The organism is Geodermatophilus sp. URMC 61, from assembly GCF_052931555.1.
In genome coordinates this window covers 1,599,083-1,656,181 of the sequence record NZ_JBRFHZ010000002.1, presented here as the reverse complement: position 1 = coordinate 1,656,181, position 57,099 = coordinate 1,599,083, and the positions used below count along the sequence as shown (strand labels likewise).

The window sequence follows — 57,099 nt, the reverse complement described above, 5'->3', positions numbered from 1 at the left end:
TCGAGGCGATGATCCGCAGGCTCGGCCCCGTGATGGACGGGTCCGGTCGGCGGCACGACTTCGACGTCGAGCGGATCACGATCGAGCCGTTCGACCTGTGCAGCCGGCCGCGGTACGACCTCGTGATCGACCGTCTGGCGTACTGGTACTACCACCCTCGTGAGTGGCTGAAGAAGGCGGCGCTCATGGACGACGTCTACCTCCTCAACAGCCCGTTCACGTTCCAGAGCATGGAGAAGCATGCCGCGTACTGCGCCATGCTGCGCCTGGGCCTGCACGTGCCGGACACGGTGCTGATCCCGTACAAGAACCCGCCCGACCACGCGAAGTACGCCTACACGGCGGAGAAGTACAACCGTCCGTTCGACCTGGATGCCATCGCCGAACGTCTCGGCTACCCCTTGTTCATGAAGCCCTACGACGGCGGTGCGTGGGTGGGCGTGAGCATGATCCGCGATCCCGCCGAACTGCACCGGGCCTACGACGAGTCGGGTCAGCGGCTGATGCACCTCCAGAAGGCGGTGTCCGGATACGACGTCTTCGCGCGCAGCCTGTCCATCGGCCCCGAGACGATGGTGATGAAGTTCGACCCCGACCAGCCCATGCACGCCCGGTACTCGGTCGCCCACGGCTTCCTGGACGCGGCGACCGGCCAGGAGACGGTGACCATCGGCAGGCTCGTCAACGCCTTCTTCCGCTGGGAGTTCAACTCCTGCGAGACGCTGATCAGGGACGGCGTCGTCTACCCGATCGACTACGCCAACGCCTGCCCGGACATCGCGCTGACCAGCCTGCACTACTACTTCCCATGGGCGCTGAAGGCGCTCGTCCGCTGGTCGGTCTACTGCAGCGCGACGGGACGGCAGCCGCGGTACGACCTGGACACCCGGCGGTACTTCGACATCGCCGACCGGACCGACCTCGACTACGGGGAGAAGCTGCGCGCGTACCGCGCCCTGGCCGACGAGTACTTCCAGGTGGAGGCGTACTCGGACTTCTGCGCCAGCCGGCTGACCCACCTCGACGAGGTGATGCTCGACTGGGTACGCGGTCCCGACTTCGACCGGCTCCTCGTCGACACGGTCCGGTCCACCTTCCCGCCGCACGAGCGCGACCACTTCATCGCGCACTACCGCGGGCTGCTCGGCGCCTGGGCCCACGACGAGGAGGCCCGCCTGTCCCGTGTCTGACGGCTCCGTCCAGGGCACCGCCCCGCGCTTGCGAGGGGTGGAGAGAACGGGGTCCTTCGACTAGTCGACCGGCCAGCTGTCGACCGGCTCGTTGGCGTGCATGAGCTCGCTGTAGCGCCGCAGCATCTCGCGCAGGGAGTCGCGCCGGTCCAGGGGCCTGCGCTGCTCGTCGATCCGCCGGAAGGTCTCCACCTGCCACTCCGCTCCGTTGCGGTAGGTGGTGCACCGGCGCTCGATCGCGCCGAGCAGGCGGTCGCTGACCGCGGAGTCGACCCCCCACTCGGCCAGCCCCTGCTGGGCGAGCGGGAGCAGACGGCGGAGCACGAGCTCGGTCACCGGCACGGTGCCGAGGCCCGGCCAGTACAGGTGCGCGTTGATGCCGTTGCGGGCACCCGCGAGGAAGTTGTCCTCGGCGGTGGTGAACGACATCTGGGACCACACCGGCCGGTCCTGCGCGGCCAGCACCCGCAGCAGCCCGTAGTAGAAGGCGCCGTTGGCGAACACGTCGACGACGCTGGGGCCGGCCGGCAGCACCCGGTTCTCGACCCGTAGGTGCGGTCGTCCCTGGTGGATGTCGTACACCGGGCGGTTCCAGCGGTAGATGGTGCCGTTGTGCATCCGCAGCTCGCTCAGCCGGGGCACGTCCCCGCGGTCGAGGACGGCCACCGGGTCCTCGTCGTCGCAGACCGGCAGCAGGGCGGGGAAGTAGGTGACGTTCTCCTCGAAGTGGTCGAAGACCGAGGTGATGAACCGCTCGCCGAACCACACCCGCGGCCGGACCCCCTGCGCCTTCAGTTCCTGCGGCCGGGTGTCGGTGGCCTGCTCGAACAGCGCGATGCGGGTCTCGCGCCAGAGCTCCTTGCCGAACAGGAACGGCGAGTTGGCCCCCAGCGCCAGCTGCACCCCGGCGATGCACTGCGCGGCGTTCCAGTGCGCCGCGTACTCCTGCGGGCTGACCTGGAGGTGGAACTGCGTGCTGGTGCAGGCCGCCTCGGGCGCGATGGTGTCGGCGTGCACGTCCAGTCGCTCGGGGCCGTCGATCGCGATGTGCAGGTCCTCTCCGCGCGCGGCGAAGATCTGCTCGTTGATGAGCGCGTAGCGCGGGTGGGCGGTGATCGCGGCCTCGGTCAGGTCCTCCGGCCTCAGCGTCGGCAGCGCACCGATCATCACGATGTGCGCGCCGATCGCCCGGGCCCGGACGTCGGCCTCGTTCAGGCTCGCCCGCAGCTCTGCCTCGAGCTCCTCGGCCGCCCGCCCCGCGAGCGAGCTGGGGCGCACGTTGATCTCGATGTTGAACTGGCCCATCTCGGCCTGGAACACCTCGTCGGCGATCGCGGCGAGGACCTCCTCGTTGCGCATCGCCGGGTCCTGCTGCGCGTCGACCAGGTTGAACTCGATCTCCATGCCCGTGAGCGGCCGGTCGAACTCGAACTGCGACTCGTTGAGCATCCGGCCGAAGACGTCGAGGCAGCGGCGCAGCTTCTCGCGGTACCGCTGGCGGTCCGCGCGGGAGAAGCTCCGGGCCTCGACCTTCTCGCCCACGACAGCCACCTCCACTTGGTGCCCCTGTGCGGCCAGGTTGGCACAGAACCGGCCGCGCGACACACCGAGACAGCCCGGCGCCGCGGACCCGGCCTCGGTGTTGTCGGACCGGCACGACGGGGTCAGGATGGCCGGCGCCGAGCCGCGGGTAAGGGGACGACGTGAAGGCGACCGACAGCTGGTACTCCGAACGGCTGGAGCAGCCCATCGGCATGGCCCGGTGGGGCCACTACGGCGCGCCGGTCCTGGTGTTCCCGACCGCGGGCGGGGACGCGGAGGAGATCGAGCGCAACGGGCTGGTCGACGCCTGCCGGCCGCTCATCGAGGGCGGCCGGGTCAAGCTCTACTCCTGCGACAGCGTCGCGGGCCGGGCGATGGTGGCGAAGGCCGGGTCACCCGAGTACCGGATGTGGCTGGCCAACCAGTTCCACCACTGCGTCCTGCACGAGGTCGTGCCGGCCATCCGGACCGACCTCGGCGGGGACCGGTCACCGATCGTCGCCGCGGGTGCGTCCATCGGGGCCTTCAACGCGGTGGCGGTCCTGTGCCGCTTCCCCGACGTGTTCCGCGCGGCGATCGGCATGAGCGGCACCTACCGGCTGCAGCGCTTCTTCGACGGTGCGTTCTCGCACGACCTGTTCCTCGCCTCGCCGGTGGACTTCGTGCCGGGCCTGGACGGCGACCGGCTCGACGCGCTGCGGCAGCGCTTCGTCGTCCTCGCCTCCGGGCAGGGCGCGTGGGAGGACGTCGGCGAGTCGTGGGCCGTGGCGGACGTGCTCGGCCGCAAGGGCGTGCCCAACCGGGTGGATGCGTGGGGGCAGGAGTGGCCGCACGAGTGGCCGACCTGGCGGCGGATGCTCCCGCAGTACCTCGACGAGCTCTGCTAGGCGGGCCCCCTGCAGGGTCCCGCCGCGGCCTCGTCCAGGGCACCGCCCTGAGCCTGCGAGGGGTGGGGAGGACGGGGTCCTCCTCCTCGTTCAGGCGGCGTAGAGCTGGAAGTCCCGGGCGAACGCCTCGGTCATCTCGATGACCTGCTGCAGCTCCGGGTGCCGGACGACGACCATCCCGTCCCCGGTCACCGTCGAGCGCCAGTCCCGCCGCGGCGCCCCGACGGGCAGCAGGTCGAGCAGCGCGACGTGCTCTCCGTAGCGGGCCAGCAGGTCGTCGAGGCCCTCGGCGTGCGTGATCCGGCCGGTGCCACGGGCCCGCTTGAAGACGGAGCCCGCGTTGTACCGGTGCTCCAGCGGCTCCATCGATCCGTGGACCACCGCCTGCGCCCAGCCGACGTAGGTGTCGCCGTCGGTCGCGAGGTTCATGACGTCGACGACACGGGCGCCGGGCGGACGCGCCCCGATCTCGCCGAACACGGCCTCGCCGTCGGCCTTGAGGTACCACTCCATGTGCGTGAAGCCGGAGCGGAAACCCAGCGCCTCCAGCACCGCCGTCCCCATCCGCCGGCCACCGGCCAGGTCGGGCACCGACAGGTCGCGGAGGGAGATCGAGACCGGGCTCACCCACTCGTGCATGCGCATCTGCAGCGGCCGGGGCCGGTACCACAGCACGTGCTCGAACAGGATCCGGCCGTCGGCGCAGATGGTGTCGAACGTGAACTCCTCGCCGTCGACGAACTCCTCCACGCTGACCTCCGGTACGTGCCGCATCAGCGGCAGGACCTCGCTGAGCTCCTGCTGGGAGTCCACCCGGTAGGTGTCCGCGGACCCGGCGCCGGCGATGGGCTTGACGACGAGGGGGAACCCGACCTTCTCGGCGGCCTCCCACACCTCGGCCACGGTCCGTGCCCTGACGTGCCACGGTGTCCGGATGCCGGCCCCGTCGAGGACCTGCTTCATCCGCTCCTTGTCGCGGAAGGGCACGGTCTGCTCGACCGTCATGCCGGGCAGCCCGAACGCCTCCCGGATGCGTGCCGCCAGGAGCATGTACGGCTCCCAGAGGCACTCGACCCGGTCGATCGCGACGTGCCGGCCGAGCCCGTGCAGCGCCCGCAGCACCGCGTCGCCGTCGGCGAGGTCCACGTGCTCGTAGTGCGCCAGTGACGAGCGGGCCGCCTCCGGCAGCGCGTCGGGGGACTGGTCGCCGACCCCGATGACCCGGGCCCCGACGGTGGCGAGCGCCCGGGTGAAGTAGGCCATCTCGGCCGGGTAGCCGGGGGAGAGCATGACGACGTCCACGTGGGTCCTCCCTCTCAACCCTCGGCCAGCTCGACGCGGATCCCGCTGACGATCCGGTGCAGCGCGTCCTCCACCACCGCGGTGTCGGGATCGCGCACCATGACGTACCCCTCACCCAGGTAGTCCGCTCCCGCCGGCTGGCCCGCCTGGGGGAGCCGCGCCTCCACCACCAGGTGCCCGATCTTCTGGAGGACGGCGTCGACGCCGTGCACCGCGCGCACCCGGCCGCGTCCCATGCCGCGGAGGTAGGCCGTCCCGGCCGCGAACCTGCGCTCCGGCACGTCGAAGCGGCCGAGGATCACCAGCTCGGTCCACGCTCGGAAGAGGTCGAAGTCGTGCACGTGTCCGTGCATCGAGGTCAGCTGCGCCCCGGGCGGCCGCGCGGCCACCTCCGAGACGGCGACCGAGCCGTCGGGCCGGGCGAACCACTCCATGTGCGTGAGCGCATCGGTGACGCCCAGCGCCTTGAGCGCCGCCGGCCCCCACCGGTGGATGCCCTCGTACCGCGGGCCGGTGATGTCGCGGGGCAGCACGACCGTCCACTGGATCCACGGGTTGCGCAGGACCTCCAGTGGCGGCGGCCGGTAGTCCGCGATCGACGACCACACGGTCGACCCGCCGAGGGTGACGCTGTCGAAGGTGTGCTCCTCGCCGGTGAGGAACTCCTCGAGCAGCGCGGGGGAGTCCGCACCCACCGGCACGGCCGCCAGCCAGCTCCGGAGCATGGCGCCGTCGTCCAACCGGAACGTCGACTGCGCTCCCGCCCCCGCCGGCGGCTTGGCGACCAGCGGGAACCCGACCTGGTCGGCGAAGGCCGTGGCCGCACCGGGGCTGCGCACGAGGGCGTGCCGGGCGCACGGTATCCCGGCGGCCTGCAACGTCTCCTTCATCGGCGACTTGTCGCGCACGTTGCGCGCGGTCCGTACGTCCATGCCGTCGATGCCGAGCGACTCACGGACCTGCGCCAGCGGTACCTGCAGCTGCTCGAGGGCGCCCACGAGCCGCTCCACGCGGCCCAGCTGCCCCGCGAGGCCGGTCACGGCCCAGGCCAGCTGCCGCGGGTCGAGGGCGTCGTCCACCCGCCAGTGACCGGCCAGATGCCGGCGCAGGTCCGGGGGGATCCGTTCCACGGGCTCGCTGGTGACCAGGCCGAGTCGGACGTCCGGCAGCTGCGCGGCGACGGACACGAATCGCGCCGTGGCCTCGAGCAGGTACGGCGCGACGAAGGCGGCGACGACCATGGCGGGACGCTACGCCCGGGGCACGATGTGCACGAACGGTCGAGCCGGTCGCTCCGCGAGGCAGCGCGGGATCCGAGCAGTGCCTAGGCTCCCCGGCATGAACGTGGTCTTCGTCGACCCGGGGTTCCCGCCGACGCAGCGCCACTTCGTGCGGGCCCTCACGGAGGTCGGTGCCACGGTGATCGGCATCGGTGACCGTCCGATGGAGTGGATGGACGACGAGCTGCGATCGTGGATGACGCACTACCACGTCGTCCCCAGCGTCACGGACGTCGGCGTGATGACCGACGCCGTCCGCTGGATCCAGGACCGGCTCTGGGTCGACCGGCTCGAGGCGACGATCGAGGCGCACACCCTGGCCGCCGCCCAGGTGCGGGAGAACTGCACGATCCCCGGCACGTCGGTGCGCACGGCGTGGCTGTGCCGGGACAAGCCGTCGATGAAGGAGGCGCTGCGGGCCGCCGGCGTGCCGACGGCTGCCTCCACCGGGGCCTCCACCGCCGACGAGGTGCGCGACTTCGCCCGGGCGGTGGGCTACCCGCTGATCCTCAAGCCGCGGACCGGCGCCGGGGCGCTCGACACCACCCGGGTCGACGACGACGCCGGACTCGAGGCCGCGCTGGAGGTGTTCGGCGCGCAGCAGGTCGACTCCATCGCCGTCGAGGAGTTCGTCGAGGGGCACGAGGGCTTCTACGACACGCTGTCGGTCGACGGCAGGCCTGCGATCGACTTCGTGTCGCACTACTTCCCGAACGTGCTCGAGGCGATGCGGACCCGGTGGATCTCGCCGCAGTTCGTGGCCACCAACCGGATCGATTCGGTGGCGGACTACCAGGAGCTGCGCGACCTGGGCCGGCAGGTCAACGAGGCGCTCGGCATCGGGACCAGCGCCACGCACATGGAGTGGTTCTTCGGGCCCAAGGGCCTGAGGTTCAGCGAGATCGGCTGCCGGCCGCCCGGAGTGGGCGCCTGGGACCTCTACTCCGCCGCGAACGACCTCGACATCTACCGGCAGTGGGCCGACTCGGTCGTCCACGGGCAGATCTGGGGACAGCCGTCCCGGCGGTACTCGGCCGGCATCGTGGCGCTGCGACCGGAGCAGGACGGCACCATCTCCGGCTACTCGGGAGTGGAGGAGATCCAGAGCCGGCACGCGGAGTGGGTGCTGGACGCGCACCTGCCCCCGCCGGGAACGGCGACCCAGCCGGTGGCGGCCGGGTACATGGCCAACGCGTACGTCCGCATGCGGCATCCGGACTTCGACACGCTGCGCGGCATGCTCGACGACGTCGGGCGCACCGTGCACGTCCACGCGAACTGACGCCGCCACAGTGAGTCCCTCCGTCACACTGCTCGGGCCGCAGCGACGGCCGACCCTGCAGCGTGTCCTGCCCGCGCTGGGGGTCGAGGGGCCGGTCGCGATGGTGAACGCCGGCTGGCAGGAGCGCGAGTCGGACGACGCCGAGCTCGCCGCTCTGGCCGGCGGTCGGGCGGTGAACCTGCGGCTGTTCGCCCGCTGGATGGAGGTGCTCCGGGCCGATCCCGAGTACGCCGCGGCCGAGCGCGAACACCGGCTGGTGCTCGACGAGCTCCAGCAGCTCTACCTGATCCGGCTGGATCACGCGCTGCAGGCCGTGTACGCGGTGGCCGCGCGACCCGGCGGGCACGAGAACACGCAGGCCATGGCCATGGAGGACGCGCTCGCCGCGGTGCGGCTGCTCGACGCGACGCACCTCGCCCGGGTCGGGGAGCTGCACGACGCGTTCTACGGCCGGTGGCGGCCGGAGGAGCGCGCTGCGATCGCCGGGCACCGCGAGGAGGTCCGCCGGTTGTTGGCGACGGCGGAGTGCCTCGTCGTCGCCGGTGGGCACGTCGGGGACCTGCTCCGCGTGCTGCACCTGTTCCACCTCGCGCCGCACCTGCCGCCGCGGGTGGTGGCGTGGTCCGCGGGGGCGATGGCGCTGACCGCCCGCGTCGTGCTGTTCCACGACCGGGCGGCGCAGGGGGCCTCGCTGACCGAGGTCTTCGACGCGGGGATCGGCGTGGTCCCCGGGCTCGTCGTCCTGCCCCATGCCCGGCGGCGGCTCAGGACCGACGACCAGCTCCGGATGTCGGTGCTGGCCCGGCGGCTCGCGCCGGCCACCTGCCTGGTCCTGGACGACGGCGTGCGGGTCGACCTCGGCCCGGACGCATCACTGCCGCCCGGGGCCCGGGTGATCGATCCGGACGGGCGGATCACCGAGGGGACGGCGGCATGACGACGGCCCGGGCGCGGACGGGTGCCGGACGGCTGGCCATCAACCGGCTCAAGTCCGCGAAGCCACTCGACGCCGGGGCGGTCGACCGGTTCCTCGCCCGACGTGCGGTCCCGGTGGTCGAGGGCTCGCGCTGCACCTTCCTGTGGCGGGGCGAGGCCGACGAGGCGTGGATCTGCCAGCGGATCGTCGGGCTGCCCGACCGGATCCCGATGCGCCGGCTGCACGACACCGACCTGTGGTACCTGGTGCTCGAGCTGCCCGAGGGCTCGCGCGTCGAGTACCAGATCGAGATCCGGCGCGGCGACCACTACGAGCGGTTCAACGACCCGCTCAACGAGAAGCGGTCGCACAGCCCGGTGGGCTCGTCGTCCGTCTGCTTCGGAGCCGACTACGAGACGCCGGACTGGGTCCTCCCGGACCCCGAGGCCCGCCCCGGCGAGCTGAGGGAGATGGCGCTGCGCAGCCGAGCGCTCGGCCGCGACGCGCACGTGACGCTCTACCTGCCGGCCCGGTTCCGGCCGACGGCCTCCTACCCGCTGCTGGTGGTCCACGACGGCGGGGACTTCCTGCAGTACGCGTCGATGAAGTCCGTGCTGGACAACCTGATCCACCGGCTCGACGTCGAGGAGACCGTGGTCGCCTTCACGCACCCGGGGGAGCGGTTGGACGAGTACGCGAACTCCGCGGCGCACTCCCGGTTCCTCGCGCAGGAGCTGCTGCCGGAACTGGAGTCGTCGCTCCCGCTCGTCGGGCAGCCCGCCGGGAGGTGCCTGCTGGGCTCGTCGTTCGGTGGGGTCGCCGCGCTGGCGGCCGCCTATCGATCGCCCGGCACGTACGGGTCGCTGATCCTGATGTCCGGGTCGTTCGTGTTCACCGACATCGGCAGCGACCACGGCGGCGGGCCGCTCTTCGATCCGGTCGTGAAGTTCGTGAACCGGTTCCGGGCCAAGCCCCGCTGCGTCGCCGACCGGATCTTCATGTCCTGCGGCGTCTACGAGCAGCTGATCGTGCCGAACCGGTCGATGGTGCACGTGTTCGAGAACGCCGGCATGCAGGTCCGCTACGTCGAGGCCAGGGACGGCCACTCGTGGGAGAACTGGCGGGACCGACTGCGGGACGCCCTCTCCTGGGTCTATCCCGGCCCGCAGAAGCTCTACTACGAGTGACCGGGCGACGACATGGCCGCGACGGAGGCCCGCGGCCGTGTCGGCGTCGACGAGGAGGTGGCGGGCCCCGCGGCCGGTCGACCAGCGGGAAGACGCGGTCGGCCACACGGCTGACGGGCGGTGGACGCTGAGCGCTCGTCGCGGCGGCCGGTACTCGCCTCGAGCATCGTCGGACGGCGGCCTGACACGCCGGAGCCGGCGACCCTCCCACGATGATCACCGAGCGCCGTTGGCCCTGTCGAGACGCGCCCCAGCGGAGGATCGTGAGTCCCATGACGATGCGCTGGACTGGGAGGGGACCGGCGTCCGCGGTCGCGCCCGCGTGGAGGTGGTGACCGGCCCGGGAAGCCTCGCGCAGGGAGCCGGGCAGGTGCCGGAACGGTGGTGTCGGACCGAGGAGGTGGCGTGGTGCACGACGAGGAGGAATCCCTGTACGTCGACGTGCCGCACAGCGAACCCGCGGTGATGTCTGGGCCCCGGGTCGTGGTAGCGGTCGACGGCTCGGCGGGCTCGAAGGCGGCGCTGAGGTTCGGACTCGAGGACGCGGCACGGCGCGGCGTGCCGGTCGAGGCGGTCATCGCCTACCGGGTGCCGGAGTTGTGGGCGGACTACAACGTGATCGGTTCACCCGAGCTGGAACGACTTCGCGACACCCTGCGGAGCCAGCACGAGGACAAGGTCCGCGCCGTGGTCGACGAGGTCTCCCGCGGGTTGGCCGGTCCGCTGCCCGACGCACAGGCCCGCGCCGCGGAGGGCTCGCCGGCAGACGTGCTCATCCGTGAGTCGCACGGCGCGGACCTGCTGGTCGTGGGCAGCCGTGGGCACGGCGGCTTCCACACCATGCTGCTCGGCTCGACGAGCATCCAGTGTGTGATGCACGCCACCTGTCCGGTCACCGTGGTGCACTCGACCGAGGCCCGCAGCCACCGGCTGCGTCTGCACCGGGAGCGGCAGGACGAGCAACCCGATGAGCGACGGGACGGGGTCGACTCGCTGTCCCAGACGAGGCCGCTGCGCTGAGCTCGTCGTCCGACCCCTGGCCTGCAGTGCGCGGCTGGGGCGCGAGGCCGGGGGTCGCTCCGCCGCGCTGCCCGAGGGCTGGACGGAGGTGGACGTGCCACGGGGCTCCAGGAGCCCCGACAGCAGCACGCCCCGGGCTCCTGACCTGCAGGACCACCGGGTGCGAGTGTGTCCGAGGGGCGATCCGGTGGACCTGCACACGGCTCCGGTCGGAACCTGGAGGTGGCTCCGCGGCGACCACCCGGCGAGGTCAGGGCGCCGGAGGCCGCTGGGCCCGATGGGAGCTGCCTCCTACGGGTCCTGCCAGGTCGTCGTGGGGGAGCACGCCTCCCGGTCGCACGGTGGTCGGGACCCACCGTGACCGGCGTGTGCGGTCATGGCACCCCGCAGCGGATCGTGGTCGGAGACGCTGGACGTCGTGGCGTCACCCTCCTCGATCGGGTCCACGTGTCGTCGGTCACCGAAGACGTAGTCGAGCTTGGCGAGAGCGTAGGTGTCCTCGTCGTAGACGCCGTCGCCGCCCGGGCGGTAGCGATCCACCTCGGACATCGCCCCGGATCCCCGGTAGCAGCGAGTGACACCGGCCCCGAAGCGGCCGTGGTACCACCTGCGCAGGCCGTTCCCGACCTCGACGTTGCCGCACTGCCGGACGTCGAGGTTGAAGTCGCCGCCGACCACCACGGTGTGGTCGGCGGCGACCCATCCATCTACCAGGCGGGCCGCCGTGGTGGCCTGGGACGCCGCCGTGGCCTGCGAGGTGGCCGTCAGGTGTGTCGTACAGGTGCGCAGCGGGATGGTGACCCGCACGTCGATGCAGAGCAGTGTCCGGCGCTCGCCGCTCACCTCCACGCCGAGCACGTGGGTCGAGGTGGCGTCCAGCACGTCGCTGCGAGCCAGCACGGCGATCCCCCAGGTGTGGTCGACCGACTGGCAGCGAGGGTCGGTGGTCGTGTAGGTGGAGTGGAAGTGGGAGACCCACCCCGGTGGGAGCGATCCGACGACCATGTCGAAGGTCGAGCGGCACATCTCCTGCAGTGTCACCACGTTCGGGGACCACGGCGAGGCGGTGATGCTCCGGGCGATGGCGCTCGCCCGTTGGGTGGGGGTCACGTCGCAGGCGGCGTTCCCCCGCCCGAACTGGTCGCAGGCGTTGAAGTCCCACACCAGCAGCCGAGCGGATGCCGCTGCTGCCGGCACAGGGGCCAGCAGGGTGATCCCCATGGCGACGGCCAGTCCGACGGCAAGGGCGCGCCCCCGTCGTCCGGCGGTCAGGATCGGCATGCGGCCCGTCCTCGGCAGGTCACCGGCCCTCATCGATAGCTGCACGAGGCGACGGAGATGCCGGCGCCCGCGGGCGCGATCGACGCGATCCGGCTCGGCCCTCGCGCACGATCCCAGGCGACCAGCTCCGACTTGCCGGGGCCTTCCTCGGGGCCTGGGGCTGCGATGCCCAGCAGGCGACTGCCGTCGGCGCTGAGCGGTGCGAAGTCCTGGGCGAAGCCCTCGTCGAGCGTCGTCCGTCCGCTCGTGACGTCGACGCGGAGGGTCCGGAATCGGGCCGGGTCCTCCGCCGTGTCGGTCGGCCGCTGGTGCCGGATCGCGGCGAGGACCGTCGTCCCGTCGGCCGACCAGTCGACGTCGGACACGAAGTCCGTTCCCTGCGCCGTGTGGACGACGGTGTCCGCGTTGGTCACCCGGTCGCGGATGCGCAGGGTGTTCACGACCGTGCCGCGCTCCACCTCGACCGCGAGGACGTAGGCCACTCGACTGCCGTCCGGGTTGAGCGCCACCTCGGTGACGGCACTGAAGAGGTTCGGATCGACGTCGGCGGCGCGCGACAGCGGGGCTTCGACCTCCAGCGAGGTCAGGTCCACGACCGTGACGCTGTTGACGTCGAGCCCCGTGTCGGGGTGGGGCTCGACCGTGTGCGCCGCCGCGAGGTGGCGGCCGTCGCCGGAGATCCCCAGGTCGACGGTCCCGGGTAGCTCGGCGACCTCGGTGACCTGGCCGGTGAGGACGTCCAGACGTTCGATGACCCCGGGCGTCTCGAGGGCATCGCCGAACACGCGGCCGCTGCTGCGCAGGTGGTACACGGCGCGCCCGTCGGGACTCATGACAGCGCCCAGGTGGACGCCGTCGTCGGTCAACTGCCGGGTGCCGTCGTCCAGGGTCAGGGCCCAGGTGTCGTAGCCCGTGGCAGCCGGGCTGTCCGCCGGCGTGGGGCTCGGGGTCTGACCGGTGAACACCCCGATGACCGAGCCGGCCCCGGGACAGCTCTGCAGGTCGGTCAACGACGCAACCGGGGCGTCCACGGACCGGGCGCACCCCGACAGCACGGTGACCAGCAGTGCGAGTGATGCCGCGGCGGTCCGCGGCGGTGTGGGTCTGCCTCCGGAGATCACCGATCGTGCCCCCTACAGGGACGTCCAGTGAGACCTGCGGGCCCACGGTACGGAGCCCGGCACGTGGGCGGGAGAGGCTCGGACACGCCGTGGTCCGCCCCTGTGCCGACGTCGGCACCGTCGCGACTGGCCGGCGCACGCGCCCGGGGTCCCGCCGCCGCGGTGAGGACGGTCTGAACGGGGACTGCTCGTGTGCTCCGCCGGGTCGGCGCCGGGGATGACGCTCTGTTGCTGGGCCGCGTTGAGAAGTAGTCAGACCCGGCGATAGGGTGGGAACTCACCACGGAGACTTCGTGGAGGGCATCCCAACCGACGGCGCCCCGCCATGACCTGACCGAGTCGCAGTGGGCGATCGAGGGCATCCGACCCCGGATCCTCCCCGGCCGGAGCGGTACGGCAGCCGGCAGACGATCGACCGACTGTTCCGTCGCTGGCGGCTGGGCGGCGATCCCCACCGGACTGCAGTCAGTCGGAGCCGAGGCCGGGTTGATCGACTGGACGGTGCGGTGGACTCCACGATCGCCGGGACCCGTCGGCACGTCGCCGGCGCCCGCTGCCATGTCGATGGCGGTGGAGCCGCGACGCCTCCTGGCGCCCACAGCCGAGCTCACGTACGCGAGCAGCGGGGGTGTCCTCATCGAGCGCCGGCCGGCCTCGCGCGGGTCCGCGGCGATCCGGGGCACCGCGCTGTCACGAACTCGGAGACCTCGTCGAGCTCCCGCTACTCCTGCACCATCGCCCCTCCCGGAGAGGCGACGTCTTCATGCCCTGAGGGGGAGCCCACCCGTGCTGTTCACCGTTGCCTCCGCCCACCTCCTCGCCATGGAGGCACACGAAGGCCAGGTCGACGAGCTAGGTCGTGACTACTACCTGTACCAGCTGGTGCCGATCGCCGATGCGGCCCGTCCCTACGGGAAGCGGGCTGAGATGGTCGCGGTCCTGCACCACATCATCGAGGTCACCCGCGACCGGCCCGACCCGGCCCGCCGCTACGACCTGGACCGGCTGCGCGCCCTCGACGTCCCTGAGGAGGTCGTCCGGGCGATCGACGCGATCACCCGGCGCCCCGGCGAGCCCTACCTGGGCGGCTTCATCCAACGCGCCGCCGCCGACCGGCTCGGCCGTCTGATCGAGCTGATCGAGAACAAGCGTCACCTCGACGAGAACGAGCACCTGGCCGAGACGGACCCGAACAAGGCGCGCAGCCTGCGGGAAGGCCGGTTCCTCCCGGCCCGGCGGATCCTGCTGAAGGCTGAAGCCGCCTACGAGCCCCGCATCCTGGCCTGACCCCGTACCGCCGTGCACGGCACGACCGGGCCGGCGGCGACCGGGATCGGCACGAGAGGCGAGCCGGACGGTAGCGCTGCGACCTGCAACCGCCCCGGCGGGGAGAGGCCCACCCGGCGACGGCCGTCGTGCTGCGGTCGTGCTGGGCGTCACGTCGAGCTGCTCGCGTCCTGCCGTGGATGACACGATGCGGGCCATGGCCTCGCCAGGGATGCCGGCCGGCACGGGCGGCACGGCCTTCGTGCTCGGTGGCGGGGGAGTGCTCGGCGCGGCCGAGGTCGGGATGCTGCAGGCGCTGTTCGAGCACGGCGTCCGACCCGACCTGGTCGTGGGCACGTCGGTGGGCGCGATCAACGGCGCGCTCGTCGCCGCCGACCCGGCGCCGAGCGCGGTGGACCGGTTGCGCGCCGTGTGGGAGGAGCTGGCCTCCGAGCAGATCTTCACCGGGTCCGTGCTGGCGCGCCTGGGCACCCTGGTGCGGACCCGCACCCACCTGCACCCGCGCGAGCCGCTGCGGGACCTGCTCGAGGCCCACCTGCCGGTGCAGACCTTCGCCGAGCTGCGGGTGCCGTTCCAGTGCGTCGCGGCCAGCATCGAGCGGGCTGCCGAGCACTGGTTCACCGAGGGTGCGCTGGTCGAGGCGGTGCTCGCCTCCTGCGCGGTCCCCGGCTTGCTGCCGGCGGTCGAGCTCGACGGCGAGCACTACCTGGACGGAGGCCTGGTGCACAGCATCCCGGTCGGCCGGGCGGTCGCACTGGGTGCCGACACGATCTTCGTGCTGCACGTCGGGCGGATCGACCGTCCGCTGCGCCCGCCGACCCGACCGTGGGAGGTCGGGTTGGTCGCCTTCGAGATCGCCCGCCGGCACCGGTTCGCCGCAGACCTGGCCGCGCTGCCGTCGGGTGTCACGTTGCACCTGCTGCCCTCGGGTGACCCGGCTCCACCGGGAGCCGGCAACCTGCGGTACCGCGACTTCTCCGGCGTGTCCGCCCGGATCGACCAGGCCTACGTCGCAGCCCGCGACTACCTGGACCGCAGTGGCGCACCTCGGGACGGGGTGGTCTGACGTGCTGCCCCCACGCCACGTGCGACGGGTCACCGGTCCGCTCCTCGTCGGTGCGCTGGTGGCCGCGGTCGTCCTGCTGCCCGCGCTCGTGGTCGTGGCGGTGGTCGCCTCTGTCTTCCTGCCCGGCCGGCTGCGTGCGCTGCGGCTGCTGGCCTTGGCGCTCGTGTACCTCGCGCTGGAGGTGGCCGGGCTCGCGGTCGCGGCGGTCCTGTGGGTGCTCAGCGGGTTCGGTCGCCGGTTGGCCACCCCCGCGTCCCGGGCGGCCCACTACACCGTGCTGCGCCTGCTGCTCGACACGCTGATGCGGGTGGCGCAGCGGCTGTTCGCGCTGCGGCTGGTCACCGACGGCGCGTCCTGGTCGCCACTGGACGACGGGACACCCGGCTCGACCAACGCCATGGTGGTGCTCTCCCGCCACGCCGGTCCGGGCGACTCGTTCCTGCTCGTGCACACGCTGATGAACCGCGACCACCTGCGCCAGCCGCGGATCGTGCTCAAGGACGTGCTGCAGCTGGACCCGTTGATCGACGTCTACCTCAACCGGCTGCCCAACCACTTCGTCCCGGCCGGACCGTCCGCGGGGAACGGCTCGGAGGCGGCGATCGCCGACCTGGCCCGCGACCTGGGCGAGGAGGACGCCCTGCTGATCTTCCCCGAGGGCGCGAACTTCACCCCGCGGCGCCGGACCCGGGCCATCCAGCGGTTGCGCGACCGTGGCCTGCTGACGGCGGTGCGCCGGGCGGAGGCGATGCGGCACCTGCTGCCGCCGCGTCCGGGCGGGGTCGTCGCGGCGCTGCGCGCAGCCCCGCACGCCGACGTCGTCCTCGTCGCGCACACCGGGCTGGAACACCTGAGCACGGTCCGCGACCTGTGGCGGAGCCTGCCCATGGACAAGACCCTGCACCTGCGCTGGTGGTTCATCCCGGCCGCGGAGGTGCCGCGGGACGAGACGCAGTTGACCGACTGGCTGTACCGGTGGTGGGAGACGATCGACGCCTGGATCACCACCACCGCGGCAGCTCAGCGGGCGCAGGACGTCCGTGGGACCGGCGTGCCGGACGTGTCCGATCCGACCAGTGCGCCCAGCAGCGAGCAGCCGTAGAGAGCGGGGGGCGGTCGCGCCGGAGACGGTGGCCCCGGGGCACGAGAGCCCACCTGAGCAGGCCCCGTCCGTCAGATGACGGATGTCCTCGAGGCCTCCGGCTGCGAGGGTCGGCTCCCGACCAGCTCGAGCCGAGGAGGACGCATGACCGCGCAGCAGACGGCCCCGACCACCGCGACCGGTTCCCGCGTGCTGGAGGAGGGCTTCTTCGCCAACCAGAGCTTCGACTACGGGATCCGCATCATGCTGGGCGCGACGGCCTACGGGGTGGGTGACGTGGGGACGGTGCTGGCCACCGCGGCGCGGATCACCGACGGCGACTGGGCGAGCTGGTTTTCGGCGTGGGCAGAGCGGGCGGACCAGCTCGCGGCAGTCGGCGCGCAGCACCGGGACGCGGGCGACCTCCGGGGAGCCGGCTGGGCCTTCCTCGCGGCGGCCGACGCCTGGTCCCGATCGCTCGACGCCGTCGACGGCCTGCCCGCCGACCGTGCCGAGACCGTCCTGCTACCGACGTTCCGCAAGGGACGCGACTGCTGGGAGGCGCTGATCGACTGCTCCGACTCCCGGTTCGTGCGGGTTGACGTCCCGTACGAGAACGCCACCCTGCCTGGATACCTGCTGCGGCCCGACGCCTCCGGGACAGCGCGGCCGACCCTCGTGATCACCAACGGGAGCGACGGCCCGATCACCGCGATGTGGTGGGCCGGTGCCGCGGAGGCCCTGGACCGCGGATGGAACGCGTTCGTCTACGACGGCCCCGGGCAGCAGTCCATGCTCTTCGAGCGGGGGACGACCTTCCGGCCCGACTGGGAGGCGGTGCTCACCCCGGTGGTCGACGCCCTCGTCGGGCGCCCGGACGTCGACGCCACCGCCCTCACCGCCTACGGGATCAGCCAGGCCGGGTACTGGGTGCCCCGCGCGTTGGCGTTCGAGCACCGGTTCGTCGCGGCGGTCGCCGACCCGGGGGTCGTCGACGTGTCGACGTCCTGGCTGGAGTACCTGCCGGCCGAGATGCTCCAGCTGCTCGACGCCGGCCGCAAGGACGACTTCGACCGGTACATGGCCCAGGCCGGCGGGGACCCGGAGACGGCCCGCACCTTCGCCTACCGGGCCCGTCCCTACGGGGTGACCAGCCCGTTCGACCTGTTCACCGAGGTCCGCCGCTACCAGGTCCGCGACGTGGCGGACCGGATCCGGACCCCACTGCTGATCACCGAGCCCGAGGACGAGCAGTTCTGGCCCGGGCAGTCCGAGCAGCTGGCCGGGTTGCTCACCGCACCGCACGAGGTGGCCCGCTTCGGCGTGGCGGACGGCGCCAACTGGCACTGCCAGCCGCTGGGCGGCGGCTGACCGCGCTGCGGGCGTTCCAGTGGCTGGAGGCCCACCTGCCGAGCCGCTGACGTCCAGGCCCACCGGGGGTGAGGCTGCGTCCGAGCGGCGACACGGTACACACGCCCACGGCTGCGCCCCTTCGGCTCGTGGTCTTCGGCCGACGCGGAGGGGACCTTGAACCGGGACACGCCGATCAGGAACCGTCGGCGGCGCGGTCGTCCACGTGGTCGTGCGGGACGTCGTCATCGACGTTCTCCTGTGCTGGCGTCCGGGGTCAGCGGGGCACGGAACGGGAGGATGCACCGACGACGACGGTCTTCGCCGTCCCGTGCGACGGACCGCCGATCCGCCGTCGTGCGGTCCAACAGGAGGTCGTGGCATGAGCAAGTCGCACGCCCAGCAGTTGACGATCGTCGTGGCGATCGAGCGCCCGCCGGCCGCCGCGGTCGGGGCCCTGGCGGAGTTCTCCACGACCCAGATCGCGGACTGTGGTGGGCCGGTCGGTGTCGTCGGCCCAGGGCTCGGCAGGATCGCCGGGGGAACGGAGTTCTGCGGTCCAGCGGTCACGGTCTGGACCAGACCCGGGGACATCTTGTTCATGCTGAAGATGCCCGAGGTGACCCGGTCCGGCGACGTGGTCGCCGTCGACGGCGGTGGCAGGGCGGACGCCGCCATCCTCGGCGACATCCTCGCGGGAGCAGTCGCCGAGAGGGGCGTGGTCGGCATCGTCGTCGACGGGGCGGTGCGTGACATCGCGGGGATCGACGAGGTCGGTGTCCCGACCTTCGCCCGCAACGCCCACCCGGCCACGGGATCCAACGAGGGGCCGCGCGCTCAACATCCCGGTGCAGGTCGGTGGGGTCACGGTGCACCCCGGTGACGTGATCCGCGGGGACTCCAGCGGCGTCGTCGTCGTCCCGCGCGAACACCTCGACACCGTGATCGCGTCGACGCGCGAGGTCGCGCAGCGGGAGACGGCGTGGCGGCAGGCCCTCGCGGCCGGCGCGAGCGTGGCCGCAGCCACCGGCGCGGAAGCCCTCATCGAGGAACGACGGAAGACGACGGCGGTCCCGCTTCCGTGAGGCGACCCGGCAGTGCCACGGCTTCCTGCCGGAGACGCCGATCACCACCTAGGGTCCGCGGCCTCGCGCACGCCTGGCGCGGGGCCGTCCTCCAGGTCGGGACCGGGCCGGGCCCGCACGGGTCACCGCGGGCTCGGCCAGGTGCCGTGCCCAGCCGGCGGTGACCCCGTCCCCACCTCGGCGCTCAGGTGGTGCAGGCCTGGACCGCGGCCGGGCTCGGCCGGTTCCTCGGCTGGGCCGACGTCCAGGATCCGGACCTCGCCATGGGCTGCCGGCTGCTCGCGGCCACCGGGATGCGCCGGGTGAGGCGCTGACCCTGCAGGGGCGGGACGTCGACCTGGATGCCGGCCGGCTCGCGGTGCGTCGCGGCCTCGCGTGGTGGAGGCCGAGGGCGCCGGCGAGCAGCTGATCGAGGACCCCACCGAGACCGGTCAGAGCCGCGTCGTCGACCTGGACGGGCCGCGAGGCGGCCGACTGCTGCGCGGCGCTGCTCGAGGGCGGATCCGGGCCGCGAGGTACCACGCGGGTGTCACGAGGGCGGGCCCCCTGTCCGCCGCGACGACGGCGGTGTGCACTGGGGAGTCGGTGCGCGAGGACTGGCGCGACGCTGATCGCCACCGTGCTGCCCAGGGGCACGTCCCGGGGAGCCCAGCCATCGGGTCCCTGTCGGAAGGAGCGGCATGCAGGCGCTGACCGTTCGGCCTGGTACGCCCGACTCGGCTGATCTGAGGGAGGCGGCCGCCGACGACGACTGGCTGGCCGGGCTCGTCACTCGGCGGGTACCGCTCGCGCGGTGGTCGGCGGCCCTGCCGCGCCACGGCGACGACATGAAGGTCGTTCTCGAGTTCGGCGGCTGAGGGAGGAAGAGGTGCGGCATGGCGCTCCCGCTCCAGGACTATGCGATCGTCGGCGACACCCAGACGGCCGCGCTGATCGGCCGGGACGGATCGGTCGACTGGCTGTGTTTCCCCCGGTTCGACTCCGGTGCGATCTTCGCGGCCCTGCTCGGCACCGAGCAGCACGGCCGGTGGCTGCTCGCTCCGGCGAGCCCCGTCCGGGCCACCCGCCGCCGGTACCGGGGCGACTCCCTGATCCTGGAGACCGAGTTCGACACCGACGAGGGGACGGTCCGCCTCGTCGAGTTCATGCCGATCCGGGGCGAGGCCCCCGACCTGGTCCGCATCGTCGAAGGTGTCCGCGGACGGGTCCCGCTGCGCATGGAGCTGCGGCTGCGGTTCGACTACGGGCACGTGGTGCCCTGGGTCTACCGCGAAGCCGGCGCACAGGTGGCGGTCGCCGGTCCGGACGCGGTGTGGTTGCGGACCCCCGTCGAGGTCCGTGGCGACGACCTCGCCACGGTGGCCGAGTTCAGCGTCGGTGAGGGGTTCTCCGTCCCGTTCGTCCTCACCTGGCAGGCCTCACACCTGCCCACGCCGCTGCCCGTCGACCCGATGGTGGCGCTGCGCGGCACGGAGGTCTACTGGCGCGACTGGATGGCCCAGTGCTCCTATGACGGCGAGTGGCAGGGCCTCGTCCGGCGGTCGCTCATCACGCTCAAGGCGCTCACCTACGGTCCGACGGGAGGCATCGTCGCCGCCCCGACCACGTCGCTACCGGAGCAGCTCGGCGGGGTGCGCAACTGGGACTATCGCTTCTGCTGGCTGCGTGACGCCACGATCACCCTGCAGTCGCTGCTGTCCTGCGGCTTCTCGGCCGAGTCGGCCGAGTGGCGAAAGTGGCTGCTGCGAGCGGTCGCCGGGGACCCCGCCGAGTTGCAGATCATGTATGGCGTGGCCGGCGAACGCCGGCTCGAGGAGTACGTCGCGGACTGGCTGCCCGGCTACGACGGCAACCCGGTGCGGATCGGCAACGCCGCCGCCGAGCAGTTCCAGCTCGACGTCTATGGCGAGGTCATGGACGCCCTGCACCTGGCTCGCAGGTTCGGGCTGAAGCGGGACGATCCGTCCTGGGCGCTGCAGCGGGCGCTGCTGGAGTTCGTGGAACAGCACTGGACCCTGCCGGACGAGGGGATCTGGGAGGTCCGTGGGGGGCCGAAGCACTTCACTCACTCCAAGCTGATGGCCTGGGTCGCGGTGGACCGCGGCGTGAAGGCGGTCGAGGACTTCGGCCTGCCCGGCCCGGTCGACCGATGGCGCAGCCTGCGGGACGCCGTACGTCGGCAGATCCTCGAGCGGGGCTTCGACGCCGAGCGCAACACGTTCACCCAGTACTACGGGTCGACCGAGCTCGACGCCGCGCTGTTGATGATCCCTCTGGTCGGCTTCCTCCCCGCGGAGGACGACCGCGTCCGCGGCACCGTGGCCGCGATCGAGAAGGAGCTCCTCCGGGACGGGTTCGTCCAGCGCTACACCCAGGAGCCGGGGGCGAACGCGGACGGACTCCCTCCGGGTGAGGGTGCCTTCCTCGCCTGCACCTTCTGGCTGGCCGACAACTACTGGCTCCTCGGGCGGCACGACGAGGCGCGCGAGGTGTTCGAGCGGTTACTCGGGCTCTGCACGGACGTCGGCCTGCTGTCCGAGGAGTACGACCCGCGGGCCGGACGGCTCGTGGGCAACTTCCCCCAGGCCTTCAGCCACGTCCCGCTCATCGACACCGCCCGTCGGCTGTCGACCGCTGCCGCTCCGACGGCGGAGCGGGGAAGCTGAACGGGCGCCAGGGGGAGCCTCCTGGCACTGGGAGGGTCGGCGAGCCAGGTGCCCGGTGCCGGTCGAGGCCGGCCACCGGGGGTCGTCCCCGGACCGTCGTCCGGAGCCGTCGTCGTCCGGGCGCGGGCCTCCTCTCACCGGCAGGCCCCGTCCACCTGATCTTCACGGGCCTGCGGATCGCCCAGTCCGGCCTGCCCGGCACCGAACGGGCCGAGCGGGCCGCGGTGATGGCGATCTGCGGTGCCGCCACCGTGCACATCTTCTCGCTGCTGGTCCTCGTCGGGATCCTCGGCACCTGGCCGGTGAGCGTCGTCCCCGAGGACATCCGCGGCGTGACCCGGATCCACGTCTCCCCGGCCACCACCGTGACCGCCGTCGTGGTGGCGGTCCTGGTGCAGCTGAACCTGGTTCCCGACGTCGCGGCTCGACCGCCCACGCAACGGCCCTCGTGCTGCTGAGCACCGTCGTGCTGGCGTGGGTGCTGCGCGACCGGTCTGCGCACCCCGTTCCGCCTCCGGAGAATCGCACCGAGCACATGGACGTCGGCGGCTGAGCAGGAAGGACCATCGGATGACGTCGGTGACGAACGGCACCAGGATCTCGCCGGAGCTCCGGGACGAGCTGCACGCGCTGTACCGGCAGCTACACGCCGCCCCGGAGCTGTCGATGCAAGAACACCGGACCGCCGCGCTGATCACGGAACGGATGGCTGCACTCGGCTTCGAGACCTTTCCCTGTGGTGGCACCGGCGTGGTGGCGGTCCTGCGCAACGGTGAGGGTCCGGTCGTCGGCTTCCGCGCGGACACCGACGCCCTGCCCGTCGCGGAGGACACGGGGCTGGACTACGCGAGCACCGCCCGGGGCCGGCTGCGGGACGGCACCGATGTGCCGGTCATGCACGCCTGCGGCCACGACACCCACATCACCTGCGCGATCGGCGCCGCCAGCCTGCTGACGAGCAGCCGCGACAGCTGGTCCGGAACCGTGGTCGTGCTCTTCCAGCCCGGCGAGGAGACCAGTGAAGGGGCGTCGGCGATGGTGGCGGACGGGCTGTGGGACCGCGCGCCCCACCCGGAGGTCATCTTCGGCCAGCACGTCTGGCCGAGTCGGGCCGGTGAGGTGGACATCCCCACCGGCCCGGCGATGGCGATGGCCGACAGCTGGCGGGTGACCGTACACGGCCGCGGTGGCCACGGCTCGCGACCGGAGGACACCGTCGACCCCGTCGTCCTCGCCTGCCACATGGTCGTGCGGATCCAGAGCATCGTGGCGCGAGAGGTCCCCCCGCTGAAGTCGGCGGTGGTGACGGTCGGCAGCTTCCATGCCGGGCTGAAGGAGAACGTCATCCCGGCGACAGCGGTGTTCACCCTCAACGTCCGCAACCTCGACCCCCGAGTGCGCGAGCGGGTGCTGACCGCGCTGCGGCGCGTCATCGCCGGCGAGGCCACGGCCTCGGGCGCCCCGGAGCCGGAGATCGAGGAGCTGTACACCTTCCCGCTGCTGTACAACGACCCGGACGCCACGGAGCGGATCAAGGCGGCGCTCGCCGCGGCACTCGGCCCGGAGAAGGTCCGCGACACGCCGGCGCAGATGGGCAGCGAGGACTTCGGACATCTGCCGGGCGCGATCGGCGTGCCCAGCGTGTACTGGTTCTTCGGCGGGATGCCGGACGAGGTGGTGGACGGCGACCAGCCGGTGCCCACGAACCACTCGCCGTTCTTCGCGCCGGTGATCGAGCCGACTCTCTCCACGGCCGTCACCGCCGCGTACGCCGCGATCATGTCGCGGGTCGGAACCCAGCGCGGCGAGACGCCCTGATGGCAGCGTTCGAGGACCTGCCCTGCCTGCCGAGAGCTACGGGCGCCGGGCCAGCGCCGCGAGCGCGGCCTCGATCCGCCGCCGGGTGTCCTCGGAGGTCCAGCCGGCGAGGACGGCCGCGTCGCCACCGGCGCTCGCCTCGATCGCCGCGTTCGCGGGGCGGTGGAGTGCGACCTTGGCCAGCCGGTAGGACTCCGGCGACCGGGCGGCCAGCTCGGTGGCGAGCGCGACCGCCCGCGGGAGCAGCTCGCCGGGCTCGGTGAGGTCGTCGACCATGCCCAGGGCCAGCGCCCGCTCGCGGTCCGTGGTCTCCGCGCCCAGCAGCACCTGGCCGGCTCGGGAACCGAGCGCGTGCCGGACGATCTCCAGGGCGGACGTGGGGAAGGGGACGCCGACCGCCAGCTCGGTCAACCCGATCCGTCCGCCCGACATCAGCCGACGGTCGCAGGCCAGCGCCAGCACGCAGCCCCCGGCGATCGCGTGCCCGTTGACCGCCGCGACCGTCGGCCGCGGATGGTCGAACACGGCGCGGAACGTGCCGGACAGCGCCGCCAGGAGTTCCTCGGTGTACGGCCGGCCGCCGTCCAGGATCCGGCGCAGGTCCACCCCGGCGGAGAAGGACGAGCCGCTGCCGGTGATGACCAGCGCCCGGTCGGACGCGGTGACGGCCTCGGTGAGGGCGTTGAGCAGCTCCACGTCGAGGGCGCCGACCCGGCCGTGCTCGATGCGCAGGACGGCCACGTCCTCCCGGTCCTCGGTGATCAGCACCGGGCCATCATCCCCGCATCCGGGTGTCGTGCCGGACGAGGTGGATCCTCACCGGAACAGGCCGACGAGGGCCCGCCACTGGAACTCCAGCCGGCCGACGAGGAGCCGCACGAGCCTCCTCGCACACCGCGGCCTCCTGACGGGCAGCAACAGGTGGAGCGGTCCCGCGGCGTGCGCGTCGATCGCCGAGGTCAGGCGGGATCCGGGGAGCAGCGCGCCCGCTGAGCCAGGCAGGAGGGTCGGCACTCGGCGACGGCGGCGAACGCGTCACCGGCGCGCAGGACCGCTGCAGCCGGCTGCCGCACTGTCGCACTACGCGGTGGCCGAGCCTGCCGGTCGACGCGACACCTGGACGTGCGGCCGGGACTGCCACAGTGCCCATTCAGCACCGACCTCGCCCGCCGTGCGGAGCAGCAGCGGCAGGTGCTCCCGCAACAGCTGTTCGGTCGTGGTCTCGGCTGCGTGCACGGTGACGTTCATGGCGGCCTGCACGGCGCCGTCCCGGTCGCGGACGGGGACCGCGACCGAGCGCACCCCCGGGGCGAGCTCCTCGTCGGCCAGCGCCCAGCCTCGGGCGCGGACGGCGGTCAGCTCGTCGCACAGCTGGTCCGGCGTCCGCCCGACCTGCACGGGCAGGCCGGACCGGCTCGGCTCGGCCAGGGTCGCGGCAAGCCGGTCGGGGGAGAGGGCGGCCAGGAGGACCTTGCCCTGCGAGGTCAGCGCGGCGGGGAACCGCGTGCCGATCTCCACGCGCAGCGCGATCAGCTTGGGCACCGACACCCGGGCGACGTAGACGATGTCCGAGCCGTCGAGCTGTGCCATCGACGACGATTCACCGGTACGGGCGACCAGAGCCTCCAGGTGCGGACGGGCGATGTCCCACAGGCCGAGGGCACCGACGTAGGCCATGCCGAGGGTGAGCACCCTGGGGGTCAGCTGGAACGCCCCGCCGGAGGACCGGACGAACCCCAGCTCCTCGAGGGTGAGCAGCAATCGCCGAGCGGTGGGCCGGGCGAGCCCCACCGCGGTCGCCACCTCGGTCAGCGACATGCTGCGGTGGTCGGCGTCGAAGCAGGCCAGGACGTCCAGCCCCCGGGCCAGCGCCTCCACGAAATCGGGTCCCGTGCCCCGCCCCGCCATCGCAATCTCCTTCCGCCGACGGCCCCGTCCCGGGCCTCGCCCTCAGCCTGCGAACGGTGGGCGGGACGGGGTCCTCCGTCAACGGCCGAGGACCCGCTCCTCGCCGCCGGCGCGCTTGGACTCGTCCTTGTAGTCGGTGTACTGGTACGGGTTCTCCAGGATCTCGGCCTCCGCCTCCGGCCTCTCGGGGAACATGCCCTGCTGCCAGGCCTCCTCGCCGATCTCCGACCGCAGGTACTCGACCGTCGACTCGACCTCCCGGCGCACGGGGGCCAGGTCGATGCCCACGAGCCTGCCCTCGTGCTTCACCACCCGGCCGTCGACCACCACGGTGTGCACGTCGCCGCGCTGTGCCTGGAAGACCACGTGCCCGTAGGGGTTGAGCAGCGGGAACGACACCGGGGAGGCGTCGTTCTTGATCAGCACGACGTCGGCCTTCTGGCCCTCCCGGAGGCTGCCCAGGTCGTCGCGGCCGAGCGCGTGGGCGCCGCCCCGCGTGGTCCAGTCGACGACGTGCTGGGCCCACAACCGCAGGTGCGTGATGGTGTCGCCCTTGAGGTGGGCGTCCATGTGCTCGGCCATCCGGTCGGCGTTCAGCGTGGCCCGCATCGCGGAGAACATGTCGCCGCTCCACCACACGCTGGTGTCCATCGACAGCGAGACCGGGATGCCGTACTGCAGCACCTGCTCGGTGGGCGCGTGCCCCTGGCCGGCGCTGCACTCCGACTCGGTGGCCACCGAGATGGAGCCCCCGGTGGCGGCGATCCGCTGGTAGCTGTCCCGGGTGAGGGTGGAGGCGTGCACGTAGACCGTCTCCGGGGTCATGAACCCGTTCTCGTGCATCAGCCGGATGCCGTCGTCGTTCGTGGCGCCCCAGACCCCGGCATGTGTCGTCACCGGGATGCCGAGATCACGGGCCACCTCGAACGCGGCCTGCTCCGGGAACGCGGGGTCGCCGGTGACGTCGAACGCCATCTGCACGCCCATCTTGTCGTCACCGGCGTCGCGCAGCCGCTCCAGGATCGAGCGGACGGCCGGGTCGGCGCTCCACTCCCACGGCCCGGCCTGGATGTTGCCGTAGGCCATGACGAAGCGGCCGGGCACCGACCGGAGCGCCTCGAGCGCTGCCTCGGCGTGGTCGACGGTGTGCAGGTTGTGCGACCAGTCGACCGTCGTGGTGACGCCGGCGTCGAGCGACTCGATGGCCGCGAGCCGGTTGCCCGCCGCGATGTCCTGCGGGCGGAACTTCCTGCCGTGCTCGAGGTAGTACCAGACGAAGTACTGAGTGAGCGTCCAGTCGGCGCCGTACCCCCGCATGGCGGTCTGCCACATGTGGCGGTGGGTGTCGATCATGCCGGGCATCACGATGCCGCCGCGCGCGTCGATCTCCGCCGTGCCGTCGGGCACGGCGAGAGCGGGGCCGACGCCGGCGATCCGGTCGTCCACCACGAGCACGTCGGCGTCGCGGAGGACCGTCGAGGCGTCGTCCATGGTCAGGACGGTGCCCCCACGGAACACGAGCGGACGGCCGGCGGCGGGGGCGCCGGCCCCGTTGCCGCTCGCAGCACCGGACATGCTCATCGTCTTCTCCTCGGACGTCGGCGGCGATGTCGGACCGGTGTCCGCGGAGCGGTCAAAGGCCCGGGCGGCGCCACTGTGGTGTGGTGTGCACCACATGTCAAGGGGAGGACGGCCGCTCCGAGAGAGGACATCGGAGCCCGTTGACAGGCCCGAGAGCGGCCCTCAGACTCCGGCGCGGACGTGCGTCCGCATCGCGGAGGCCCAGGAGGAGAGCGAGCGCCGACCGATGACGTCAGCACACCCCGGCGCGGCCGCTCGCGGACCGCTCGCGGGCCTCCTCGTGGCCGACTTCTCCCGGATCCTCGCCGGCCCGTACGCCACGATGCTGCTGGCCGACCTCGGCGCCGAGGTCGTCAAGGTCGAGGGGCCGGGCGGGGACGACACCCGGACCTGGCAGCCCCCGGTCCGGGACGGCGTCGCGACCTACTACCTGGGCGTCAACCGCAACAAGCGCTCGATCGCGCTGGACCTGAAGGACCCCGGTGACGCCGCCCTCGCCCGGGAGCTGGCGCGGAGGGCCGACGTGTTCGTCGAGAACTTCAGGCCCGGGGGACTGGACCGCTTCGGGTTGGACTACGACAGCGTCGCGGCGGAGAACCCGGGGGTCGTCTACGCGTCCGTCAGCGGGTTCGGCAGCGGGCCCAGGGGGCGGTCGCTGCCGGGGTACGACCTCATCGTGCAGGCCATCTCGGGTTTCATGAGCCTGACCGGTGAGCCCGAGGGTGAGCCGTACCGGGCCGGTGTGGCGCTCTTCGACGTCATGGCGGGTCTGCACGCCACGATCGGCGTGCTGTCGGCGCTGAACCACCGTCACGAGACGGGGCGGGGTCAGCACGTCGAGGTCAACCTGCTCTCGTCGGCCCTGTCGGGCCTGGTGAACCAGACCAGCGCGTTCGTCGCCGGCGGGGTCGTCCCCTTCCGCATGGGCAACAGCCATCCCAGCCTGTTCCCCTACGAGCCCCTGCCGTGCGCCGACGGGGAACTGATCATCACGGCGGGCAACGACGGCCAGTTCCGCCGGCTCTGCGAGGTGCTCGGGGTGCCGGAGCTGGTCGACGATCCGCGGTTCCGTCGGAACGAGGACCGGACGGCGAACCGTGACGAGCTCCGTCCGCTGCTGGTCGAGCGGCTCCGGACCCGCTCGAAGACCGACTGGTTCCGCGACATCATCGGTGCGGGGGTGCCGTGCGGACCCATCAACACCATCGACCAGGGCGTGGCCTTCGCCGAGGAGATCGGCCTCGCCCCCGTGGTCACCGTGGGGGAGGGCGCGGCCGCCGTTCCGTCGGTGCGCAACCCGATCGCCTTCTCGGCGACCGAGGCGGAGTACCGGCTGCCACCGCCGGCCCTCGACGAGCACGGGGCCGAGATCCGACGGTGGCTGGCCGACGGACGGGAGGAGCACTCCGCATGAGCTCTGCTGGTCGGTCCCACCCCACCCCCGCAGACGGGCTGTCCTTCCCGACGTCCCTCGGGACGTCGACTGCCGACGAGATCCGCCTGCTCGGCCAGGACCTCGCGACCGATCTGATGGGCAAGGTCGGCTTCGGCGAGCTGGCCTTCTGGCTGGTCAGCATGCGCCGTCCGACGCCGGCGGAGACCCGCGTCTTCGAGGCGGTGCTCGTCGCCCTCGCCGACCACGGCTTCACGCCCACCGCGCTCGCCGCCCGGTTGACCTACCTGTCGGCCCCGGACTCCCTGCAGGGGGCTCTGGCCGCCGGGCTGCTGGGGGGAGGCTCCCGGTTCCTCGGCGTCACCGAGGACTGCGGGGCCTATCTGCACGCGGTCATCGGGACGCAGGACGGTCCGCTGCCCGCGGACGACGACGGCTGGGACGCCGTGGCGCTTGAGGCGGTCCGGGCCACGCGGGCCGCCGGTCGCCTGGTGCCCGGCCTGGGCCACCCGGTGCACAAGGTGCGCGACCCGCGCACCGCGGTGCTCATCGGCATCGCGGAGGAGGAGGGACTGCGGGGGCCGCACCTGCGCCTGTTCGAGGCGATCGGCCGGGTGCACGAGCAGGTCCTCGGCCGGCGGCTGCCGCTCAACGGTGCCGGTGTGTGCGGAGCCGCGCTGGCGGACCTGGGACTGCCCGTGGAGCTGCTGCGCGGTTTCGCTCTCCTGGCCCGGGCCGCCGGCCTGCTGGGGCACATCGCCGAGGAGCGACGCCGGCCGATCGGCATGGACACCTACCTGGCGGTCGACGGCAACGCGACCTATGTCGCCCCCGACAGTGGCGAGCCGCCGGGATGAACGCGGCCGTCCTCACCCGACCGGGCGGCACACCCGCGTACGCCGACCACCCGACCCCGGCGCCAGCGGCCGGGGAGACGCTGGTCGCGGTGACCGCGGCGCCGATCGTCCCGCTCGATCAGCTGTGCGCCTCGGGCAGCTCGTACTTCGGGCGTCCCGCCACGCCCTACGTCCCCGGCGTCCAGGGCGTCGGGGTGGTCGAGAGCTCCGCCGTGCTGGACGAGGGCAGCCGCGTGTTCTTCTCGACCACGGCCGGCATGGCGCCCGGCGACGGCAGCCTCGCCGAGCGGTGTGTGGTCCCCGACGAGGACGTCGTGGCGATCGATCCGGACGTCGACGACGCATCGCTGGCTGCCCTCGGCATGTCCGGGGTCGCGGCCTGGGTGATGCTCACCGCCCGTGCCCGCCTCGGGGCAGGCGAGACCGTGCTCGTGCTCGGCGGCGGGGGAGCGGTCGGTCAGGCCGCTGTCGGAGCGGCGAAGCTGCTGGGCGCCGGCCGGGTGGTCGCCGTCTCCCGGTCGCCGGAGGCGCAGGAACGGGCCCGCCGGGCCGGGGCGGACGAGGTGCTCGCGCTGGGCGGCGACGTCGACGAGCTGACCGCCCGGCTCCGCGACGCCGTCGGAGCCGGGGTCGACGTCGTCATCGACCCGGTGTTCGGCACCGCAGCGACCGCCGCCTCCCGGGTGCTGGCGGTTCGCGGGCGGCTGGTGAACCTCGGCGGGGCCGGTGGCGACGTCGCGCAGTTCTCCTCGGCCGAGCTGCGCAGCAAGTCGGCGTCGGTGCTCGGCTACACGAACAACCACCTGACGGCCGACCAGCGCCGCGAGGCGATCACCGCGGTGGCCGGCCACGCGGCGGCCGGCCGGCTCGCCGTCACGCACGAGGTGCTCCCGCTCGCCCAGGTCGCCGAGGCCTGGCGTCGGCAGGCGTCCGGACAGGCGGGCGTGCGGTTGATCATGACGCCCTGACCCACCCTTCGCGGACGGCGCTCGCCGCCCGCGCGGCCCTCGAGGAGGAGGCGACCGTGCAGCTGGTCACCGAGGAGAACATCACCGATCTGGCCGTGGAGCGCTGGGCCACCGCCGAGGACCCGCGCCTGGCCGAGCTGATGACGGCGCTCGTGCGGCACCTGCACGACTTCGCCCGGGAGGTCCGGCTGACCGAGGCCGAGTGGATGGCGGCGATGCAGTGGCTGACCCACACCGGGCAGATCAGCGACGAGAAGCGGGAGGAGTTCATCCTCGCCTCCGACGTCTTCGGGTTGTCGATGCTGGTCGTCCAGATGAACCACCGACTCGACCCCCGAGCCACACCTGCCACGGTGCTCGGCCCGTTCCACATCGAGGGCTCGCCGGAGCTCGAGTACGGCGCCGACATGTCGCAGGGCCTGCCCGGCACGCCGCTGTTCATCTCCGGCGTGGTGAAGGACCTCGACGGCAACGCCGTGCCGGGGGCGCTGCTCGACCTCTGGCAGGCCGACAACGAGGGGCTCTACGAGTCGCAGCACGCGGACGTCGACGAGGCCCGGCTGCGCGCGAAGTACCGGACCCGCGAGGACGGCACCTACTGCGTGCGCACCGTGGCGCCCCTGGGCTACACGATCCCGATGGACGGGCCGGTGGGCGCGCTCATCTCGAGGACCGGGATCAGCCACTACCGGCCGGCGCACGTGCACTTCCTGCTCAACGTGCCGGGTTACGAGCCCCTGATCACCCACCTGTTCCAGGAGGGTGCGGAGTACCTGGACAGCGACGTCGTCTTCGGCACCAAGGCCGAACTGGTCGTCCCGTTCGAGCACCGAGAGCCCGGCGAGACCCCGGACGGCGGCACGTCGGCGGAGCCGTGGCTCGAGGCCCGTTACGACTTCGTGCTCCAGAAGCAGGCGTAGGCCCCCGCGGCTCAGGTCGGCAGGGACGTCGGCGCGTAGGCCAGGAGCCGCCAGGCGCCCGAGGCCCTCGTCCACACGGCCAGAGCGAGGTTGTCGATGGTCTTGGGCGTGCCCTCGACCTCCAGGTGGGCCCTCATCCGGCCCACGACGATCGCGGTGTCGCCCACGACGGCGACGCGATCCACCGGGTGGTCGATGTGCCGGTAGACGTAGTACCCCGAGCGCACCTTCTCGAGGTACTGCTCCTTGGTGTCCCGGGCGCCGCTGCAGTGCGCGTAGCTCAGCTCGTCCGCGCACAACTCGTCGAGCACCGTCAGGTCGGCGTCCTCCATGGCCCGGTAGCGGCGGTCCTCGACAGCCAGGACCGCACGCACGTCCTCGCAGTCGTCGGCGCAGCCCTCTGCCATGGGCGGATCATCCCGGATGCCGCGCACCGATCGGATGGCACCGGCGCGCGAGCCCTCCGGGAGCAGTCGCTGGTGGGCTGGAGCCGAGCCGCAGCCTCCCCACGGCACACGGACCTGCGACCGCTGCGTCAGAATTCGGACCGCAGCAGCGCAGCCGCCTCGGCGAGGGCGCGCATCTTGCCGGTGGCCGACGCCCGCGGGAGGTACTTCAGCCCGCAGTCACTGGAGAGCATGAGCTTGTCCACGTCGACGTGGTCCAGCGCCCGCCGCACCCGGTCAGCCACCGTCTCCGGTGTCTCGACCTCAGGGGTCGACAGGTCGAGGACGCCGAGCGCGATGCCCTTGCCCCGCAGGGGCCGGAGGGTCGCCGGATCGAGGCGCGACTGCGCCGTCTCGACCGAGATCGTGTCGGCCGGTGTGTCCGCCAGTTCCGGCAGGAACGAGTAGCCCGCCGGGCGATCCGAGACCATCGCCGCGTAGCCGAAGCACAGGTGCACGTGCACCGGGCCGGCGGCGTCCGCCACGGCACGGGACACCGCCTCGGCGCCGTAGCGGCGGGCCACCTCGGGACGCGCCTGCAGCCACGGTTCGTCGACCTGGACGATGTCGGCGCCGGCGGCGAACAGGTCGGCAATCTCCTCGCGAACGACCTCCGCGTACGCCATGGCCAGGGCCCGGTCGTCGCGGTAGTGCTCGTCCTGCGACTGCTGCGCCATCGTGAACGGTCCAGGCACCGTGATCTTGGTCGTGCGGTCGGTGTGCGCGCGGAGGAACCGGACGTCGTCCACCTGCACCGGCAGCGGCCGTCGGATCTCGCCGGTCACCCGGGGCACCGGGATCTCGATCCCCGAGCGGTTGAGCACCGTTCCGGGGTGCTCGACGTCGAGGCCGTCGAGGGAGGTCGCGAAGTGGTTGGAGTAGGACTCCCGGCGGATCTCCCCGTCGGTCACCACATCCAGCCCGGCCTCCTCCTGGGCGCGCACGGCCGCCAGCGTGGCGTCGTCCTGGGCCTCCTGCAGGAACTGCGGCGGGATGCGCCACAGCTCCCGGGCCCGGACCCGCGGAGGGAACCGATGCCCGAGCCGCTCCCGGTCGATGAGCCAGTCGGGCTGGGGCAGGCTCCCGACGATCATCGCGGGCAGCGGGGGCAGCGGTGCCGGCATCCGATCCTCCCGGGGACGGGGCGCAGCGACTCTCGTCGCGCTTCGCATCTCGATGCCCCCATCGTTTCGGAGCCGTGCCGGACCGACCACACCGGCACGTGAACCCACGGGTGGCGATGTCGGGACAAAGCCGAGGATCCGGTCGGCGGCCGCGCGAAGGCACCGTCGGACAGCCGAGACCGGTCCGTGGTCCAGGGCAGCCAGCCGCCCACGAACCAGACGAGCCCCACGGTCGCTGACCGTGGGGCTCGGCAGTGTGTCCGAGGGACGACGTGCTACATACGCACACGCCTGAACCTCTGACGACAGTGCGGTGGCGGCGCAGGTCGGGCCTGGGTCGCGTGCCCCGGGTGTGTTGTCGCCCGTAGGGGCCGGTCAGCTCTTGGCCCTCCGAGGGTGCATCAGCCGCTCCATCTCTGTGGCGGTCCGCTGCTTCTCCTTGTGTTCGCTGCGCTTGGCCTTGACGGCCTTGCCCGACTTCTTCGTGGAGTGGTTGTCGTGGGGCGATTTGTCGGCCATGGGAGTGCTCCCTCGTCGGCGGCCGGAACAGCTTCTGCCTACATCCCATGGCTCGGCCGCGCCAGGTTGTCTGCCGTATCCACTCGACTCGAGACGAATGTCAGCCGGATGACCGTGATCCCGGTCCAGGCCTCCCCATGGCCCCATGCCGCGCTGCCGTCGCGGGAGAGCGGCGTTCTGCACAGGCCGACCGGATCAGACCATGCCGTGATGGGTGGGCCGCGGCCAGAGCGGTCAGAGACAGCCGACGGCGGCGCCGTGCCAGGGTCCGTTGCTGAACTCGGCTGGACCGGCAGTGCGGCGAACATGAGCACGGGGCCAAGCCCCGCCCGGGCGGTGGAAACCTCCACCGGAGAAGTTCCAGGGGCATCACGGTACTCACGCACACGTCTCGATCCGTAGGTCGGCCTTGGTGACCCCGGCGAAGCCACTGAGCCATTCCCAGTAACGGCTCCTGGCTGGTGATCATGTGGTCCGGCCGCGCTCGTGGTGAAGAAGAACGAGGACGGCGGCGGTGATCGCGCCATGCGCCAGGGGCAGAGGCTGACGCGGCGCAGTGCCGTGAAGGTGGTCTTGAGCAGGGCGTTGCCGCGCTCAGCCGGGTCACGGGTGGCCGCATGCCGCAGTTCCACGGTGCGCGGTGTCGGTCCACTCGGCCAGCAGCGGCAGCGCCTCGGCGTGGGCGCGCAGCGCGGTGGTGTCGTGCTCCCGACCCGGTCGCACCGGCGAGGTCCTGATCGGCCAGCCGTCCGGGGCCGCGACGACCTGCCCGTTGCCGCCGTGGCAGGCATGCTTGCCCGACCACCACAGATCTACCCGCCCGTCGGTTCGATCGGTCCGGACGGCCGGACCCGGTGCGGAACAGCGGTCGGTGCGGATCAGCGTGCCGTCCACCGTCACGTGCGCATGGCCGGCGGCGCGGGCGGCCGGCAGCGCACCAAGCAGCCCGGGCGCGGCCACCGCGAGCACGTCGATGCCCTCGTGCAGATGCCGGGTAGGCCGTGGACCGGCCGATCCGGTGGTCGACGGCCAACTGGGCCAGCCGGGTGCCGTCGAGGAGCGCAGCACCAGCACCGCCTGCCGATAGCAGCCCAGCACCCGCCGCTGACCTCGGGTACCTCGTCGGCGCCGCTCGGCGGCCAGCAGCCGGGACTCGAGCAGCACGGTCTCCTCGTCGGCCGGGAGCACGGCGGTGTAGGTGACAAGATCGGACACAGCAGGGACCTCGGTGTGGGGCATCCGTGAGAAGACGTCCCTCCCACCGAGGTCCTGCGCTTCCTCCGGTCATCTCACGCCGTCGGCGTGTCCCTCTGACCTGCTCCGTCGCCGCTACTGGGGAAGGCTCACTGCAGGCTCCACAGCGGCCCGGGTCTTGTCCACTGTCTCGGGGAAGTCGATGGTGGACCCCTTGGCTGAGGGCCGGCGGCGTCTGCAGGCGCTCCCGCGAGCTCCGGGACTTCGGGGGATTCGGGAAGAACGGCCCTGACCGGAGGCCCACCTGCCCGGGCACTGACAGCGGGGGCGCGATCCCCGGGCTCGGGCCTGTTCCGGCATCCGCGGGTTCGTGCAGTGGTGGCCTCAGCCCCGAGGCGCGCGGGCATGCCGTCGCCGCACCAGCCACCACGCACATGCGTAGCCGGCCGCGGCCATGCCTGCGGCCGGCGCCCACAGCCAGCCTGAGGTCATCGCACCGATGCAGTCGCCCATGACCGTGCGCCGCTCGTTCGCTGCGGCGCGCGACAGGGCGTCCGTCGCGGTCGTCACACCGGCATCTCCTCTGGAGACGGCCAGTTCGGCGCCGCGCTGCGCGGATCCATCGCTCTCCAGCGCACCGGCCGCTACCGCCGCGCTGGCGCGGCATGTGTGCCCGGCGGCGGTCATCGCGGCCAGAACGGCCTGCAGGAGGGGTGCGATGACGAGTGTCGCCGCGAGCGCGGCCACCACCGACAGAGCCGCGAGCTCGCCCCGGAGCCCCGGTGTGAACCCCCTGCCCGCAGGCAGGCGGAAGAACGCCGCCAGCACCGTGAGCAGTGCGATCCCGGCCGTTGCGCCCAGCCAGTCCCACGCGCCCTCGCCGCTGAAGCTGAGCGCTATGACTGCAGCCAGGGCCGTGCCCAGCAGCGCCGCCCGGTCCACGTCTCGGCGGACGTGAGGCAGGTCCGCACCGCTGGCGGCGCCCGAGGGCTGCCTCCGAGCGCTCACCGGACGACGCCACGCGTTGCTTCGGCGAGAGCGCACGAGGGCCGGGGATCGGAGTTCGGGCGATACGCCGTCCGTCCCCCGGTCAGCAGGACGGTGACCATGGCCCCGCACCTCCGTCCACTCGTGGCACGCGCGGTCACGGCTCGCGGGGTCGGCAGCGGCCGCGACCGAGTACTCCAGGACATCCCAGCGGAGCCGAGCCTGGACGGGAAGCAGATCCGCGATCGCTGCCACCGTCGCCAAGCCTCCTGCCGCCGGACCGTCAGGTCTGGGCGAACTCGCCTGCCGCGGATGCTGTCGGCGCGGTCCGCTCCGCGAAGCCGCTACCTGCTGACACCACCGGGCGAGGGCTCGCCGTCGGCGGAGGCCGCCGGTCGGCGACCGGTTGTTGCGAGGGGCCGCCGCGCGTACGGTCCGGCACTCGCCGGGGTCGGCGGCACGGGATGGAGGGCCGGACCAAGACAGGCCGATCCCGGGTCGTCGACCTCGACGCGGGCACCGTGGCCGCGCTCCGCGCCTACCGGGCGCCGCGCGGACGGCTGGCGCTGGACCTCGTACGTGACTCGGCGCTCGTGCTCAGCAATCTCGACGGCACCCGGAGCGGCTCTGCCGCCGTTTCGCCGGCCGGGTTGAGCAGGCGCGCAAGGCGCGGGGGGACTGCCGGTGATCCGGCTGCACGGCCTCCGCCACACGCACGCCACCCTGCTGCTGGCCGAGGGGGTGCCGGTGAAGGTGGTCTCCGAGCGCCTGGGCCACGCGAGCGCCAGCATCACGCTCACCGTTCACCAGCACGTGCACCCCGGCATGGGCCGCGAGGCCGCCGACCGCATTGCGGCGCTGCTCGAGGGCTGATCCGGCGCGCGCAGTATCACGCGGTGTCACGAGGGCCTCAGGAGCCCCGACAGCAGATCCTGACCCTGCGGGAACACCGGGGTGGGGCGGTGTCCGATGGCGACTCGCTACGCACGCACACTGCTGTCGCCGCTCCCGTGGTGATGGGACGGTGCGGCACCTCAGACCTCCACCACCTGATCGCCGCGGAGCCGGACCACCGAGCGGTGGACGTGGCTGCCTGGAGGAGGCCGCTGCGGCGACAGCTCGACCGGTGCCACCACCCGTCACCGGTCAGCCGCGGCGGGGGAGGCGCCGCCCATGCCGCAAACCCTCCTCCCTAGAGTCGTGAAGCGTCCTCCAGCCCCTCGTGCCCGAGCGCAAAGCGGGGTTGACTGCCGATGTGAGCCACGTCACAGCCGATGGGGCGAGCGCGGTAATACCGGTCGTCCCGGGATCAGTACTGGGCATCGTGGCCAACCCGATGTCCGGACGCGACATCCGGCGTCTCGTGGCCCAGGCGTCGGTGTTCCCGAACGTCGAGAAGACCAACATGGTCGTTCGCCTCGTGGCGGCCGCCGGCGCCACGGGCGCCGAGCGGGTGCTGATCTCCACCGACGCCATGGGCGTTGCCGGCGGGGTCCTGCGGGCCCGCGACAAGCGCCGGGCGAGCGCCGGGCGGTGGCCGGAGCTCGAGTTCGTGGTGCTCGACCCGATCACCGGCACGGCGGCCGACACGCGCCGGCTGGTGCGACACATGCGCGAGCGCGGCGCCCGCGTGATCGTGCTGCTGGGAGGCGATGGCACGGTGCGGGCCGCCGCGGCCGAAAGCGGTGACGTCGCGCTGCTGCCTCTGTCGACCGGCACCAACAACGCCTTCCCGGAGATGTTGGAGGCGACAGTGGCCGGTAGCGCGGCCGGCCTGCTGGCGACCGGCCGTGTCGACGAAGACGAGGTCACTCGCCGCGCCAAGGTGCTGCGGATCGAGGCGGGTCCTACGCGCGACATCGCACTGGTGGACGCCGGCGTCTCCACCGTTCCCCACATCGGGTCCCGGGCGCTATGGCAAGTCGAGACGCTGGTCGAGGTCTACTGCGCCTTCGCTGAGCCGCACGCGATCGGCCTGTCCAGCATCGCTGGGCTGCTGCGCCCCGCTGGACGGTGCCACCGGGACGGTGTGGTGGTGCGACTCGGTTCGGGGCGGACGGTCCTCGCTCCTGTCGCTCCCGGTGTCATCGTCCCCGTCGCGGTGCGCGAGGCGGTGCCGTTGCGAGTGGGGGAGCGGCACGTGGTCGGGCTGTCTCGCGGCACGGTCGCGGTGGACGGCGAGCGGGAGATCGAGTTCGGACCAACCACGCCGGTCATCGTCACCCTCGCCCAGGACGGCCCCCGGGTGGTGGACGTGCGGCAGGTGCTCGCGGCCGCGGCACGGCAACACCTGCTCGTCGCCCGCCCAGCCCCCGAGCCGTCCGTCGTCGATGCAGCGACGCAGGAAGTCCGATGAGAGCAGCAGCGCCAGGGCGCCGCGGGGTGTTCCGACCGGCTGCTGTCAGCTCGGCTCCGTCGGGCGGGCCGGGCATCCGGTGGTTCCGTCGGGGGGCGACGCGCGCTTGGGTGCACCCACCGGGCGCACTGCCGGCCGACCTCGGCGCCCAGGGCGAGCCGCTCGCGGTGGGCTGCTCCCCGGTGCGCCTGGTGTGGCTCGGGGCCGGGCATGGCGACCGCGGGGTTCGGGGCCGCTGCGCGACCGCATGTTCGACGCCGAGCAGGTCGTCACCGGCCGGATCGATCTCGACCGGTTGGCGGAGGGGTTCCAAGAGCTCATCGACGACAAGGAGGAAACGTGAAGATCCTCGTATCCCCGAAGGAGACGCTGACGTGAGGGCGGCGCCGCTGCGCGTCGAGGTGACGCGGTGACCACCGCGGTGGTCACCGGGGCCGGCCGCGGCATCGGGCGCGCGATCGCGCTGCGGCTGGCCCGCGACGGGCACGCCGTCGCGGTGAACGACGTCGACAAGTCCACCGCCGAGGGCGTCGCCGACGAGATCACCGCAGCCGGAGGCAGCGCGATCGCCGTACCGGCCGACGTGACCGATCGGGAGGCGGTGTTCGCGTTGGTCGACCGCACCGCGCGCGATCTCGGCAGCGTCGACGTGATGGTGGCGAACGCGGGGATCGCGCAGGTCAAGCCCCTCCTCGAGGTCACCCGCGATGACCTGGCGCGCATCGTCGACGTCAACGTCTTCGGCGTGGTCTGGTGCCTGCAGGCTGCTGCCGAGCGGATGATCGCACAAGGCACCGGCGGGAAGATCATCAACGCCGCGTCGATCGCGGCTCACTCCGGCTTCGCCTACCTGGGCCACTACTCGGCCACCAAGTTCGCCGTGCGTGCGCTGACACAGGCCGCGGCCAAGGAACTCGCGCAGCACGGGATCACCGTCAACGCGTACTGCCCGGGCATCGTCGGCACGGACATGTGGGACCTCATCGACGAGAAGCTGGGCTCCTACCTCGGCAACGAGCGCGGCGAGACCCTCGCCCAGTACTCGCAACTGATCACGCTCGGCCGTGTGCAGACGCCCGAGGACGTCGCGGCCTTCGTGTCCTACCTCGCCGGACCGGATTCGAACTACATGACCGGACAGTCGGTCATGATCGACGGAGGGATCGTGATGTCATGACAGGCACCCTGTCCACCCCCGCCGGCTCGCTGGAGCTCACGCCCGACCGGCTCCTGCAGGCCTACCGCACCATGCGGACGATCCGTGACTTCGAGGAGCGGGTGCACGAGGAGTTCGCCACCGGCGACATCCCGGGGTTCGTGCACCTCTACGCGGGCGAGGAGGCCTCGGCCACCGGTGTCTGCGCGCACCTGGACGACCGCGACGCGATCGCCAGCACCCACCGCGGGCACGGTCACTGCATCGCCAAGGGCGTCGACGTCAACGCGATGATGGCGGAGATCTTCGGCAAGGTCACCGGCTCGTGCCGCGGCAAGGGCGGCTCCATGCACATCGCCGACCTGTCCAAGGGCATGCTCGGGGCCAACGGCATCGTCGGTGGCGGCCCGCCGCTGATCTGCGGGCGCGCGCTCGCCTCGAAGATGAAGGGCGACGGCGGCGTCGCGGTGGCCTTCTTCGGCGACGGTGCCTCGAACCAGGGCACCACGCTCGAGTCGCTGAACCTCGCGACCATCTGGAACCTGCCGGCGATCTTCGTCGCGGAGAACAACGGCTACGCCGAGGCGACGTCTGCGACGTGGTCGGTGGCCACCGACGACATCGCCGACCGCGCAGGCGCCTTCGGCATGCCCGGGGTGATCGTCGACGGCTTCGACTTCTTCGCCGTGTACGAGGCCGCAGGCGAGGCCGTGGCCAGGGCCCGGGAGGGCGGCGGTCCGACGCTCATCGAGGTCAAGTTCACCCGCTACTTCGGGCACTTCGAGGGCGACCAGCAGCTCTACCGGGCCGACGAGGTGGCCAACGCCCGCGAGAACCTCGACTGCCTCAAGCGCTTCCGTGTGCGGGTCACCCAGGACGGCACGCTCACCGACGCCCAGCTCGACCAGGTCGACGCCGAGGTGGCCGCGGCGATCGAGGCCGCGGTCGAGGCCGCCAAGGCCGCCCCGAAGCCCGGCCGGGACGACCTGCTCTCCGACGTCTACGTCACGTACTGAGGAGCCGCACCATGGCACGGAGCATCACCTACCGCGAGGCGATCAACGAGGCCCTGGCCCAGGAGATGGAGCGAGACGAGCGCGTCATCGTGATGGGCGAGGACAACGCCGGTGGCACCGGGGCGCCCGGCGAGCAGGACGCATGGGGCGGCGTCCTCGGTGTCACCAAGGGGCTGTACCACCGGTTCCCGGGCCGGGTGCTCGACACCCCGATCTCGGAGTCCGCCTTCATCGGCGCCGCGATCGGCGCGGCGACCGGTGGCATGCGCCCCGTCGCCGAGCTGATGTTCATCGACTTCATGGGGGTCTGCTTCGACCAGATCTACAACCAGGCCGCGAAGTTCCGGTACATGTTCGGGGGCAAGGCCCGCACCCCCGTCGTCGTCCGCACGATGTGGGGAGCCGGTCTGCGGGCGGCGGCGCAGCACTCGCAGAGCCTGCTGTCGGTGTTCACCCACGTCCCGGGGCTCAAGGTCGTCGCACCTTCGAACCCCTACGACGCCAAGGGCCTGCTCATCCAGTCCATCCGTGACGACGACCCGGTGATCTTCGCCGAGCACAAGCTGCTCTACGACGTCGCGGGCGAGGTGCCGGAGGAGAGCTACACCATCCCGTTCGGCGAGGCGAATGTCGTGCGTGAGGGCGGCGACGTCACGATCGTGGCGTTCGGGCGCATGGTGAACGTGGCGTCGCAGGCGGCTGAGGAGCTCGCGGGGACAGGCATCGAGGCCGAGATCATCGATCCGCGCACCACCAGCCCGCTCGACAGCGACACCATCCTGGAATCGGTGGAGAGCACTGGGCGGCTCGTCGTGGTCGACGAGTCCAACCCGCGGTGCTCGCTGGCCAGCGACATCGCCGGGATGGTCGCGCAGGAGGCCTTCGGCGCGTTACGGGCGCCGATCCAGCAGGTCACCGGCCCGCACACCCCCGTTCCGTTCGCTGACTCGCTGGAGGACCTGTTCATCCCGGACCCGCAGCGGGTGGCCAACGCGGTCAAGAGCGTCGTGGAGTACAGGAGATGACCGACGAGCGCATCCAGCGCGTGACCATGCCCAAGTGGGGCCTCTCGATGAAGACCGGCAGGATCGTCGAGTGGTTCGTGTCGGAGGGGGACACGGTCGCGAAGGGGGACGACCTCGTCGACATCGAGACCGACAAGATCGCCGGGACGCTTGAGTCGGCTCAGGAGGGCCCGCTGCGGCGCATCGTCGCCCAACCTGGGGAGGCCCTGCCCATCGGCGCGGTTCTCGCAGTCATCGCCCCCGCCGACGTCCCGGACACGGAGATCGACGCGGTGGTCGAGGAGGCCCGGGCGGCCGTCGCATCGGGCGTCCTGGAGCAGGGTGACGAGCCGCAGCCGCAGGTGGTCGACGTCGGCGGGCGGACGATCTCCTACCTCACGCTGGCGCCCGACGAACCCGCAGGCGACCCCGTGGTGCTCGTGCACGGCTACGGCGGGGACAAGAACTCGTGGCTGTTCGTGCAGCAGCCGCTCGCCGCGACACACACCGTGCACGCGCTGGACCTGCCCGGGCACGGCGCGTCGAGCAAGGACGTGGGTGACGGGACGCTGCAGATGCTCGCCGACACCGTCGTCGGGTTCCTCGACGCCCTCGGGATCTCCCGGGCGCACCTCGTGGGGCACTCGCTCGGCGGTGCGGTCATCGCCGCGGTGGCCCGGGCGGCACCGGGGAAGGTGGCGTCGCTGACGCTGCTGGCCCCTGCCGGGTTCACCCCGGACGCCGACGCGGAGTACCTGCGCGGGTTCGCGGCAGCCACCTCGCGGCGCGAGCTCAAGCCGCTGCTCGGCCGGCTGTTCGCGGACGAGTCTCAGGTGACCCGTCAACTGGTCGACGACCTGCTGCGCTACAAGCGGCTCGACGGCGTCGACAAGGCGCTGTCGGTAGTGGTCGAGACCCTGCTCGACGGCGACCGCCAGGCGATCGACTGCCGGGCGCTGCTCGACGGCGTCGACGTACCCGTCACGATCGTCTGGGGCGCTGCTGACCGGATCCTGCCGGTGCCGGACGGGGTCGACCTCCGCCGCGTCGAGGCGGGGCACATGCTGCACATGGAGGCCGCGAACGACGTGGTCCGGATCCTCCAGGGGCAGCTCTAGGACTGTTCCGGCGCGTCCACGGCGCCGTGGACGCGCCGGAACCGCCCCTCAGCCGACGGCCGGGGACTGTCCTCCCAGGCCCTCGGCGAGCTCCGCCGGGTCGAGCTCGAAGCGGCGCAGCAGCTCGGCGTCGCGGTCGGTGTCGACCTTCTCGGGCAGTTCCGCGTCGGCGCGGTCGGCCGCCTCCGCGCCGCCCGCGGTCCGGATCCGTTCCACCACCATCGCCTTCGGGATCTGCATGCCGGTGGGATACCCGGTCCTCGAGCTGGCAAGCTGGTCCGGACCACCCGGCTGGCATCGAGGTCGGCGCTCCGGGAGGAGGCACTGGAGAGGACCCGCTGCCGGCGCTCCGGCTGCTCGACCTCCGCCACACGCACGCCACCCTGCTGCTGGCCGAGGGGGTGCCGGTGAAGGTGGTCTCCGAGCGCCTGGGCCACGCGAGCGCCAGCATCACGCTCACCGTCTACCAGCACGTGCACCCCGGCATGGGCCGCGAGGCCGCCGACCGCATTGCGGCGCTGCTCGAGGGCTGATCCGGCGCGCGAAGTATCACGCGGGTATCACGAGGGCCTCAGGATCCCCGACAGCAGAACACCCCGGGCTCCTGCCCCACGGTCGCTGACCGTGGGGCTCGGCAGTGTGTCCGAGGGGCGACACGACGCACACGCACCCGCCCCGACACCGACCGGTGGGGCCGTCCGTGCTGGACCGGTTCCCGACGGCGCCCGGCGGGCCCTGCGACAGGAGAGGAGGTACGGCGCGGTGTCGCCGTACCTCCTCACCCCGCTCAGAGCGCGCGGACGTTCTCCGCCTGGGGGCCCTTCTGGCCCTGGGTGATGTCGAACTCGACGCGCTGCGCCTCGTCCAGCGACCGGTACCCGCTGCCGGTGATCGCCGAGAAGTGGCAGAAGACGTCGGCGCCGCCGCCGTCCTGCTCGATGAAGCCGAAGCCCTTCTCCGCGTTGAACCACTTCACAGTGCCCTGAGCCATGTCGTTCTCTTCTCCGTGCTGGGGTGTCAGGACCGACAGGCGCCGGTCCCGGGTCGCCGCACCGACCGGCAGGACCGAGAGGAACGTCAGGCAGAGACGACTGCGGACGTTCGAGAACGAAGCAGAGGCACAACAGCGACCGGACGCAACTGTACGGGAGTCCCACCGGTGCGGGGTGCCTCTGACCCGATTCGGGAGGTGGATCTCATCGAGGACGGGTTCGGCGACCGTCCGGTTCGAGGCGAGTACCCCGGAAGAGGCTGTTCGTGCCGCCCCTGGCTGCCGTCGGCCTGATCGCGCTCGTGACCTTCAGGGGCACGCCCTCGCATCGGGGGGCTGACCGGACCGCGTCAGACGGTGGAGGACTCGGGGCCGAAGCGGCCGAACGCCACGAGGACGACCATGGCGGGATAGGTCACGTCTACGGGAAGCGGATGCGGGGTGTGTCCCTCCGGGCGACCGGTAGTGACGCGCCCACAGCGAGAGACGCCTCTCCCGGTTCTCCTCGCCGCCGTGGGGTCCGGACACCGGCCTGCGGTGACCCGGCGCGGGTACACCTTCTCGGGCGCGGCACCGGGGGCCGAGACTGTCGGGACAGACCCGCCCGGCCGACCGCAGCACCGGGCCCCGGCGGGTACGGACCCGCAGCCCTGCCAGGAGGGGACCATGGGCAAGCTGGACGGTCGGACGGCTTTCGTGAGCGGTGGCGCACGCGGCATGGGCGCGGCCATCGCGCACGCGGTCGTCGAGGAAGGCGGCCGTGTCGTCATCGGGGATCTGCTCGATGACGAGGGCGCCAAGGTCGTGACCGAGCTGGGAGAGGAGCGAGCGCGCTTCGTGCACCTCGACGTGACCGACCCCGACCAGTGGCGCGACGCGGTCGCCGTGGCAGAGTCCGCCTTCGGGCCCGTGAGCGTGCTCGTGAACAACGCCGGCATCGTCCGCTGGGGCCCGCTCGCCGACATGGATCCGACGAGCTGGGACGAGGTGCTCGGCGTCAACCTCACCGGGGTCTTCCTCGGCATGCACGCCGCGATCCCGTCGCTCCGTCGTGCCGGCGGCGGGGCGATCGTCAACATCTCCTCCGTGTCCGGGCTGGTGGGACTACCCGGGCAGTCGGCGTACACGGCGAGCAAGTGGGGTGTGCGCGGCCTGACCAAGAGCGCCGCGCTCGAGCTCGCCCGGGACGGCATCCGCGTCAACTCGGTGCACCCGGGGATCATCCAGACGCCGATGACCGAGGTGACCAACCCGGCCATGGCCGCCGTGCGCGACCAGGTGCTCGCCGGCCAGCCGATCCCGCGCATGGGGGAGCCCGAGGAGGTGGCGCGGATGGTCGTGTTCCTCGCCAGCGAGGAGGCCAGCTTCTGCACCGGATCGGAGTTCGTCGTGGACGGTGGCGCGGCGATCGGCCAGGTGCGCCGCGCGCCCGCTCCCTCCAGTCGCTGAGTCCGGGAGGCGGCAACGCTGCCACGAGGTCGGACGGTTCGCCGTGCGTAGTCAGCATTGCGCGGCCTGATCTTGCGGTCATCCAGGACTGGTCAGCTGCGGTCGAACTCCCGTGCGGTCAGGGCGCGCACGAGGTCTGCTCGGCCCTCCGACACCAGTCGGCACAGCGGTTTCCACTGCGGTGCGCTGCAGGGGTGTGACTGGTCGGCGAGCCAGGCGTCGGCGGCCTCGGCGGTGGTCTTGTCGACGGCCCACGAGGGGAACAGGCCCGTCACCACGGGTTGGGCCTGCTCGCTGGTGCGTCGGGCCCACAGGTCGGCGATCTCGGCGAAGTACTTCTCGACGTAGGGGGTCAGCAGAGAGCGCTGGGCGGGGTGGTTGAACCCGTTGACGATGGCCACGGTGATGGCGCGGGGCAGGTCGTCGTCGTGGACGGCGCGCTGCCAGGCGCGCTGTTTGGCCTCGGGTGTCGGGATCAGGGCGCGGGCTTGCTCGGCGTTCCGCCGACCGCTGTCGGTGTCGTCGCGCGTCAGCTCGGCGTCGATGTCGGCCTCGGTGGCCGTGCCGTGCGCGACGAGGGCGTGCAGCAGCCGCCACCGCAGGTCGGTGTCGACGGTCAGGCCGTCGGGCACCTCGACTCCGGCCAGCCAGCCGCGCATCCGCTCCAGGATCGGCGGCGGCAGCACGCTCGCGGTCAACGCGGTGACCACGGCCAGCTGGAGGTCGGAGCCGGCAGGTGCGACGTCGAGGCAGGAGAGCAGGGCGTCGATCAGCAGCGGCCAGCCGCGCTCGGCCGCCCACGGCTCATCGGCGTAGGAGCTGACCGCGGTCTGCGCCTGCTGCAGCAGCCGCTGCAGCACACCGATGTCGGTCTCCGTGTCGAACTCAGCGGCGATGAACGCGGTGAAGTCCCGCGCCTTGAGTTCGGCCTCGCGGGTCATCTCCCACACCGCCGACCAGCACAGGCTGCGGGGCAGAGGATCGGAGATGTCGCCGATGCGGTCGAGCACGGTGGCGAGTGAGGCTGGGTCGAAGCGCAGCGCGCAGTAGGTCAGGTCGTCGTCGTTGACCAGCACCAGCTTGCCGCGCGGCACGCCGACCAGGGCCGGCACCGAAGTGCGCTCGCCGGTGACGTCGACCTCGACGCGGTGGGTGCGCACGATCCGGCCGTCCCGCTCGTCGTAGATGCCGACCGCGATCCGGTGGGTGCGCAGCTCGCCCGCGCCGGGCCGGGCTCCGCGCTGCACCACCTCGAACCGCGTGAACCGGCCCGCGGTGTCGAGCTCGAACGCCGGACGGAGCATGTTCAGCCCGGTGGTCTTCAGCCACTGCGCGCCCCAGCCGGACAGGTCCCGCCCGGACGCCGCCTGCAGCGCGGCGAGCAGGTCGGCGAAGGTGGCGTTGCTCCAGGCGTGCGCGGTCAGGTAGGCGCGCAGTCCGGCCAGGAACGGCTCCCGCCCGACGTAGGCGACGAGCTGCTTGAGCACGCTGGCGCCCTTGTCGTAGGTGATGCTGTCGAAGTTGACCCGGACGGCTTCCAGATCGGGGATGTCGGCCGCGACGGGGTGGGTGGACGGCAACTGGTCCTGCCGGTAGGCGCGGCTCTTCCTGATGTTCGCGAAGGTCGTCCAGGACTGGGTGTACTGGGTCGCCTCGGCCTGGCAGAAGATGCTCGCCCAGGTGGCGAACGACTCGTTCAGCCACAGATCGTCCCACCAGCGCATGGTCACCAGATCGCCGAACCACATGTGCGCCATCTCGTGCAGCACGGTCTCGGCGCGGCGCTCATACCTGGCGCGGGTGACCCGAGAGCGGAAGACGTAGTCCTCGAGGAAGGTCACCGCGCCGGCGTTCTCCATCGCGCCGGCATTGAACTGGGGAACGAACAGCTGATCGTACTTGCCGAACGGATACCGAACTCCGAAGTTGTGCTGAAAGAAGCCGAAGCCCTGCTTGGTCTCGGCGAACAGCCGCTCGGCGTCCATGTGCCGAGCCAGCGAAGCGCGGCAGTAGAGCCCCAGCGGAATGCTGGCCCCGGTACCGTCGGGGCGGTCGTCGACGTACTCGTCGTGCCAGTGCGCGTACGGCCCGGCCACCAGCGCCACCAGGTAGGTGCTCATGATCTCGCTGGCGGCGAAGTGGTGGGTGACGGCCCCGCCGGGGCCGTCGGAGGTGCGCTCGGCCACCGTGTTGGACACGACCTGCCAATCCCCCGGCGCGTGCACCGTGAGCGTGTAGCGGGCCTTGAGGTCGGGCTGGTCGAAGCAGGTGAACAACCGCTTGGCGTCGGCCGTCTCGAACTGCGTGTACAGATAGACGCTCCCGTCGACCGGATCGACGAAGCGGTGCAGGCCCTGGCCGGTGTTCGTGTAGCGCCCTGTGGCGACGACCGTCAGCTCGTTGTCCGCGGCGAGCGCGGGCAGGGCGATGCCCTCGTCCTCGCGGTAGCCGCAGACATCCAGCTCTCTCCCGTTGAGCACCGCCGACCGCACGCCCGCGCCCACGAAGTCGATCCAGCAGCCGGCACCGGGTTCCCGACAGGCGAAGCGGACTGTCGTGGTGGTGGCGTAGGTCGCCTCGCCGGGCGCACCGTTGCCATCGGTCAGGTCGACCTCGATGGCGTAGTCGGCCACGTCCAGCAACGCGGCCCGTTGTTCCGCCTGAACTCGGGTCAGATTGGGCGATGCCATAGCGTTCCGAATCCCTTCTGTTCCGTGATCCGTTCCGAGCCGACGCACGTCCCTCGAATGCCGGCTGTTGCGCAGCTACACGTGTGGCCAGGTCGGGTTGTTGACGTGCGCCACGGCATTGCAGAGCGGTACGCGGCAGTGCGATCGGGCGTCTCGGCGGCGGAACATGTCCGTTCGACGCCGCCGCGCGCCTCGGTCGTCGACGCGACCTGATCGACGCGACCTCACGCGGCGGCCGACGAACTCGACCACCCACATGCTTCGCATGACGCGTCACCCCGATGTCACTCGTGCGTCACCAGCCGCCCGAGTGCCGTCGCGCGGACCAGTACCCCTCCGGTCGGAAGCGCAGCGGCTCGTCCACGGGGTAGGGATCCTCGGCGAGCGGGCCGTACAGGGGTCGACGACTGCGCCGGCGACGGCCTCGGGGAGGTCGCCGATCCCGGCTTCACCCAGCGCGCCGTGGTCCTCGACAGTCCCTCTCACATCGGTTCGTCCAGATGTCGCTGCACGAGCGTCGGCTGTGACGGAGCGGTGACGCACATGCCGCTACACCTGATCCGTGATGCCGACCTCGCAGCGGGCCAGGCCGAGCCGCGTCATCCCTGCAGGCGCCGGACGGCGGCGCTGCCCGGGCGCTCATCGACTGACGACGGAGCCCTCCTTCGACGGCACGCCGCCAGGAGCGGCTGGGAAGAGCGCTGAGGGCTGCCCGTGAGGCCGTGCCCCCGGAGCCCCGGCTGCCGTCGCGGGCGTCCGGCTGGACCGCGGGGTTCCCGCCGCCTTCGTCCCACCTGCGGTCCCGCTGGGGTCGCCCGGAACACCGAGACAGGAGTTCGCACATGACCATGACCATCGACGAACGCGTCGAAGGCGTCCGGACCCGGCTCGCCCGGTCGCCGCGGCTGGCGCAGGCCGTCCGGGACGCCGTGGTGCGTGGGGACGTCCCCGACGCCGCCGCAGCGGTGATCCCGGACGAGGCCCGCGAGGCGGTCGCCACCGACCGCCAGCCGCTCGAGAGCCTCGTGCGCATCGATGCGCTGGAGGCCATCGTCCGGCGGGTCGGCAGGCCACCGCTGCTCATCCGCAACGACGCCGTGGAGCTGCAGGACCTCGTCGACTTCCCGCCCGAGACCGGCGGGCTGATCACCGGCATCCACCCGTGGATCCCGTCGGTGGGCCGGGTGGAGTTCCTCAACCACCGGATGTCCTGGGGCGGCACCGGGTGGGTGGTCGACGGCGACGGCGACGCGCGCGTGGTCGCCACCAACCGGCACGTGGCCAAGCTGGTGGCCCGCCGGACCGCGACCGGCCGCGGCGTCTTCCTCCGCTCACCGTCCAGCGGTGTGCTCTACGGCATGAACGTCGACTTCAAGGAAGAGGTCGGGGCCCGTCCCGAGGACGCCCGCGCGGTCGCCGTGCGGGAGATCCTCTACCTCGCCGACGACGCGGCGCCGGACGTCGCGCTGCTCCGGATCGTCGGCGCCGGTCTGCCCGACCCACTGGACCTGGCCGATGACGAGGCTCAGGAGGAGGACGTCGTCGCACTCATCGGCTACCCCGCCTTCGACAGCCGGAACGACGCCAACGACCAGGCGCGGTACTTCCACGACCTCTACGACGTGAAGCGTTGCGCGCCCGGCTTCGTGATGCAGGCCCTCTCCGGGCGCACCGTGCTCACGCACGACTGCACCAGCCTGGGTGGCAACTCCGGCTCGCCGCTGATCGACCTGCGCAGCCGGCGGGTCGTCGGCCTGCACTACGCCGGCGTCTACGGGGTCGAGAACAGCGCGGTCGGCATCGGCAGCCTGAAGCGGGCGCTGGCCGGGGCGGAACGGGTGGTGATCCCGGTTCCTCGCCGGCCGCAGGGCGCCGAGATCGAGGCCCGGGATGGCTTCTCCGAACCCGGCCGGTTCCGCGGCCGGGGCGGGTACGACCTCGACTTCCTCGGGGACGGGCTCGCCGCGCCGTGGCCCGGCCTGCCGGCGCACGTCCTGGACGACCTCGCGCGCCCGAGCGACGGGACGGCGGCCGACCCGTTCCAGCTCCGCTACACCCACTTCGGCGTCCGGTTCTCGACCAGTCGCCGGCAGCCGGTCGTGACCGCGGTCAACATCGACGGCGAACACCCGGTTCGGATCAAGCGCGGCAAGGACAAGTGGTTCACCGACGGCCGACTGGGCCGCGACGTCCAGCTCGGGCGGGACGACTACGACGACCCCGAGATCGACCGCGGCCACATGGTCCGGCGCGAGGACCCCAACTGGGGCCCGGACGCTGCCCAGGCCAACGACGACACGTTCCACTACACCAACGCGGCCGTCCAGCACGCCACGATGAACCAGGGCAAGGAGCTGTGGTTGGGGCTGGAGAACTACATCCTGGACAACGCCCGCACGCACGGCTTCCGGGCCTGCGTGTTCACCGGGCCGGTGAACCGCGACGATGACCCGGAGATCAAGGACGGCGTCCTCGCCCCGAGGGAGTTCTGGAAGCTGGTGGCCATGGCCGGCACGGACGGCACACTGCACGCCACCGCGTACCTGCTCAGCCAGGGGGACCTCATCCGCGAACTGCTCGAGAAGCGGGACCGCACCGAGGCGAAGGAGGGCTTCGAGCTCGGCGCCTACCGGACGTTCCAGATCGCGATCCGCGACCTCGCCGACGCCACCGGCTACGACCTCTCCGCCTACGTGGCCGCCGATCCGCTGTCCCGGTCGGTCCCCGCCGACGAGTCGGTGGACGGCGCCCCGGTGTACGTCGCGCTGGACAGCCTGACCGACGTGGTCGTGTAGGGGCCTGCCGCGGCAGCGGGTAGCCGCCGGCCCGGCGGGGGAGGCGGTGGCTGCCCGCGGATGTGCCGAGGGTGCGGCGCTGGCCCTGCGCTGGCGGGACGTCGACCTGGACGCCGGCCGGCTCGCGGTGCGCCGCAGCGTCGGCGTGGTGAAGGCCAAGGCCGCGGGCGAGCGCCTCCTCGAGGAGCCGACCGGGACTGGCCGATCCCGGGGCGTCGACCTCGACGCGGGCACCGTGACCGCGCTCCGTGCCCACCGGGCAGCCCGTGGACTGCTGGCGCCGGACCTCGTGCGGGACGCGGCGCTCCTGCTCAGCGATCTCGACGGCAGCCACCGGCACCCCGAACGCTCCTCCGGCAGGTCGTCACGGCGCGCACGGTGCTGGGGGGAGGAGCGACCGCCGGTGATCCGGCTGCACGACCTCCGGCACACCCACGCCGCCCTGCTGCGGGCCGACGGCGTGCCGGTGAAGGTCGTGTCGGAGCGCCTGGGCCACGCCAGCGCCACCACCAGGCCCACCGTCTGCCAGCAGGTGCACCCCGGTATGGGCCGCCAGGCGGCCGACCGGTTCGCCGCGCTGCTCGAGGGCTGATGCGGAGCGCGGAAGTATCACGAGGGCATCACGAGGGCCGCGAGAGCCCCGACAGCAGAACACCCCGGCCCCTGACCTGCAGGGACACCGGGGTGAGGCGGTGTCCGAGGGGCGACACGCTGGACAGGCACACTTCTGCACAGGGCGCCGAGGTCTTGCTACAGAATGGACTGGGTCCCGGTCTCCGGAGAGTGTGGTGTCGTTCTCGGGCCCGGACCTGACATCCCGAGGTGCGGTGCACGTGAGGAGCTACGACTCCGTTCCAGGCCGCGAGACCTCACGTTGAAGGGAGCGACCCGTGCCGGTCATCGAGCGTCCTGACACGGCCCGCATCTCGTGGGAGTCCGACGGGCCGGAGGACGCTCCCGCCGTCCTGCTGCTCATGGGGCTCGCCTACCCGGCCGCGATGTGGTTCCGGCTGGTGCCCGCTCTGGCCGAGAGCTACCGGGTCATCCGGATCGACAACCGGGGTGCCGGCCGCACCGGTGACGTTCCTGGGGCGCCGTACACGGTCGAGACCATGGCGGCGGACTCCCTGGCCGTGTTGGACGCCGCGGATGTGGACACCGCCCACGTCGTCGGCCTCTCGATGGGCGGCCTGATCGCCCAGGAGATCGTGCTCACCGCTCCGGAACGGGTCCGCTCGCTGTGCCTGATCGCCACACACCCGGGCATCGCGCACGCCGTCATGAACCCCCAGGCGGTGGCGATGCTGGCGCAGCGCGGCCAGATGACGCCCCAGGAGGCGGCCGAGGCCTCCATCCCCTACAACTACGCGCCCGAGACACCTCGCGAGCGCATCGAGGAGGACTGGGCGGTGCGGTTCCCGCTCGCCGCCTCGAACGAGGGTTACCTGGCGCAGGCGGTCGGGTCGTCGCGATGGGACGGCTACGGCCGCATGGAGGGCATCACCGCGCCGACGCTGGTCGTACACGGGGAGCTGGATGCGCTCGTCCCGCCGGAGAACGGCCGCATCATCGCCGGCCGGATCCCCGGCGCCGAGCTCGTGATGATCCCGAACGCGAACCACGTGCTGATGACCGACCAGCCCGAGCACGTGTCGAAGGTGCTCCTCGAGTGGCTGGATCGGAACCGGTGACCAGTCCGACAGCCGTGCCCGGTTCGGATGACGGATGACCGGCGTACGGTCCGGGCCAGTCCGCAGCCTCCACCCCCGGCGCGCGGCCGTTCTCCGGCGTGGCGGCGCCGGAGGCCGCGCGGGTCAGCCGCTGATCCGCTCGTAGACGTCGGGCGGGGCCGCGCCGCCGGCGACGATCGCCGTCGACCACTCGTCGAGCTGCCGGGTGAGCGTGGGCAGCGCGGGGCCGATCGCGTCGAGGACCCGCGTGAGTGCGGCCTCGGTCTGCTGCTCGATGCCGTCGCGCTGCCGCCCCTGCTCGGTGAGCGCCGCGTCGGCGACCAGCCCGCGCCGTACGAGGTCGGCGCCGGATCGAGGCATCGCCGGGCGTCCGTTCCGCCGGCCTCGGTCGTCGGCGCCGGGCGCAGCTCCGAGCGGACCGGGGCGGGTCTGCGCACACCACCCTGACCGCCCGGCAGCCGGACTGCCGCGCGCTAGCCTCACAGGAGAACCGAGTCCGAGGACCGGAGGTCCGGGATGCGCTTCGTGTTCAGCCCTCCTGCCGAGGCGGCGGCCGATCTGGTGACCCTGCCGTGGGGCGCTCCGCTGTCGCAGTGGACCGACGACCGGATCGTCGAGATCCCGCAGCACGGACGCTCCCGCCACGTCGTCCGGTTCGTGGCCGAGGCCGGACGCGTGTTCGCGCTCAAGGAGCTGCCCGAACGACCCGCCCGCCGCGAGTACGAGGTGCTGCGCCGACTGCACGAGCTCGGCATCCCGGCGGTCGAGGTCATCGGCGTCGTCGTCGACCGGCCCGGTGCCCAGGAGGCCGTGCTCGTCACCCGCTTCCTGGACTACTCATCGTCCTTCCTCGCCCTCTTCGCCAACCCGCGAGGGGGGCAGCTGATCGACCGGGTGATGAACGCCCAGGTCGAGCTGTTGGTCCGGCTCCACCTCGCCGGCATCGTCTGGGGCGACTGCTCCCTGGCCAACACCCTGTTCCGGTTCGACGCCGGGACGCTGGCCGCCTATCTCGTGGACGCCGAGACGGGGGAGGTGCACGAGCGTCTCACCCAGAGCCAGCGCGACCACGACACCGATGTGGCCTATGCGCGGGTCGTCGGCGAGCTGACGGACCTGCGGGAGAGCGGCTCCCTGACCCAGGACCTCGACCCGGCCCTCGCGGCGGCCGACCTGGTGGCACGGTACGAACAGCTGTGGGCGGAGCTGACCAGCGAGGAGGTGATGCCCCGCGACGAGCAGCAGTTCCGCGTCGCCGAGCGCATCCGCAGGCTCCAGGACCTGGGGTTCGACGTCGGCGAGATGGAGCTCGTCGAGGACCCGGCCGGCGGGAGCCGGCTGCGGCTCACCACCCGCGTCGCCGAACCCGGCAGCTGCCGGCGGGCCGTGTTCACCCGGACCGGGCTGGACGTGCAGGAGAAGCAGGCCCGCCGTCTCCTCGCCGACATCGCGAGCTACCGGGCCGCACTGGAACAGGCGGAGGACGGCCCGGTCTCCGAGACCGCGGCCGCCATCCGCTGGCTGACCGAGGTGTACCAGCCGACGATCGCCGCCATCCCGGCGCACCTGCGCAGTCGGCTGGACGCCGCCGAGATCTTCCACGAGATCCTCGAGCACCGGTGGTTCCTGTCCGAGGCGGCCGGCCGGGACGTCGGGATGCAGGCCGCGGTGCGGGACTACGTCGAGAGGGTGCTGTCGGCGGTGCCCGGCGACCTGGTGACGCCGACGCCACGGATCGCCGACCGGGGCCTCTCCCAGCCGTCGTCCTCCGCGGCCGCGGCGTGGGCGCGCACGCCGTCGGGCAGCGGATAGCTCCGCAGGTGGAACTCGGTGGCGGGCACGGAGGACGAGGGAGACCGTGGCCGCGCCGCCGCGGGGTCAGGCGGAGCTCGTCCCGACCGGCTCCTGGTCGGGCCGGCTCACACCAGACGCGGACCGGGCTCGCCAGGTCGTGGACCTGAGGGTGACGGGCAGGGCCTCGTGGCCACGCAGGATGACCGTGTCGCGGCGGCGCCCGGAGCCCGCGGGGCCGAGGTCGGGGAAACGCTCGAAGAGCGCCTGGAGCGCGACCTCGCCCTCCATCCGCGCGAGCGCGGCCCCGAGGCAGAAGTGGATGCCGCTGGAGAAGGCGACGTGGTCGCGGGCGTTGGCACGCGTGACGTCGAAGGTGTGCGGGTCGGGGAACACCCGCGGGTCCCGGTTGGCCGCGGCGAGCAGGAGGACCAGCCACTCGCCCTCGGCGACGGGGACACCGTGGACGGTCGTGGACCGCCGGGCCCGACGTCCGGTCCGCTGCACGGGCGGGTCGACGCGGAGGACCTCGTCGGCCGCGTTCGGCCACAGCGACGGGTCCTCGGCCAGCAGCCGGCGCTGGTCGGGGTGGGCGACCAGCAGGGCGGCGCCGTTGCCGATGAGGTTGACGGTGGTCTCGAACCCGGCGCCGACGACCAGTGCGGCCGTGGCCCGCAGCTCGGTCTCGGTGAGGCCGCCACCGTCGTCGTCGACCGTGGTCACCAGGCTCGACAGCAGGTCCGGGCCCGGGTCCCGGCGCAGCCGCCGCAGGTGCTCGCGCCACCAGGCGTCGAGCTCGGCGAGGGTGCGCTCGACGTCGCGGTGGGTGGCCCAGTCCAGGCCCAGGTCCAGGACCGGCGCGGCGCGGTCGCCCCAGGCGAGGAACTGCTCCCGCATCTCCACCGGGACACCCAGCATCTCGGAGATCACCGTGACCGGCAGCAGGCTCGCGTAGCGGGCGACGAGGTCCACCTGCCCGTCGTGTGCCGCGGCCTCGCGCTCGAGGTCGTCGAGGAGCTCGTCGGCGATCTGGCGGGTGCGCTCGCGCAGCCCGGCGACGGCCCGGGCGCTGAACGCCCGGCTCACCAGCCGGCGGTAGCGGGTGTGCTCGGGCGGGTCGACGGCGACCATCGACGGCGGGTCGATGGGGCTCACCCCCGGCCGGTCGCCGGCCAGCCGCAGCACCAGCCGGAACGCCGCCGGCAGCCGGTCGGTCCGGTGGGCACCGATCTGCCCGAAGTCCTCGCTGCGCAGCACGTCGGTGCACACGTCGTGGTGGACGCTGACGCGGGCCAGCGCCCCGTCGGCGAGGGGGGCCGCCGTCCGCAGCCGTTCGTAGTGCGGGTACGGGTCCGCGCGGAGTGCCGGGTCGGTCATGACCTGGGCGTCCGGGTTGCCCGCGCGGGCACGTGCCCGGATCGCCAGCCGCAACGCGCCGTGGGTGGTGGCCCAGCGGACCGCGCTGCGCACCAGTTCGTCCATCGCCCTCGCCCGTCCCCTCTGCAGCCGGGTCCTGCCCGCGGCCGGCGCGAACTCATCCTCGGGGACCCCGCCTCCGGGTTCCAGGGTCGAGGGCTCCGATCACGGTCACCGCGGTGTCCGGTCCCCACGCGCCTCGGGCACACCAGCGCCACCAGCACGCCCACCGTCTACCGGCTCGTGCACCCCCGCATGGGCCGCGAGGCGGCCGACCGCTCCGCTGGAGCCGGGTTGAGGCGCCAGAGCCGGTATGTCCACGGGAGGTCGTAGCCGATGACGTAGGCGGTGTAGGCACCCAGGGTGAGCGAGGACCTCCGGTCCTCGATGATCGAGATCTGCAGCAGTCCCAGGGGGCAGAGGAAGGCCAGCAGGCCGAGGAAGCCGTTCCTGGTACTGCGGCGACCGAAGAACGTGGCGTTCCACAGCTCGTTGGCCGCGAGGACCGCCATGGCCGAGCGGTAGGAACGCCTGTCCCCGCGGGTCACCGATCTGTGGACGACCACCCCCATGATCAGGTAGTAGGCACCACCGACCGCGTAGAACGCTGCCATCGGCAGCTGCAGCGCAGGACGCCGGAGGTGCTGGAACCACCGCTACGAGTCCCGGCCGATGAAGGCATTGCCGACCACAGCCGCACCGACCACAGGCGACGCTGTCTCGAGCAGCACCGATCGACGCACAGCCGGAACGTAGAGCAGGGACGGCGTGCGGGCGCCCGCGCAGAGCCGTGGCCGGACCAGCAGCCGCGCACGACGGCTGCTGACCACGGCCGCCGTCCACCGTGCCCAGCCGGGTCCGCACGCCGGGAGCCCGGCGGAGCCGGCGATGCAGCCGGGTCCGGCGGGCTGGTGCCCGCCCTACAGTCGCGCTCGTACGCCGCATGCGGGGCGTCACACCCTGCCTGCACCGGCGCCGTCGGCGATCCCGGACCCTGCTCGCCAGGAGGGACCATGACCACCGTCCTCGTCACCGGCGACACCCACGCACCCGGCAGGCCCGTCGTACAACGGCCCACCGCGACGGGCCCCGAGGTCTGCGACCCCGTCCGACGTCCCGACCCTCGCTCGTGCCCCGCCAGCAGGGAGCCGATCCGCGATCGGCACGTGGGATGAGGTCGACATGAGTGGCGCGCACAGCCCGATCTCGGTGTACCAGTTGCGACTGGGAGCGACCAAGGTGCCTTTCGGGCAGTTCTACGGCGGTCTGGAGGGCTGGCGAGGGCTCTCGGCCTTCTACCGGTTCGCCACGGACAAGAGGCACTTCATCGTGGTGCCCATCCACGCGTACCTCGTCGAGCACCCGGATGACGGGCTCATCCTCGTCGACACCGGGATCAACTGGCGCCAGGCCCACGAGCACGGCCACTACTACCGGGGCATGGCGCACTACCTCTTCGACGAGGACGAATACCGGCTGGACCGTTCCGAGGAACTCCCCGCGGTCCTCGCCCGGCTGGGTCACCGACCCGAGGACATCACCCGAGTGGTGCTGACCCACCTCCACGAGGACCACGTCGGGGGACTTGCCTACCTGCCGGGGACCGAGGTCGTGGTCAGCCGCGACGAGTGGGACAACCGCGACTGGAGACTGTTCGGGTTCATCCCGATGGTGTACGAGCCCTCCCTGCAGCCGGCGCGGAGCGTGACGTTGGCCGACTTTGACTCCGGGCCGTTCGAGAACTTCCCCGCGAGTCATGACCTGACGGCCGACGGCGTGGTCAAGCTGCTGCCGACACCGGGCCACACGCCTGGTCACAGCTGTGTGGTGGTGCGCCTGGACGACCACGGACTGCTGATCGCCGGCGACTGCCTCTACACGCTGCGCCACCTGGCGAACGGCGACGTCCAGGCATTCGGCGCCGGGAAGCGGGTCGAGCAGCACAATGCCTCCATCCGTCGGCTCACCGAGCTCAGAGCACGTCTGCCCGAGCTGATCGTGCTCCCCGCTCACGACCACACCGCCTACCAGTCGGAGCACCTCGGGCCGGGGCTGGCCAAGGGCCGCCTCACCGCTGAGGAACGGGCACGCATCCGCCGGTACGAGCAGAGCGTGTTCACCGCGGACGGGCGTCTCCGCGCGGACCGGATGCCGCGCTACATCACCTGCGGAAGTCCTGATCACGTGGGAGGCGTGAGCGAATAGCCGACCGGGGCGCCGCTCGATCCACCACGGAGGATCCACAGCGGAGGACGTGGGCCGCGGCGTCCCGGGCCGGGTCGTCGTCAGCGGGCCGTGGCACACGGTCGGGTCGGGAACGGCGGCGTCGACGGGACGTGCAGCAGGGCGGCGCGGACGCCCCCTGCGA

Annotated in this window: 51 protein-coding genes and 2 pseudogenes (1 of these 53 running past the window's edge); 34 read left to right on the top strand and 19 right to left on the bottom strand. The window is 72.3% G+C overall.

The genetic code is table 11. The annotated features are described in order from the left end of the window. Positions 1-1,190: the 3' portion of an ATP-grasp domain-containing protein gene (locus ACU610_RS07720; protein WP_446767117.1), read on the top strand. It extends 64 nt beyond the left edge of the window; the window shows 1,190 of its 1,254 coding nt (coding positions 65-1,254); its start codon lies off the left edge, out of view; it ends in the stop codon at positions 1,188-1,190. A 60-nt stretch (positions 1,191-1,250) separates the two neighbouring features. Here the strand turns inward: ACU610_RS07720 and ACU610_RS07715 are convergent, their stop codons facing one another. Next, a complete protein-coding gene (locus ACU610_RS07715) occupies positions 1,251-2,732 on the bottom strand; it encodes a hypothetical protein (RefSeq protein WP_446767116.1) in 1,482 nt (493 codons plus the stop codon). Positions 2,733-2,893: 161 nt separating this feature from the next. Here ACU610_RS07715 and ACU610_RS07710 point away from each other — a divergent pair, with 161 nt between their 5' ends. Beyond that, positions 2,894-3,619, top strand: a complete 726-nt coding sequence (locus ACU610_RS07710; RefSeq protein ID WP_446767115.1) for an esterase family protein — start codon at positions 2,894-2,896, stop codon at positions 3,617-3,619. Between the two features lie 90 nt (positions 3,620-3,709). On the opposite strand, the gene ACU610_RS07705 is transcribed toward ACU610_RS07710, so the two are convergent. Together ACU610_RS07705 and ACU610_RS07700 are read right to left on the bottom strand one after the other, a co-directional pair. Continuing rightward, positions 3,710-4,921, bottom strand: a complete 1,212-nt coding sequence (locus ACU610_RS07705; RefSeq protein ID WP_446767114.1) for an ATP-grasp domain-containing protein — start codon at positions 4,919-4,921, stop codon at positions 3,710-3,712. 14 nt (positions 4,922-4,935) lie between these two features. Continuing rightward, a complete protein-coding gene (locus ACU610_RS07700) occupies positions 4,936-6,162 on the bottom strand; it encodes a hypothetical protein (protein ID WP_446767113.1) in 1,227 nt (408 codons plus the stop codon). Positions 6,163-6,259: 97 nt separating this feature from the next. On the opposite strand from ACU610_RS07700, the gene ACU610_RS07695 reads away from it, so the two are divergent. From ACU610_RS07695 to ACU610_RS07680, 4 genes are all read left to right on the top strand, one after another. Then, a complete protein-coding gene (locus ACU610_RS07695; RefSeq protein ID WP_446767112.1) occupies positions 6,260-7,483 on the top strand; it encodes an ATP-grasp domain-containing protein in 1,224 nt (407 codons plus the stop codon). A 10-nt stretch (positions 7,484-7,493) separates the two neighbouring features. Further along, positions 7,494-8,420 carry a hypothetical protein gene (locus ACU610_RS07690; protein WP_446767111.1) on the top strand — a complete coding sequence of 309 codons (927 nt, stop codon included), beginning with the start codon at positions 7,494-7,496 and terminating at the stop codon, positions 8,418-8,420. Further along, complete coding sequence (locus tag ACU610_RS07685) at positions 8,417-9,586, top strand: alpha/beta hydrolase-fold protein (RefSeq protein ID WP_446767110.1); 1,170 nt, start codon at positions 8,417-8,419, stop codon at positions 9,584-9,586. The genes ACU610_RS07690 and ACU610_RS07685 overlap by 4 nt, the downstream gene beginning before the upstream one ends. A 405-nt stretch (positions 9,587-9,991) precedes the next feature. Next, a complete protein-coding gene (locus ACU610_RS07680) occupies positions 9,992-10,606 on the top strand; it encodes a universal stress protein (protein ID WP_446767109.1) in 615 nt (204 codons plus the stop codon). A 291-nt stretch (positions 10,607-10,897) separates the two neighbouring features. On the opposite strand, the gene ACU610_RS07675 is transcribed toward ACU610_RS07680, so the two are convergent. Further along, a complete protein-coding gene (locus ACU610_RS07675; RefSeq protein ID WP_446767108.1) occupies positions 10,898-11,887 on the bottom strand; it encodes an endonuclease/exonuclease/phosphatase family protein in 990 nt (329 codons plus the stop codon). 29 nt (positions 11,888-11,916) lie between these two features. After that, on the bottom strand, positions 11,917-12,918 hold the full coding sequence (locus tag ACU610_RS07670) for a hypothetical protein (RefSeq protein ID WP_446767107.1): 1,002 nt from the start codon (positions 12,916-12,918) through the stop codon (positions 11,917-11,919). Between the two features lie 876 nt (positions 12,919-13,794). On the opposite strand from ACU610_RS07670, the gene ACU610_RS07665 reads away from it, so the two are divergent. The 11 genes from ACU610_RS07665 (at position 13,795) to ACU610_RS07615 (ending at position 23,361) form a co-directional block, all read left to right on the top strand. Then, positions 13,795-14,295 carry a phosphohydrolase gene (locus tag ACU610_RS07665; protein ID WP_446767106.1) on the top strand — a complete coding sequence of 167 codons (501 nt, stop codon included), beginning with the start codon at positions 13,795-13,797 and terminating at the stop codon, positions 14,293-14,295. A gap of 196 nt (positions 14,296-14,491) precedes the next feature. Then, positions 14,492-15,361: a patatin-like phospholipase family protein gene (locus ACU610_RS07660; protein WP_446767105.1), complete on the top strand. Its 870-nt coding sequence runs from the start codon at positions 14,492-14,494 to the stop codon at positions 15,359-15,361. Between the two features lies 1 nt (position 15,362). Beyond that, positions 15,363-16,463, top strand: coding sequence for a lysophospholipid acyltransferase family protein (locus ACU610_RS07655; protein ID WP_446767104.1), 1,101 nt, complete (start codon positions 15,363-15,365; stop codon positions 16,461-16,463). A 144-nt stretch (positions 16,464-16,607) separates the two neighbouring features. Further along, positions 16,608-17,813: an alpha/beta hydrolase family protein gene (locus ACU610_RS07650; protein WP_446767103.1), complete on the top strand. Its 1,206-nt coding sequence runs from the start codon at positions 16,608-16,610 to the stop codon at positions 17,811-17,813. A 361-nt stretch (positions 17,814-18,174) separates the two neighbouring features. Beyond that, complete coding sequence (locus tag ACU610_RS07645; RefSeq protein ID WP_446767102.1) at positions 18,175-18,675, top strand: RraA family protein; 501 nt, start codon at positions 18,175-18,177, stop codon at positions 18,673-18,675. Beyond that, entirely contained in the window at positions 18,569-18,877 is a 309-nt protein-coding gene (locus ACU610_RS07640; protein WP_446767101.1) for an RraA family protein, read from the top strand. The genes ACU610_RS07645 and ACU610_RS07640 overlap by 107 nt, the downstream gene beginning before the upstream one ends. Before the next feature lie 191 nt (positions 18,878-19,068). After that, positions 19,069-19,191 carry a hypothetical protein gene (locus ACU610_RS07635; RefSeq protein WP_446767100.1) on the top strand — a complete coding sequence of 41 codons (123 nt, stop codon included), beginning with the start codon at positions 19,069-19,071 and terminating at the stop codon, positions 19,189-19,191. Positions 19,192-19,557: 366 nt separating this feature from the next. Continuing rightward, positions 19,558-19,734 carry a hypothetical protein gene (locus tag ACU610_RS07630; RefSeq protein WP_446767099.1) on the top strand — a complete coding sequence of 59 codons (177 nt, stop codon included), beginning with the start codon at positions 19,558-19,560 and terminating at the stop codon, positions 19,732-19,734. 18 nt (positions 19,735-19,752) lie between these two features. Beyond that, a complete protein-coding gene (locus ACU610_RS07625; RefSeq protein WP_446767098.1) occupies positions 19,753-21,543 on the top strand; it encodes a glycoside hydrolase family 15 protein in 1,791 nt (596 codons plus the stop codon). Between the two features lie 227 nt (positions 21,544-21,770). Continuing rightward, positions 21,771-22,001, top strand: coding sequence for a hypothetical protein (locus ACU610_RS07620; protein ID WP_446767097.1), 231 nt, complete (start codon positions 21,771-21,773; stop codon positions 21,999-22,001). Between the two features lie 112 nt (positions 22,002-22,113). Next, positions 22,114-23,361: an amidohydrolase gene (locus tag ACU610_RS07615; RefSeq protein ID WP_446767096.1), complete on the top strand. Its 1,248-nt coding sequence runs from the start codon at positions 22,114-22,116 to the stop codon at positions 23,359-23,361. A gap of 36 nt (positions 23,362-23,397) precedes the next feature. On the opposite strand, the gene ACU610_RS07610 is transcribed toward ACU610_RS07615, so the two are convergent. The 3 genes from ACU610_RS07610 to ACU610_RS07600 all read right to left on the bottom strand — a co-directional run bounded on the left by ACU610_RS07610 (position 23,398) and on the right by ACU610_RS07600 (position 26,850). Beyond that, the gene (locus ACU610_RS07610; protein ID WP_446767095.1) at positions 23,398-24,129 is read right to left on the bottom strand and encodes an enoyl-CoA hydratase/isomerase family protein; all 732 of its coding nucleotides are present in this window, start codon (positions 24,127-24,129) and stop codon (positions 23,398-23,400) included. A gap of 312 nt (positions 24,130-24,441) precedes the next feature. Further along, the gene (locus ACU610_RS07605) at positions 24,442-25,269 is read right to left on the bottom strand and encodes an IclR family transcriptional regulator domain-containing protein (RefSeq protein ID WP_446767094.1); all 828 of its coding nucleotides are present in this window, start codon (positions 25,267-25,269) and stop codon (positions 24,442-24,444) included. A gap of 78 nt (positions 25,270-25,347) precedes the next feature. Further along, positions 25,348-26,850: an amidohydrolase family protein gene (locus ACU610_RS07600; protein WP_446767093.1), complete on the bottom strand. Its 1,503-nt coding sequence runs from the start codon at positions 26,848-26,850 to the stop codon at positions 25,348-25,350. A 226-nt stretch (positions 26,851-27,076) separates the two neighbouring features. Here ACU610_RS07600 and ACU610_RS07595 point away from each other — a divergent pair, with 226 nt between their 5' ends. The 4 genes from ACU610_RS07595 to ACU610_RS07580 are packed head-to-tail and all read left to right on the top strand — an operon-like array spanning position 27,077 to position 30,988. Further along, positions 27,077-28,264 (top strand): CaiB/BaiF CoA transferase family protein, encoded by a 1,188-nt coding sequence (locus ACU610_RS07595; RefSeq protein WP_446767092.1) that lies wholly within the window; start codon positions 27,077-27,079, stop codon positions 28,262-28,264. Beyond that, positions 28,261-29,100 carry a citryl-CoA lyase gene (locus tag ACU610_RS07590; protein ID WP_446767091.1) on the top strand — a complete coding sequence of 280 codons (840 nt, stop codon included), beginning with the start codon at positions 28,261-28,263 and terminating at the stop codon, positions 29,098-29,100. The genes ACU610_RS07595 and ACU610_RS07590 overlap by 4 nt, the downstream gene beginning before the upstream one ends. Beyond that, positions 29,097-30,068: a quinone oxidoreductase family protein gene (locus ACU610_RS07585; RefSeq protein WP_446767090.1), complete on the top strand. Its 972-nt coding sequence runs from the start codon at positions 29,097-29,099 to the stop codon at positions 30,066-30,068. The genes ACU610_RS07590 and ACU610_RS07585 overlap by 4 nt, the downstream gene beginning before the upstream one ends. 56 nt (positions 30,069-30,124) lie before the next feature. After that, positions 30,125-30,988 (top strand): dioxygenase family protein, encoded by an 864-nt coding sequence (locus tag ACU610_RS07580; RefSeq protein ID WP_446767089.1) that lies wholly within the window; start codon positions 30,125-30,127, stop codon positions 30,986-30,988. 11 nt (positions 30,989-30,999) lie between these two features. On the opposite strand, the gene ACU610_RS07575 is transcribed toward ACU610_RS07580, so the two are convergent. The 5 genes and pseudogenes from ACU610_RS07575 to ACU610_RS07555 form a co-directional block, all read right to left on the bottom strand. Further along, positions 31,000-31,395 carry a nuclear transport factor 2 family protein gene (locus tag ACU610_RS07575; protein WP_446767088.1) on the bottom strand — a complete coding sequence of 132 codons (396 nt, stop codon included), beginning with the start codon at positions 31,393-31,395 and terminating at the stop codon, positions 31,000-31,002. Between the two features lie 128 nt (positions 31,396-31,523). Further along, positions 31,524-32,558 carry a uroporphyrinogen decarboxylase family protein gene (locus tag ACU610_RS07570; RefSeq protein ID WP_446767087.1) on the bottom strand — a complete coding sequence of 345 codons (1,035 nt, stop codon included), beginning with the start codon at positions 32,556-32,558 and terminating at the stop codon, positions 31,524-31,526. 375 nt (positions 32,559-32,933) lie between these two features. After that, positions 32,934-33,077, bottom strand: a complete 144-nt coding sequence (locus tag ACU610_RS07565) for a hypothetical protein (RefSeq protein WP_446767086.1) — start codon at positions 33,075-33,077, stop codon at positions 32,934-32,936. A gap of 465 nt (positions 33,078-33,542) precedes the next feature. Then, positions 33,543-34,316 (bottom strand): annotated as a pseudogene (locus ACU610_RS07560) (transposase family protein). A gap of 339 nt (positions 34,317-34,655) precedes the next feature. Beyond that, on the bottom strand, positions 34,656-35,213 hold the full coding sequence (locus ACU610_RS07555) for a hypothetical protein (protein ID WP_446767085.1): 558 nt from the start codon (positions 35,211-35,213) through the stop codon (positions 34,656-34,658). Between the two features lie 729 nt (positions 35,214-35,942). Here ACU610_RS07555 and ACU610_RS07550 point away from each other — a divergent pair. From ACU610_RS07550 to ACU610_RS07525, 6 genes are all read left to right on the top strand, one after another. Further along, entirely contained in the window at positions 35,943-36,131 is a 189-nt protein-coding gene (locus ACU610_RS07550) for a tyrosine-type recombinase/integrase (RefSeq protein WP_446767084.1), read from the top strand. A gap of 349 nt (positions 36,132-36,480) precedes the next feature. After that, a complete protein-coding gene (locus ACU610_RS07545) occupies positions 36,481-37,614 on the top strand; it encodes an ATP-NAD kinase family protein (protein ID WP_446767083.1) in 1,134 nt (377 codons plus the stop codon). A 409-nt stretch (positions 37,615-38,023) separates the two neighbouring features. Further along, positions 38,024-38,791: an acetoin reductase gene (locus tag ACU610_RS07540; RefSeq protein ID WP_446767082.1), complete on the top strand. Its 768-nt coding sequence runs from the start codon at positions 38,024-38,026 to the stop codon at positions 38,789-38,791. Then, positions 38,788-39,786, top strand: a complete 999-nt coding sequence (locus tag ACU610_RS07535) for a thiamine pyrophosphate-dependent dehydrogenase E1 component subunit alpha (RefSeq protein WP_446767081.1) — start codon at positions 38,788-38,790, stop codon at positions 39,784-39,786. Before ACU610_RS07540 ends, ACU610_RS07535 begins: the two co-directional genes overlap by 4 nt. 11 nt (positions 39,787-39,797) lie before the next feature. Continuing rightward, complete coding sequence (locus ACU610_RS07530) at positions 39,798-40,811, top strand: alpha-ketoacid dehydrogenase subunit beta (RefSeq protein WP_446767080.1); 1,014 nt, start codon at positions 39,798-39,800, stop codon at positions 40,809-40,811. After that, positions 40,808-41,908, top strand: a complete 1,101-nt coding sequence (locus ACU610_RS07525) for an acetoin dehydrogenase dihydrolipoyllysine-residue acetyltransferase subunit (protein ID WP_446767079.1) — start codon at positions 40,808-40,810, stop codon at positions 41,906-41,908. Before ACU610_RS07530 ends, ACU610_RS07525 begins: the two co-directional genes overlap by 4 nt. A 48-nt stretch (positions 41,909-41,956) precedes the next feature. Here the strand turns inward: ACU610_RS07525 and ACU610_RS07520 are convergent, their stop codons facing one another. Continuing rightward, positions 41,957-42,148, bottom strand: a complete 192-nt coding sequence (locus ACU610_RS07520; protein WP_446770770.1) for a hypothetical protein — start codon at positions 42,146-42,148, stop codon at positions 41,957-41,959. A gap of 56 nt (positions 42,149-42,204) precedes the next feature. Between ACU610_RS07520 and ACU610_RS07515 the strand changes: the two genes are divergently transcribed. Then, a complete protein-coding gene (locus ACU610_RS07515; protein WP_446770703.1) occupies positions 42,205-42,441 on the top strand; it encodes a tyrosine-type recombinase/integrase in 237 nt (78 codons plus the stop codon). 254 nt (positions 42,442-42,695) lie between these two features. Here ACU610_RS07515 and ACU610_RS07510 read toward each other — a convergent pair whose 3' ends face one another. After that, entirely contained in the window at positions 42,696-42,899 is a 204-nt protein-coding gene (locus tag ACU610_RS07510) for a cold-shock protein (RefSeq protein ID WP_446767078.1), read from the bottom strand. Between the two features lie 666 nt (positions 42,900-43,565). Between ACU610_RS07510 and ACU610_RS07505 the strand changes: the two genes are divergently transcribed. Then, entirely contained in the window at positions 43,566-44,348 is a 783-nt protein-coding gene (locus tag ACU610_RS07505; protein WP_446767077.1) for an SDR family NAD(P)-dependent oxidoreductase, read from the top strand. Between the two features lie 92 nt (positions 44,349-44,440). On the opposite strand, the gene pepN is transcribed toward ACU610_RS07505, so the two are convergent. Continuing rightward, on the bottom strand, positions 44,441-47,038 hold the full coding sequence (pepN, locus tag ACU610_RS07500) for an aminopeptidase N (RefSeq protein WP_446767076.1): 2,598 nt from the start codon (positions 47,036-47,038) through the stop codon (positions 44,441-44,443). An 842-nt stretch (positions 47,039-47,880) separates the two neighbouring features. Here pepN and ACU610_RS07495 point away from each other — a divergent pair. The 3 genes from ACU610_RS07495 to ACU610_RS07485 all read left to right on the top strand — a co-directional run bounded on the left by ACU610_RS07495 (position 47,881) and on the right by ACU610_RS07485 (position 51,524). Further along, positions 47,881-49,833, top strand: coding sequence for a DNA/RNA non-specific endonuclease (locus ACU610_RS07495; RefSeq protein WP_446767075.1), 1,953 nt, complete (start codon positions 47,881-47,883; stop codon positions 49,831-49,833). A 46-nt stretch (positions 49,834-49,879) separates the two neighbouring features. Then, positions 49,880-50,425 carry a tyrosine-type recombinase/integrase gene (locus ACU610_RS07490; protein ID WP_446767074.1) on the top strand — a complete coding sequence of 182 codons (546 nt, stop codon included), beginning with the start codon at positions 49,880-49,882 and terminating at the stop codon, positions 50,423-50,425. Between the two features lie 298 nt (positions 50,426-50,723). Further along, positions 50,724-51,524 carry an alpha/beta fold hydrolase gene (locus ACU610_RS07485; protein WP_446767073.1) on the top strand — a complete coding sequence of 267 codons (801 nt, stop codon included), beginning with the start codon at positions 50,724-50,726 and terminating at the stop codon, positions 51,522-51,524. 123 nt (positions 51,525-51,647) lie between these two features. Here ACU610_RS07485 and ACU610_RS07480 read toward each other — a convergent pair whose 3' ends face one another. After that, the gene (locus ACU610_RS07480; RefSeq protein WP_446767072.1) at positions 51,648-52,007 is read right to left on the bottom strand and encodes a helix-turn-helix domain-containing protein; all 360 of its coding nucleotides are present in this window, start codon (positions 52,005-52,007) and stop codon (positions 51,648-51,650) included. Between the two features lie 33 nt (positions 52,008-52,040). On the opposite strand from ACU610_RS07480, the gene ACU610_RS07475 reads away from it, so the two are divergent. Next, complete coding sequence (locus tag ACU610_RS07475; RefSeq protein WP_446767071.1) at positions 52,041-53,336, top strand: DUF4032 domain-containing protein; 1,296 nt, start codon at positions 52,041-52,043, stop codon at positions 53,334-53,336. 66 nt (positions 53,337-53,402) lie between these two features. Here ACU610_RS07475 and ACU610_RS07470 read toward each other — a convergent pair whose 3' ends face one another. Then, positions 53,403-54,797, bottom strand: a complete 1,395-nt coding sequence (locus tag ACU610_RS07470) for a cytochrome P450 (protein WP_446767070.1) — start codon at positions 54,795-54,797, stop codon at positions 53,403-53,405. A gap of 167 nt (positions 54,798-54,964) precedes the next feature. Then, positions 54,965-55,375, bottom strand: a pseudogene (locus tag ACU610_RS07465) (tryptophan-rich sensory protein); the annotation flags it as partial. Positions 55,376-55,913: 538 nt separating this feature from the next. Between ACU610_RS07465 and ACU610_RS07460 the strand changes: the two are divergent. Then, positions 55,914-56,936: an N-acyl homoserine lactonase family protein gene (locus ACU610_RS07460; protein WP_446767069.1), complete on the top strand. Its 1,023-nt coding sequence runs from the start codon at positions 55,914-55,916 to the stop codon at positions 56,934-56,936. The last annotated feature ends 163 nt before the right edge of the window (positions 56,937-57,099 follow it).

What these genes read in the sequence shown, in the direction of transcription:
- ACU610_RS07700 (WP_446767113.1), bottom strand. Translation starts at nt 6,162, where the DNA reads ATGGTCGTCGCCGCCTTCGTCGCGCCGTACCTGCTCGAGGCCACGGCG.
- ACU610_RS07695 (WP_446767112.1), top strand. Translation starts at nt 6,260, where the DNA reads ATGAACGTGGTCTTCGTCGACCCGGGGTTCCCGCCGACGCAGCGCCAC.
- ACU610_RS07685 (WP_446767110.1), top strand. Translation starts at nt 8,417, where the DNA reads ATGACGACGGCCCGGGCGCGGACGGGTGCCGGACGGCTGGCCATCAAC.
- ACU610_RS07675 (WP_446767108.1), bottom strand. Translation starts at nt 11,887, where the DNA reads ATGCCGATCCTGACCGCCGGACGACGGGGGCGCGCCCTTGCCGTCGGA.
- ACU610_RS07660 (WP_446767105.1), top strand. Translation starts at nt 14,492, where the DNA reads ATGGCCTCGCCAGGGATGCCGGCCGGCACGGGCGGCACGGCCTTCGTG.
- ACU610_RS07650 (WP_446767103.1), top strand. Translation starts at nt 16,608, where the DNA reads ATGACCGCGCAGCAGACGGCCCCGACCACCGCGACCGGTTCCCGCGTG.
- ACU610_RS07645 (WP_446767102.1), top strand. Translation starts at nt 18,175, where the DNA reads ATGAGCAAGTCGCACGCCCAGCAGTTGACGATCGTCGTGGCGATCGAG.
- ACU610_RS07630 (WP_446767099.1), top strand. Translation starts at nt 19,558, where the DNA reads ATGCAGGCGCTGACCGTTCGGCCTGGTACGCCCGACTCGGCTGATCTG.
- ACU610_RS07625 (WP_446767098.1), top strand. Translation starts at nt 19,753, where the DNA reads ATGGCGCTCCCGCTCCAGGACTATGCGATCGTCGGCGACACCCAGACG.
- ACU610_RS07620 (WP_446767097.1), top strand. Translation starts at nt 21,771, where the DNA reads ATGGCGATCTGCGGTGCCGCCACCGTGCACATCTTCTCGCTGCTGGTC.
- ACU610_RS07615 (WP_446767096.1), top strand. Translation starts at nt 22,114, where the DNA reads ATGACGTCGGTGACGAACGGCACCAGGATCTCGCCGGAGCTCCGGGAC.
- ACU610_RS07605 (WP_446767094.1), bottom strand. Translation starts at nt 25,269, where the DNA reads ATGGCGGGGCGGGGCACGGGACCCGATTTCGTGGAGGCGCTGGCCCGG.
- ACU610_RS07600 (WP_446767093.1), bottom strand. Translation starts at nt 26,850, where the DNA reads ATGAGCATGTCCGGTGCTGCGAGCGGCAACGGGGCCGGCGCCCCCGCC.
- ACU610_RS07595 (WP_446767092.1), top strand. Translation starts at nt 27,077, where the DNA reads ATGACGTCAGCACACCCCGGCGCGGCCGCTCGCGGACCGCTCGCGGGC.
- ACU610_RS07590 (WP_446767091.1), top strand. Translation starts at nt 28,261, where the DNA reads ATGAGCTCTGCTGGTCGGTCCCACCCCACCCCCGCAGACGGGCTGTCC.
- ACU610_RS07585 (WP_446767090.1), top strand. Translation starts at nt 29,097, where the DNA reads ATGAACGCGGCCGTCCTCACCCGACCGGGCGGCACACCCGCGTACGCC.
- ACU610_RS07575 (WP_446767088.1), bottom strand. Translation starts at nt 31,395, where the DNA reads ATGGCAGAGGGCTGCGCCGACGACTGCGAGGACGTGCGTGCGGTCCTG.
- ACU610_RS07570 (WP_446767087.1), bottom strand. Translation starts at nt 32,558, where the DNA reads ATGCCGGCACCGCTGCCCCCGCTGCCCGCGATGATCGTCGGGAGCCTG.
- ACU610_RS07565 (WP_446767086.1), bottom strand. Translation starts at nt 33,077, where the DNA reads ATGGCCGACAAATCGCCCCACGACAACCACTCCACGAAGAAGTCGGGC.
- ACU610_RS07535 (WP_446767081.1), top strand. Translation starts at nt 38,788, where the DNA reads ATGACAGGCACCCTGTCCACCCCCGCCGGCTCGCTGGAGCTCACGCCC.
- ACU610_RS07530 (WP_446767080.1), top strand. Translation starts at nt 39,798, where the DNA reads ATGGCACGGAGCATCACCTACCGCGAGGCGATCAACGAGGCCCTGGCC.
- ACU610_RS07525 (WP_446767079.1), top strand. Translation starts at nt 40,808, where the DNA reads ATGACCGACGAGCGCATCCAGCGCGTGACCATGCCCAAGTGGGGCCTC.
- ACU610_RS07520 (WP_446770770.1), bottom strand. Translation starts at nt 42,148, where the DNA reads ATGCAGATCCCGAAGGCGATGGTGGTGGAACGGATCCGGACCGCGGGC.
- ACU610_RS07510 (WP_446767078.1), bottom strand. Translation starts at nt 42,899, where the DNA reads ATGGCTCAGGGCACTGTGAAGTGGTTCAACGCGGAGAAGGGCTTCGGC.
- ACU610_RS07505 (WP_446767077.1), top strand. Translation starts at nt 43,566, where the DNA reads ATGGGCAAGCTGGACGGTCGGACGGCTTTCGTGAGCGGTGGCGCACGC.
- pepN (WP_446767076.1), bottom strand. Translation starts at nt 47,038, where the DNA reads ATGGCATCGCCCAATCTGACCCGAGTTCAGGCGGAACAACGGGCCGCG.
- ACU610_RS07495 (WP_446767075.1), top strand. Translation starts at nt 47,881, where the DNA reads ATGACCATGACCATCGACGAACGCGTCGAAGGCGTCCGGACCCGGCTC.
- ACU610_RS07475 (WP_446767071.1), top strand. Translation starts at nt 52,041, where the DNA reads ATGCGCTTCGTGTTCAGCCCTCCTGCCGAGGCGGCGGCCGATCTGGTG.
- ACU610_RS07470 (WP_446767070.1), bottom strand. Translation starts at nt 54,797, where the DNA reads ATGGACGAACTGGTGCGCAGCGCGGTCCGCTGGGCCACCACCCACGGC.
- ACU610_RS07460 (WP_446767069.1), top strand. Translation starts at nt 55,914, where the DNA reads ATGAGTGGCGCGCACAGCCCGATCTCGGTGTACCAGTTGCGACTGGGA.